The 40,619-nt window shown below is 72.2% G+C and carries 42 protein-coding genes (1 of these 42 running past the window's edge); 23 read left to right on the forward strand and 19 right to left on the reverse strand.

All coding sequences use genetic code 11. The features are described 5' to 3' along the window. From BMW78_RS18980 to BMW78_RS19015, 8 genes are all read left to right on the forward strand, one after another. Positions 1-224 carry the final stretch of a DUF3109 family protein gene (locus BMW78_RS18980; protein ID WP_245736000.1) on the forward strand. 622 nt of this gene lie to the left of the window's left edge, so 224 of the gene's 846 nt are visible here — the last part of the coding sequence; the start codon falls outside the window, past its left edge; the stop codon is at positions 222-224. After that, positions 224-970, forward strand: a complete 747-nt coding sequence (locus BMW78_RS18985; RefSeq protein ID WP_091762921.1) for a class I SAM-dependent methyltransferase — start codon at positions 224-226, stop codon at positions 968-970. Before BMW78_RS18980 ends, BMW78_RS18985 begins: the two co-directional genes overlap by 1 nt. A gap of 69 nt (positions 971-1,039) precedes the next feature. Continuing rightward, entirely contained in the window at positions 1,040-1,468 is a 429-nt protein-coding gene (locus BMW78_RS18990; protein ID WP_091762922.1) for an SRPBCC domain-containing protein, read from the forward strand. 81 nt (positions 1,469-1,549) lie between these two features. Beyond that, positions 1,550-2,017 carry a GyrI-like domain-containing protein gene (locus BMW78_RS18995; protein WP_177180477.1) on the forward strand — a complete coding sequence of 156 codons (468 nt, stop codon included), beginning with the start codon at positions 1,550-1,552 and terminating at the stop codon, positions 2,015-2,017. Positions 2,018-2,191: 174 nt separating this feature from the next. After that, on the forward strand, positions 2,192-3,577 hold the full coding sequence (radA, locus tag BMW78_RS19000; RefSeq protein ID WP_091762925.1) for a DNA repair protein RadA: 1,386 nt from the start codon (positions 2,192-2,194) through the stop codon (positions 3,575-3,577). A 56-nt stretch (positions 3,578-3,633) separates the two neighbouring features. After that, on the forward strand, positions 3,634-4,710 hold the full coding sequence (disA, locus tag BMW78_RS19005) for a DNA integrity scanning diadenylate cyclase DisA (protein WP_091762926.1): 1,077 nt from the start codon (positions 3,634-3,636) through the stop codon (positions 4,708-4,710). Continuing rightward, entirely contained in the window at positions 4,707-5,672 is a 966-nt protein-coding gene (locus BMW78_RS19010; protein WP_091762928.1) for an HhH-GPD family protein, read from the forward strand. The genes disA and BMW78_RS19010 overlap by 4 nt, the downstream gene beginning before the upstream one ends. Next, positions 5,662-7,074: an MFS transporter gene (locus tag BMW78_RS19015; protein WP_091762929.1), complete on the forward strand. Its 1,413-nt coding sequence runs from the start codon at positions 5,662-5,664 to the stop codon at positions 7,072-7,074. The genes BMW78_RS19010 and BMW78_RS19015 overlap by 11 nt, the downstream gene beginning before the upstream one ends. A 7-nt stretch (positions 7,075-7,081) precedes the next feature. Here the strand turns inward: BMW78_RS19015 and BMW78_RS19020 are convergent, their stop codons facing one another. The 3 genes from BMW78_RS19020 to BMW78_RS19030 all read right to left on the reverse strand — a co-directional run bounded on the left by BMW78_RS19020 (position 7,082) and on the right by BMW78_RS19030 (position 10,265). Next, positions 7,082-7,573 carry an amino-acid N-acetyltransferase gene (locus BMW78_RS19020; protein WP_091762930.1) on the reverse strand — a complete coding sequence of 164 codons (492 nt, stop codon included), beginning with the start codon at positions 7,571-7,573 and terminating at the stop codon, positions 7,082-7,084. A gap of 61 nt (positions 7,574-7,634) precedes the next feature. After that, positions 7,635-8,816: an LCP family protein gene (locus tag BMW78_RS19025; protein ID WP_143056345.1), complete on the reverse strand. Its 1,182-nt coding sequence runs from the start codon at positions 8,814-8,816 to the stop codon at positions 7,635-7,637. An 81-nt stretch (positions 8,817-8,897) separates the two neighbouring features. After that, positions 8,898-10,265 (reverse strand): LVIVD repeat-containing protein, encoded by a 1,368-nt coding sequence (locus BMW78_RS19030; RefSeq protein ID WP_091762933.1) that lies wholly within the window; start codon positions 10,263-10,265, stop codon positions 8,898-8,900. Positions 10,266-10,378: 113 nt separating this feature from the next. Here BMW78_RS19030 and BMW78_RS19035 point away from each other — a divergent pair, with 113 nt between their 5' ends. Then, on the forward strand, positions 10,379-11,074 hold the full coding sequence (locus BMW78_RS19035) for a DUF305 domain-containing protein (RefSeq protein ID WP_143056346.1): 696 nt from the start codon (positions 10,379-10,381) through the stop codon (positions 11,072-11,074). A gap of 178 nt (positions 11,075-11,252) precedes the next feature. Here the strand turns inward: BMW78_RS19035 and BMW78_RS19040 are convergent, their stop codons facing one another. Next, positions 11,253-13,766, reverse strand: coding sequence for an ATP-dependent Clp protease ATP-binding subunit (locus BMW78_RS19040; RefSeq protein ID WP_091762936.1), 2,514 nt, complete (start codon positions 13,764-13,766; stop codon positions 11,253-11,255). A 200-nt stretch (positions 13,767-13,966) separates the two neighbouring features. Beyond that, positions 13,967-14,482: a hypothetical protein gene (locus tag BMW78_RS19045; RefSeq protein WP_091762937.1), complete on the reverse strand. Its 516-nt coding sequence runs from the start codon at positions 14,480-14,482 to the stop codon at positions 13,967-13,969. Between the two features lie 247 nt (positions 14,483-14,729). On the opposite strand from BMW78_RS19045, the gene BMW78_RS19050 reads away from it, so the two are divergent. Continuing rightward, a complete protein-coding gene (locus BMW78_RS19050; RefSeq protein ID WP_091762939.1) occupies positions 14,730-15,563 on the forward strand; it encodes a DUF4397 domain-containing protein in 834 nt (277 codons plus the stop codon). A 43-nt stretch (positions 15,564-15,606) separates the two neighbouring features. After that, positions 15,607-16,329 carry a class F sortase gene (locus BMW78_RS19055; protein ID WP_143056347.1) on the forward strand — a complete coding sequence of 241 codons (723 nt, stop codon included), beginning with the start codon at positions 15,607-15,609 and terminating at the stop codon, positions 16,327-16,329. Positions 16,330-16,359: 30 nt separating this feature from the next. Here the strand turns inward: BMW78_RS19055 and paaK are convergent, their stop codons facing one another. Next, complete coding sequence (paaK, locus tag BMW78_RS19060; RefSeq protein WP_091762942.1) at positions 16,360-17,709, reverse strand: phenylacetate--CoA ligase PaaK; 1,350 nt, start codon at positions 17,707-17,709, stop codon at positions 16,360-16,362. Positions 17,710-17,795: 86 nt separating this feature from the next. Here paaK and BMW78_RS19065 point away from each other — a divergent pair, with 86 nt between their 5' ends. From BMW78_RS19065 to BMW78_RS19085, 5 genes are read left to right on the forward strand one after another with little or no spacing between them, the layout of a single operon-like run. Then, entirely contained in the window at positions 17,796-18,698 is a 903-nt protein-coding gene (locus tag BMW78_RS19065) for a S1C family serine protease (RefSeq protein ID WP_218144431.1), read from the forward strand. A gap of 23 nt (positions 18,699-18,721) precedes the next feature. After that, positions 18,722-19,753, forward strand: coding sequence for an AAA family ATPase (locus BMW78_RS19070; RefSeq protein WP_091762943.1), 1,032 nt, complete (start codon positions 18,722-18,724; stop codon positions 19,751-19,753). Next, complete coding sequence (locus BMW78_RS19075) at positions 19,720-20,625, forward strand: DUF58 domain-containing protein (protein ID WP_091762944.1); 906 nt, start codon at positions 19,720-19,722, stop codon at positions 20,623-20,625. The genes BMW78_RS19070 and BMW78_RS19075 overlap by 34 nt, the downstream gene beginning before the upstream one ends. Continuing rightward, positions 20,622-21,629, forward strand: a complete 1,008-nt coding sequence (locus tag BMW78_RS19080) for a vWA domain-containing protein (RefSeq protein ID WP_091762945.1) — start codon at positions 20,622-20,624, stop codon at positions 21,627-21,629. Before BMW78_RS19075 ends, BMW78_RS19080 begins: the two co-directional genes overlap by 4 nt. Before the next feature lie 2 nt (positions 21,630-21,631). Then, positions 21,632-22,780, forward strand: a complete 1,149-nt coding sequence (locus tag BMW78_RS19085; protein ID WP_091762947.1) for a vWA domain-containing protein — start codon at positions 21,632-21,634, stop codon at positions 22,778-22,780. A gap of 32 nt (positions 22,781-22,812) precedes the next feature. Here BMW78_RS19085 and BMW78_RS19090 read toward each other — a convergent pair whose 3' ends face one another. Genes BMW78_RS19090 through ku form a run of 3 tightly spaced genes read right to left on the reverse strand, consistent with a single transcriptional unit; the run spans position 22,813 to position 25,027 of the window. After that, the gene (locus BMW78_RS19090; RefSeq protein WP_091763002.1) at positions 22,813-23,640 is read right to left on the reverse strand and encodes an Fpg/Nei family DNA glycosylase; all 828 of its coding nucleotides are present in this window, start codon (positions 23,638-23,640) and stop codon (positions 22,813-22,815) included. Beyond that, on the reverse strand, positions 23,633-24,070 hold the full coding sequence (locus BMW78_RS19095; protein ID WP_091762948.1) for a nuclear transport factor 2 family protein: 438 nt from the start codon (positions 24,068-24,070) through the stop codon (positions 23,633-23,635). Before BMW78_RS19095 ends, BMW78_RS19090 begins: the two co-directional genes overlap by 8 nt. Next, positions 24,071-25,027: a non-homologous end joining protein Ku gene (gene ku / locus BMW78_RS19100; RefSeq protein WP_091762949.1), complete on the reverse strand. Its 957-nt coding sequence runs from the start codon at positions 25,025-25,027 to the stop codon at positions 24,071-24,073. A gap of 137 nt (positions 25,028-25,164) precedes the next feature. Here ku and ligD (BMW78_RS19105) point away from each other — a divergent pair, with 137 nt between their 5' ends. Continuing rightward, positions 25,165-26,121, forward strand: a complete 957-nt coding sequence (gene ligD, locus BMW78_RS19105; protein WP_091762951.1) for a non-homologous end-joining DNA ligase — start codon at positions 25,165-25,167, stop codon at positions 26,119-26,121. Continuing rightward, positions 26,118-26,993 (forward strand): non-homologous end-joining DNA ligase, encoded by an 876-nt coding sequence (ligD, locus tag BMW78_RS19110; RefSeq protein ID WP_091762952.1) that lies wholly within the window; start codon positions 26,118-26,120, stop codon positions 26,991-26,993. The genes ligD (BMW78_RS19105) and ligD (BMW78_RS19110) overlap by 4 nt, the downstream gene beginning before the upstream one ends. Positions 26,994-27,006: 13 nt before the next feature. On the opposite strand, the gene BMW78_RS19115 is transcribed toward ligD (BMW78_RS19110), so the two are convergent. The 4 genes from BMW78_RS19115 to lysS form a co-directional block, all read right to left on the reverse strand. Further along, complete coding sequence (locus tag BMW78_RS19115) at positions 27,007-27,624, reverse strand: (2Fe-2S)-binding protein (protein ID WP_091762954.1); 618 nt, start codon at positions 27,622-27,624, stop codon at positions 27,007-27,009. 150 nt (positions 27,625-27,774) lie between these two features. Beyond that, a complete protein-coding gene (locus BMW78_RS19120; protein WP_091762956.1) occupies positions 27,775-28,110 on the reverse strand; it encodes a histone-like nucleoid-structuring protein Lsr2 in 336 nt (111 codons plus the stop codon). Positions 28,111-28,207: 97 nt separating this feature from the next. Beyond that, complete coding sequence (locus BMW78_RS19125; protein ID WP_091762958.1) at positions 28,208-28,426, reverse strand: hypothetical protein; 219 nt, start codon at positions 28,424-28,426, stop codon at positions 28,208-28,210. Further along, positions 28,423-29,883 (reverse strand): lysine--tRNA ligase, encoded by a 1,461-nt coding sequence (lysS, locus tag BMW78_RS19130; protein WP_091763004.1) that lies wholly within the window; start codon positions 29,881-29,883, stop codon positions 28,423-28,425. The genes BMW78_RS19125 and lysS overlap by 4 nt, the downstream gene beginning before the upstream one ends. An 83-nt stretch (positions 29,884-29,966) precedes the next feature. On the opposite strand from lysS, the gene BMW78_RS19135 reads away from it, so the two are divergent. Beyond that, positions 29,967-30,740, forward strand: a complete 774-nt coding sequence (locus BMW78_RS19135; RefSeq protein WP_091762960.1) for an AAA family ATPase — start codon at positions 29,967-29,969, stop codon at positions 30,738-30,740. Positions 30,741-30,844: 104 nt separating this feature from the next. On the opposite strand, the gene nadC is transcribed toward BMW78_RS19135, so the two are convergent. The 5 genes from nadC to BMW78_RS19160 form a co-directional block, all read right to left on the reverse strand. Next, positions 30,845-31,735 carry a carboxylating nicotinate-nucleotide diphosphorylase gene (gene nadC, locus BMW78_RS19140; protein WP_091762962.1) on the reverse strand — a complete coding sequence of 297 codons (891 nt, stop codon included), beginning with the start codon at positions 31,733-31,735 and terminating at the stop codon, positions 30,845-30,847. Continuing rightward, on the reverse strand, positions 31,732-33,438 hold the full coding sequence (locus BMW78_RS19145; protein WP_091763006.1) for an L-aspartate oxidase: 1,707 nt from the start codon (positions 33,436-33,438) through the stop codon (positions 31,732-31,734). The genes nadC and BMW78_RS19145 overlap by 4 nt, the downstream gene beginning before the upstream one ends. 67 nt (positions 33,439-33,505) lie before the next feature. Further along, positions 33,506-33,949, reverse strand: coding sequence for an aspartate 1-decarboxylase (panD, locus tag BMW78_RS19150; RefSeq protein ID WP_091762964.1), 444 nt, complete (start codon positions 33,947-33,949; stop codon positions 33,506-33,508). 7 nt (positions 33,950-33,956) lie between these two features. Further along, entirely contained in the window at positions 33,957-34,880 is a 924-nt protein-coding gene (gene panC, locus BMW78_RS19155) for a pantoate--beta-alanine ligase (protein WP_091762966.1), read from the reverse strand. Continuing rightward, positions 34,881-35,777, reverse strand: a complete 897-nt coding sequence (locus BMW78_RS19160) for a Rossmann-like and DUF2520 domain-containing protein (protein WP_091762968.1) — start codon at positions 35,775-35,777, stop codon at positions 34,881-34,883. 86 nt (positions 35,778-35,863) lie between these two features. On the opposite strand from BMW78_RS19160, the gene BMW78_RS19165 reads away from it, so the two are divergent. After that, positions 35,864-36,820 carry an SAM-dependent methyltransferase gene (locus BMW78_RS19165; protein ID WP_245736002.1) on the forward strand — a complete coding sequence of 319 codons (957 nt, stop codon included), beginning with the start codon at positions 35,864-35,866 and terminating at the stop codon, positions 36,818-36,820. On the opposite strand, the gene BMW78_RS19170 is transcribed toward BMW78_RS19165, so the two are convergent. Further along, on the reverse strand, positions 36,804-38,021 hold the full coding sequence (locus BMW78_RS19170; RefSeq protein ID WP_245736004.1) for a cytochrome P450: 1,218 nt from the start codon (positions 38,019-38,021) through the stop codon (positions 36,804-36,806). The two genes, BMW78_RS19165 and BMW78_RS19170, sit on opposite strands and share 17 nt — an antisense overlap. Before the next feature lie 163 nt (positions 38,022-38,184). On the opposite strand from BMW78_RS19170, the gene BMW78_RS19175 reads away from it, so the two are divergent. The 3 genes from BMW78_RS19175 to BMW78_RS19185 form a co-directional block, all read left to right on the forward strand. After that, positions 38,185-38,787, forward strand: coding sequence for a hypothetical protein (locus tag BMW78_RS19175; RefSeq protein ID WP_091762970.1), 603 nt, complete (start codon positions 38,185-38,187; stop codon positions 38,785-38,787). A 142-nt stretch (positions 38,788-38,929) separates the two neighbouring features. Beyond that, positions 38,930-40,102 (forward strand): NADH-quinone oxidoreductase subunit D, encoded by a 1,173-nt coding sequence (locus tag BMW78_RS19180; RefSeq protein WP_091762972.1) that lies wholly within the window; start codon positions 38,930-38,932, stop codon positions 40,100-40,102. Between the two features lie 238 nt (positions 40,103-40,340). Beyond that, on the forward strand, positions 40,341-40,619 hold a 279-nt coding region (locus tag BMW78_RS19185; protein WP_218144432.1), incomplete at its 3' end, for a hypothetical protein.

Below are 40,619 nucleotides of genomic sequence, written 5' to 3' on the forward strand. Positions count from 1 at the left end.
GCAACCGGGCCGAGCTGGTCGAGCTGATGGGAGAGGCGGCGTATGCCGAGCTGGAGCTCCGCTGCGAGGCGCACCTCGCGAGCGTGAAGGCAGTGCGCGCCAACGGCTCCCGCAAGCTGCTGCCCCTGATGGTGCACCCGGCCACGCTGGCCGCGCAGGACGCGTCGACCCCGGACGCCGCGCAGGTCGCGCAGACCCCGGACGCCGGGCGCAGGCGGGCCTGATGCCGCACCGGCACACCGGGCCGCACCAGCCTCTCGACCCGCCCCCGCACCTCGACCCGCCCCGCCCGACGCCGAGCCCCAACATCTGGGGCTCGCCCGACGTCTACGAGGTCGAGAACCTCGGCGTCGACCGCGCCGGGCGCATCGAGGCGGCCATGGACCGCATCCACCCCCTGGCCGGCGCCGACCTCGTCGACATCGGGTGCGGGAGCGGCTTCCACCTCCCCCGGCTCGCCGACCTCGGTGCCCGCACCGTGGTGGGCGTGGAGCCCTACCAGCCGCTCCTCGAGCTGGCCCGCGCCCGCGTGGCCGGCCTCGACGGCATACAGGTCCTCGACGGCACGGCGCAGGCGCTGCCGCTCGCCGACGGCTCGGTCGACGTCGCGCACGCACGGTGGGCGTACTTCTTCGGGGCCGGCTGCGAGCCGGGCCTGGCCGAGCTGGCGCGCGTGCTGCGGCCCGGGGGAACGGCGTTCGTCATCGACAACGACGCCACCCGGTCGACGTTCGGCACCTGGTTCCGGCGGGCGTACCCGACCTACGACGCGCTGGCCGTCGAGCGCTTCTGGGCCCGGCAGGGCTGGAGCCGCGAGCGCCTCGTCATCGAGTGGGAGTTCGACTCTCGCGCCGACTTCGAGTCGGTGGTGCGCATCGAGTTCCCCGAGACGGTGGCCGAGGGCATCCTCGCCGAGCACCAGGGCTCGGGCGTCGACTACGCCGTCAGCCTCTGGTGGCACCGCTTCTGACGCCGGTCCCTGGTGACACAAGGCCCATGCCGGCACGACGATGGGTTGATCGGACCGAGGAGGAGAGCCATGACCGGACTCCACGCCCAGGCAGCCGTCGACGTCGACGCTCCCCCGGAGCGGGTGTGGCAGGCCCTGACCGACCCCGCCGAGATCGCGCGCTACATGATGGGCAGCCGGGTCGAGACCACCTGGGAGCCGGGCAGCCCCATCACCTGGTCCGGCGAGTGGCAGGGGAAGCCCTACCAGGACCGCGGTGAGGTGCTCGAGGTCGAGGCACCACGGCGGCTGGCCGTCACCCACTGGAGCCCGCTGACCGGCGAGGACGACGCCCCGGAGAACTACCACACGGTGCGCTACGAGCTGTCCGGCGCGGACGGCGGCACGCGGGTCACCCTCGACCAGGACGGCTGCACCAGCGAGGAGCAGGCGGAGCAGTTCTCGCGGAACTGGCAGGGCATGCTCGAGGGCCTCAAGCAGGTCGCCGAGTCGCGCTGAGAAGGCCCCCGAGGGTCCATGGTCCCTGTCCTGCGGCGGCGCCGCACCCCTAGCGTGGACGCAGACCCGAGGAGGACGCCCATGTACGAGGTCACGTACGCCCACGAGACCGGTCGCCAGCTGGCGGTGGTCTCCTACGAGGCCCGGCCCGAGGACATCGGGCGCAAGGCGGGTGAGGCGTTCGGCACGGTGGCCGCCTACCTCGCCCGCATCGGGGTGGCCGTGACGGGTCCGGCCCTCTCCTGCTACACGATGGGTCCGGAGTTCTTCCAGGTCGCCTCCGGCTTCGTCGTGAGTGGCCCGTTCGAGCCCGGAGAGGGTGTCGAGCCCTACCGGCTGCCCGAGGGCGAGGTGGCGACCACGACCCACCTGGGGGCGTACGACCAGCTCGGCAAGGCCTACGACGCGCTGCGGGAGGGCGTCGCCGCGCAGGGTCGCCGGCTCGTCGAGAAGGGCCTGATGTGGGAGGAGTACTGGAGCGGACCCGAGGCTCCTCCGGAGGAGACCCGCACGGTCATCTTCTGGCCGGTGGAGCCGCAGGAGGGCTGACCTTGCCCGACCGGCTGGGCGGCTGACCGGGCTGAGCGGCTGGGCGACGGACCGGTATGCCGCCGGGGGCCCCGCTCCTCAACGCGGCGCGCCGCTCACGGCTGCCCACCGCGGCGCGCCGCGCACCCCTCCCCTGCCGGTGCCTGTCGGTGCCGCCACGTAGGTTCCCCGTCCATGGCGTCCAAGACATCGACGAGGCAGAACGGCTTCCGCTGCTCCGAGTGCGGCTGGTCCACGGTGAAGTGGGTCGGCCGCTGCGGCGAGTGCCAGTCGTGGGGCAGCGTCAGCGAGGTCGGCGCCGTCACCGTGCGCACGACTGCGGCCACCCGGGTCGACCGGCCGGCCGTGCCCATCGGCGAGGTCGACGCCCGCCGCGCCGAGGCGCGGACCACCGGCGTCGGCGAGTTCGACCGCGTGCTGGGCGGTGGGCTGGTGCCCGGCGCCGTCGTGCTCGTCGCCGGCGAGCCGGGCATCGGCAAGTCGACCCTGCTGCTCGACGTCGCCGCGCGGGCCGCCCGGTCGGGCGAAGGGCGCACCGTGCTCTACGTCAGTGGTGAGGAGTCCGCCGCCCAGGTGCGGCTGCGGGCCGAGCGCATCGAGGCGATGGCCAAGACGCTCTACCTCGCCTCCGAGACCGATCTCGCGACAGTGCTCGGCCAGGTCGAGGCCATCAACCCCGACCTGCTGGTGGTCGACTCGGTGCAGACCGTCTCCAGCGGCGAGGTCGACGGGTCCGCCGGCAACGTCTCGCAGGTGCGCGAGGTGACCGCGTCGCTGATCCAGGCGGCGAAGTCCCGAGGCATGGCCACCCTGCTCGTCGGGCACGTCACCAAGGACGGCTCGATCGCCGGCCCGCGGGTTCTCGAGCACCTCGTCGACGTCGTCGTCCAGTTCGAGGGCGACCGGCACTCGCGGCTGCGCCTCGTCCGCGCCGTGAAGAACCGCTACGGCCCCACCGACGAGGTCGGCTGCTTCGACCTCTCCGACGTCGGCGTCGTCGGGCTGCCCGACCCGAGCGGCCTGTTCCTCTCGCACGGCACCGCCACCGTGCCCGGCACCTGCGTCACCGCCACGCTCGAGGGCAAGCGGCCGATCATGACCGAGGTGCAGGCGCTGGTCGCCGAGAGCCAGATCCCGACCCCCCGACGCGCCACCAGCGGCCTCGACTCCTCACGCGTGGCGATGATCCTCGCCGTGCTCGACCGACGGGCCAAGGCGCCTCTGGGCAAGGCCGACGTCTACCTCTCGACCGTGGGCGGGGTGCGCCTCTCCGAACCGGCGTCCGACCTCGCGGTCGCGCTGGCCGTCGCGAGCGCCATCCGCGACGAGCCGCTCGCGCCGGGCAGCATCGCCTTCGGCGAGCTCGGGCTCGCCGGGGAGCTGCGTCCGGTGACCGGCATACCCCGCCGGCTGGCCGAGGCCGCGCGCCTGGGGTTCCGCCGCGCGTTCGTCCCGGCGGGCGTGCTCGGCACCGGTCCCACGCCGGAGGGAATACAGGTCGTGGAGTGCACCGACATCAGCCGAGCCGTGGTGGCAGCGTTGTCGCCGGCGCGCGGATAGACTTCCGCCAGACCAGCCGGCAGTGGCCGGGAGGCGTGAACACAGGGGTCCAGCGAGTGGAACAACGCGATGACGAGCTGCTGCTCGCCACCCTCGCCGCCGTCGCCCCCGGGACCGAGCTGCGCGACGGCCTCGAGCGGATCCTCCGCGGCCGCACCGGCGCCCTGATCGTCCTGGGGCACGACAAGCTCGTCGAGCAGATCTCCACGGGTGGCTTCCCGCTCGACGTCGAGTTCTCGGCCACCCGCCTGCGCGAGCTCGCGAAGATGGACGGCGCGATCGTCGTCGACCGCGAGGTCTCCCGCATCCTGCGTGCCGCCACCCAGCTGCTGCCCGACTCCTCGATCGAGACCAGCGAGTCCGGCACCCGGCACCGCACCGCCGAGCGGGTGGCCAAGCAGACCGGCTATCCCGTCGTCTCGGTGAGCCAGTCGATGCGCATCGTCGCCCTCTACGTCGCCGGCCGGCGCCACGTACTCGAGGACTCCAGCGCCATCCTGTCGCGCGCCAACCAGGCGCTGCAGACGCTCGAGCGCTACAAGTCCCGCCTTGACGAGGTCACCGGCACGCTGTCGGCCCTCGAGATCGAGGACCTCGTCACCGTGCGCGACGTCGCCAGCGTGCTGCAGCGCCTCGAGATGGTCCGCCGGATCAGCGAGGAGATCGCCGGCTACGTCGTCGAGCTCGGTGTCGACGGTCGCCTGCTCACCCTCCAGCTCGAGGAGCTCACCGGTGGGCTCGGCAACGACCGCGAGCTCGTCATCCGCGACTACCTGCCCGAGGCGCGCGGCGGCCTGACCGTCGAGGAGGCCCTCGCCGCGCTGGAGGAGCTGACCTCCACCGAGCTGCTCGATCTCTCCGCCGGCGCGAAGGCGCTGGGGTTCACCATCGTCGGCGACGCGCTCGACTCGGCCGTCAGCCCGTGCGGCTACCGCCTGCTCAGCAAGGTGCCGCGGCTCCCGGGGGCCATCGTCGACCGGCTCGTCGAGCACTTCGGCAGCCTCCAGAAGCTGCTGGCCGCCAACCTCGAGGAGCTCATGGACGTCGAGGGCGTCGGCGAGGGCCGGGCCCGCGCCGTCCGCGAGGGCCTGTCCCGCCTCGCCGAGTCGAGCATCCTCGAACGCTACGTGTGAGCACCCCTCACGAGGCGGCGCAGCTGCACAGCCGCCTGCTGGGCTGGTTCGCCGAGGCGGCGCGCGAGCTGCCGTGGCGCGGAGGTGCCACGCCGTGGGGGGTCTTCGTCTCCGAGGTCATGCTCCAGCAGACGCCCGTGGTGCGGGTCGAGCCGGTCTGGCACGAGTGGATGCGCCGCTGGCCGACGCCCACCGCCCTCGCAGCGGAGGCACCGGGTGAGGCGGTCCGCGCCTGGGGCCGGCTGGGCTACCCCCGCCGCGCGCTGCGCCTGCACGCCGCCGCCACCGCGATGCGGGACGAGCACGGCGGCGAGGTGCCCCCGACCGAGGCGGAGCTGCTGACGCTGCCCGGCGTGGGCGTCTACACCGCGGCGGCCGTGGCGGCCTTCGCCTTCGGCGAGCGCACCACCGTGGTCGACACCAACATCCGCCGCGTCCTCGCGCGAGCCCGCAGCGCCCAGCAGTACCCCGCGCCGGCCCTCACCCGGGCCGAGCTGGCACTGGCCGCCTCGCTGGTGCCCGAGGACCGTGAGGAGGCCGCCACCTGGAACGTCGCGGTCATGGAGCTCGGCGCGCTCGTCTGCACGGCCCGCTCGCCGCAGTGTGACGCCTGCCCGATCGCCGACCTCTGCGCCTGGAGGCTCGCCGGCAGCCCCGCCCACGACGGTCCTCCGCGCCGCGGCCAGGCGTGGCACGGCACCGACCGCCAGGCGCGTGGTGCGCTCCTTGCGGTGCTCCGCGAGAGCGACGGACCGGTCACCCGGGCGGCCCTGGCCGCCGCGGTGCCCGACGAGGTGCGCCGTGAGCGGTGCCTCGACGGCCTCGTCTCCGACGGCCTCGTCGAGCCGCTGGCGCGCGGGCGCTTCCAGCTCCCGGGCGCCTCCCAGGCCGGTCCAGCGCCTGAGCGGGCCGTGGAGGCCCCGGCGGTGCCCGAGCCGGCCGAGGCGCGGTATGCCGGGTGAGCCGGACCGTGGCCGGCCCGCCTCCGCGAGCGGCCGAGGTGGCCGCGGCGCCCAAGGCGCCCAGGCCCTGAGGCACGGCGCCTCGCGCGTCAGTCGGGCGGCCGGTCGGGCGGGCCGGGCGGGTGCCCGCCGGGCCCGGGCCTGGACCACCTGGGGCGGCGCAGGGGAAACCGGTCTCGCCAAGGCCATCGAGCTGCACTTCGTCAACCTCGCCGGTGACGCCGCGGTCACCGTCGCCCTCGCCGGCACGGTCTTCGCGATGCCGACCGACGAGGCCCGCGGCGAGGTGGCCCGGTTCCTGCTGCTGACCATGGCGCCTTTCGTGCTGCTCGCGCCCTTCGTCGGGCCGCTGCTCGACCGGTTCCGTCACGGCCGACGCTGGGCGATCGGCACCACGCTGGCGGTACGCGCCTTCCTCTGCTGGGTGCTGGCCGACGCCCTCGCCTCCGACTCGGCGTGGCTCTTCCCCGCCGCCCTCGGCTGCCTCGTGGCGTCCAAGGCCTACAGCATCACCCGCTCGTCGGCCGTCCCGCGCCTGCTGCCGCCGCACTACACGCTGGTGCAGGCCAACTCGCGCAACGCGTTCGCAGGCGTCGTGGGCATGGCGGTTGGCGGTGGGTTGGCAGGCGCGGTCGCAAAGGTGGGTCCGGAGTGGTCGCTGCGGCTGGCCTTCGTCATCTTCGTCGTCGCTACGGTGCTGGCGATCCGGCTGCCGGCATGGGTGGACTCCTCGGTCGGCGAGCGTGACCTCGACGACACGCTGCCCCTGCCACTGGGGGTCCCTGCTACGGGGCGCCGCACCCTGCGGCAGCGCGTGCGCGGCCAGGTCGGTGCGCTTCCGGCGGGGCTGCGGGCGGCGCTGGTCGCCTCGGTGGGCACCCGGATGCTCGTCGGCTTCCTCACCCTGTTCCTGACGTTCCTCATGCGACGCCACCCGCTGCCCGACCTGTCGCCGACGCTGGTGCTCGCGCTGGCTCTGGGTGCCGCCGGGCTGGGCAACGCGGCCGCCACGCTGTTCGGTCGCTCCCTCGGCACCCGGCGACCCGAGGCCATCGTCGCCGCCGCGCTCGTCGCCGACCTGGTGGCGGCCCTGCTGACGGCGGTCTTCTACTCGCTGTGGACCCTCATCCTTCTCGGGCTGGTCACCGGGCTCGGCGTGCAGCTGTCACGGGTCGGCACCGACGCCCTCGTGCAGCGCGACGTGCCCGACGCGATGCGCACCCGCGTCTTCGCCTGGTGCGAGACGGTGCTCCAGATGGCCTGGGTCCTCGGCGGGGCGGTCGGCATCGCCCTGCCGCTGGTGCCCGAGCTCGGGTTCGGGGTCGCCACGGCGCTGCTGGCGGTCTGCCTGGCCCTCTCGGTGCGGATCCGGGTGGTCGCCCGCCGCCCGGCCCAGGCCTGACGACGGCTCAGAACTGGCGGAGCATGCGGGTGTTGCCCAAGGTGTTGGGCTTGACCCGCTCGAGGTCGAGGAACTCGGCCACGCCCTCGTCGTAGGAGCGCAGCAGCTCGGCGTAGACGGCCGGCTCGACGGCCTGGCCCTCGATCGGCTCGAAGCCGTGCCGACGGAAGAAGTCGACCTCGAAGGTGAGGCAGAACAGCCGCTGCACGCCCAGCTCGCGGGCGTCGTCCACCAGCGCCTCGAGCAGCCGGGAGCCCACTCCGGCGCCCTTGGTCTCGGGGAGCACGGCCAGCGTGCGGATCTCGGCGAGGTCCTCCCACATCACGTGCAGGGCACCGCAACCGACGACGCGGCCGTCGATCTCGGCGACCCGGAACTGCTGCACCGACTCGTAGTAGGTGACCGCCTCCTTGGCGATCAGCACCCGCGACTCCGCCATGGGCGCGACGATGGCGCGGATCGCCCTGATGTCGGCGGTGCGGGCGGCGCGGACCACCACGCGGGCCGACGCAGGGCCAGCAGACGAAGGGCCAGCAGACGAAGAGCCAGCAGGCGAGGGGTCAGCCGCCAAGCCGACCGTCCTTGATGTCGTTGAACAGCGCCTGCGCGCCACCGCCGAGGAGCACCACCGACTGGCCGCTGCGCATGCCCACCCCGCCCGGGGTGACCTTGTTGGGCACCTTGGAGGAGTCGGTGAAGAGGGCGGCCGCGGAGAGGTTGAGCACCTGCGCCGCCGTGAGGTCGGTCTCGACGTGCGGCCACATGGCGCTCAGGTACTTCGGCAGCTTGGCGGCACCGCCGGCATGCGCCATGCCCATGCCGGCCAGGATCAGGCGACCCTGGTTGGCCGAGCGGCCGAAGTCGCCGTTGGCAAGCGTGTGGCGCTCACGGGCGACGTTCAGGGCCGGCTCACCGCGCAGCAGGTTGACACCCTTCTTGAGCAGCGTGGGCCCGTGGCTGCTCTTGAGGACCTCGGAGGCGACGAACCGGATGCCACCCATGGTGTTGACCATGCCCCGGAAGCCCTTGAAGCCGGTCAGCAGGTAGCCGTCGATCGGCACGCCGCTGTTGTTCTGGACCGTGCGCGTGACACCCGTGGGGCCACCGAAGGCGAGGGAGGCGTTGATCTTGTTGGTGCCACCGCTCGCGAGCGGCACCCATGAGTCGCGCGGGATGCCCACGATCCCGCCGACGCCCTTGGCGTCGACGCCGATGATGTGCAGGGAGTCGGCCCGCGTGCTCGACACCTTCTCGTTCGGGCGTGCGTCGGAGCCGATCGCCAGGACCCGCATGGTCTTGGTGGGCACCCGCTGCTGGAGCCCGAGCGAGGGCCACCATCCTCCGACGACGGTCCAGGTCTTCTTGTCCTTGACGAGCAGGGTGACGTCCTTGCCGTACCCGACGGCGGCGATCCGGGTGTTCTTCCAGCGGCCGGTGGAGCCGGTGAGCGCCACGCTCTTCTTCAGCGGCTTGCGCTTGGCGACGTAGCCGGCGACGTCGCCGGTGGTCGGCACCTTCCCGCCGAGGTAGACGACCTTCATGGTCGCGAGGAGGTCGTTCGGCAGCCCCTTGGCGGTCACGCGCAGCGGTGGCGGCGTGGGGGTGGACGGCGTAGCGGTCGTCGACGTGGGACTCGGCGCCGCCTTGTCCTTGGAGTCGCCCGAGCAGCCGGAGGCCAGGAGCGCGAGGGTGACGACGCCTGCGGTCACGGCGTGTCGGGGCATACGAGACAGATCAGCCACGCGCCCCAGAGTACGGGGGCGCGTGGCCGGATCCGGTAAACGCGCTGGTCAGCGCGTCGTCTCAGCGTGTCTCACGCCGTCTCAGCCCAGGTCGTAGACCGGCTGGGACTGCACGTTGAGCTCGTCCATCGGGACCTGGTCGGCCTTCTTCAGGCTCGGGTCCGTGATGTCCAGGACGTCGAAGCCCTGGCCGAGGTCGGACGAGTACACGTTGCCGCGGTAGAAGTACGACGACCAGGTGCCGCCGCCACCACCGTTCGGCATGGGCCCACGCTCGAAGTAGCCGATCTCACGCGGGTTGTCCGAGTCGGTGAAGTCCCAGAAGCTCGTGCCGCCCATGTACCAGGACTGCACCATGACGTCGCGGCCCTTGACCGGGATGAGCGAGCCGTTGTGGGCGACGCAGTTCTCGCTGTCGAACTGGTGCCGCGGGATCTTGTAGTACGACCGGAAGGTCAGCTTGTTGTCCTTGCTGAGGTCGTAGATGCCGTTGGCGCCGCGGGTCGGGCCGATCTTGGCGTTGCAGGTGGCCGCACCGCCGCCCCCGAGCTCGTCGGTGAAGACGACCTTGGTGCCCTTGGTGTTGAACGTCGCCGAGTGCCAGAACGCGAAGTTCTCGGTGTCGGTGACCCGGTCGATCACCTTGGGGGCCACCGGGTTCGAGATGTCCATGATGATGCCGTCACCCATGCACGCGCCGGCCGCGATCTTCTTGGCCGGGAAGGCCGTGATGTCGTGGCAGCCGGTGGTGTTGGTGTAGCCACCGTCAGGGAACAGGTTCGGGGTGGCCACGACCTTGGCCGTCGTGGGCGCCGCGATCGGCACGTCGACGATCGAGATCGAGTCGTGCGGCGGCTGGCAGTCCGGGAACTCGGCACGCGGCGAGTAGCTCGAGACGTACAGGTAGACGCTCTTCCCGCCCGGCACGACGGTGTGGGTGTGCGAGCCGCAGTCCGTCTCGACGGACTTGATGTACTTCGGGTTCGCCACGTCGGAGATGTCGAAGATCTTGATGCCCTCCCACGACTCCTTGACCGCCGCCGACTGGGCCGTGGAGGAGCAGGAGTCGTCGCTGCGCGAGGAGTCGGTGGAGAGGAACAGCAGCGTGCCGTAGACGCTGATGTCGTTCTGCGAGCCGGGGCAGTTGACCTGCGCCACCATGGTCGGCTCGGCCGGGTTGCTGACGTCGTAGACGACGAACCCGTTGTAGTTGCCGACGAAGGCCTTGCCGTCCTGGAAGGCGATGTCGGTACCGGTGCCGCCGGTCAGCGGGCCGGACTGCTGGATGTTCTTCAGGTGCTGCACGTTGGCGCTGCGGCCGATCTCGTAGGGCCCGAGCTGGGTTCCTGACTTCCCGACTCCATCCCCTGCACTGGCGCTGGCGGCGCTGACTCCGCCCACCGCCACGGCCGCCGCGAACACGCTGGCGACCAGTCGACGAACTCTCATCGGTGTCTCTCCTCGATCTGTCGAAGGTCCGATCACCCTCTCGGCGCAGGCTTTACGCAAACAAGACCGAATCCCTCTGGATTGGGTAAAAAGTCCCACCTAGCCTCGTCTGCGTGAGAGTTACCCCCCACGCCGTCGTGGCCGCCGCCGGCCTCGCGCTGCTGACCGCCGTGCCGCTATCGGGCTGCACCAGCGGCAGCGAGGCCGCGAGCGCCGCCCCGGTGGTGACGTCGCCGACCGCTCCTGTCCTACAACCCGGCAAGCCGGGCCAGCCGAACGCCTCCCTCACCGGCACCGCCGCCGCGCCCACCCCGACGTCGGCACCCGACCCCGACGACGTGCGGTTCCTCCAGGACATGGTGGTCCACCACGCGCAGGCCATCGTCATGGTCGACCTCGCACGCGGCCAGCTCACCGACCCCCAGGTCAAGGCCCTCGCCAGCAGGATCGCCGACGAGCAGGAGCCCGAGATCGCCTACATGGCCAAGCTGCTGCGCGAGCGCGGACAGCGCGTGCCGCCGCAGGCCGAGAACCCCCGTTTCGGGGTGCGCGACCACAGCGCCCACGGCTCGATGCCCGGCATGGCGACCCCGCAGCAGCTCGACCAGCTGGCCGCCGCGCGAGGGGTGCAGGCCAACCGGATGTGGCTGACCCTCATGACCGCCCACCACCGTGGCGCCCTCGCCATGGTGCTCGACCAGCAACGCAACGGCCGTGACGACCTCGTCACCCAGCTCGGCGACGAGGTGCACGTGACCCAGCTGGCGCAGATCAACCACATGAAGCAGATGCTCGACCGGCTCGCCTGACGGCGGGGCGGTTCGTCGAGCGGCAGGACTCGCGGCGGGAAGGGACTCAGCGCGCGGAGGAAGACTCGCCTGGCGGGGAAACGGAGAGGCCCGGGACCAGATGGTCCCGGGCCTCTTCGCGTGGTGCTGAGGGTGGAGGCGAGGTATGCCGGGTGGCGGCCACCCGGCATACCTGCGGTCAGTCGCTGGTGTCGCCCACCGTCTCCACGACCGGGAGGTCGAGGGCGCTGGGGTGCGGGTTCCCGACGAAGGTGAAGGTCTCGGCCTTGCCCTCGCCGGTGGTGCCGACCGCGACGATCTCGCCGGCCTTGAGCTCGCCGTAGAGGATCTTCTCGGACAGGACGTCCTCGATCTCGCGCTGGATCGTCCGACGCAGCGGACGGGCGCCGAGCACGGGGTCGTAGCCCTTCTTCGCCAAGAGGTTCTTGGCGTCGGGGGTGAGCTCGAGGCCCATGTCCTTGTCCTTGAGCCGCTTGTCGAGCTTGGCGATCTCGAGGTCGACGATGGCGACGATCTCGGCCTGCGTGAGCTGCGGGAAGACGATCGTGTCGTCGACCCGGTTGAGGAACTCGGGCCGGAAGTGCTGCTTGAGCTCGTCCGTCACCTTGTTCTTCATGCGCTCGTAGTCGCTGCGGGTGTCGGGACCGGCGGTGAAGCCGAGCGAGCCCTTGGAGATGTCCCGCGTGCCGAGGTTGGTCGTCATGATGATGACGGTGTTCTTGAAGTCGACCATCCGGCCCTGGGAGTCGGTGAGGCGGCCGTCCTCGAGCACCTGCAGCAGCGTGTTGAAGATGTCCGGGTGGGCCTTCTCGACCTCGTCGAACAGCACGACCGAGAACGGCTTGCGGCGCACCTTCTCGGTGAGCTGGCCGCCCTCCTCGTAGCCGACGTAGCCGGGAGGCGAGCCGAACAGCCGCGACACGGTGTGCTTCTCGGAGTACTCCGACATGTCGAGCTGGATGAGGCTGTCCTCGTCACCGAAGAGGAACTCGGCCAGCGTCTTGGCGAGCTCGGTCTTACCGACGCCGGTCGGACCGGCGAAGATGAACGAGCCACCGGGACGACGCGGGTCCTTCAGGCCGGCGCGGGTGCGGCGGATCGCCTGGGACAGCGCCTTGATGGCGTCGTCCATGCCGACGATGCGCTTGTGCAGCTCGTCCTCCATGTGGAGCAGTCGCGAGGACTCCTCCTCGGTGAGCTTGAACACCGGGATGCCGGTCGAGGCGGCCAGCACCTCGGCGATGAGCTCCTCGTCGACCTCGGCCACGACGTCCATGTCGCCGGACTTCCACTGCGACTCGCGCTCGGCCTTCTGGGCCAGCAGCTTCTTCTCGTCGTCGCGGAGGCGGGCGGCCTTCTCGAAGTCCTGGCCGTCGATGGCCGACTCCTTCTCGAGCCGCACCGAGGCGATCTTCTCGTCGAACTCACGCAGGTCCGGCGGAGCGGTCATCCGGCGGATGCGCAGTCGCGCGCCCGCCTCGTCGATGAGGTCGATCGCCTTGTCCGGGAGGAACCGGTCGTTGATGTACCGGTCGGCCAGGTTGGCCGCCGAGACCAGCGCGGCGTCCGTGATGGACACGCGGTGGTGGGCCTCGTAGCGGTCGCGCAGGCCCTTGAGGATCTCGATCGCGTGCGACAGCGTCGGCTCGGCGACCTGGATCGGCTGGAACCGGCGCTCGAGGGCCGAGTCCTTCTCGATGTGCTTGCGGTACTCGTCGAGGGTGGTCGCCCCGATGGTCTGCAGCTCGCCGCGGGCCAGCATCGGCTTGAGGATGCTCGCCGCGTCGATGGCGCCCTCGGCGGCACCCGCACCGACGAGGGTGTGGATCTCGTCGATGAACAGGATGATGTCGCCGCGGGTGCGGATCTCCTTGAGCACCTTCTTCAGCCGCTCCTCGAAGTCACCGCGGTAGCGGCTGCCGGCGACCAGCGCGCCGAGGTCGAGGGTGTAGAGCTGCTTGTCCTTGAGGGTCTCCGGGACCTCGCCCTTGACGATGTCCTGGGCCAGGCCCTCGACGACGGCGGTCTTGCCGACGCCGGGCTCGCCGATGAGGACCGGGTTGTTCTTGGTGCGGCGGGACAGCACCTGCATGACCCGCTCGATCTCCTTCTCGCGCCCGATGACCGGGTCGAGCTTGCCCTCGCGCGCCGCCTGGGTCAGGTTGCGGCCGAACTGGTCGAGCACGAGGGAGCCCGCGGGGGTGCCCTCCTGCTGCGCACCGGGGCCCACGCCTGCCGCGGCACCCTCCTTGCCCTGGTAGCCGGAGATCAGCTGGATCACCTGCTGGCGGACCCGGTTGAGGTCGGCCCCGAGCTTCACGAGGACCTGGGCGGCGACGCCCTCGCCCTCACGGATCAGGCCGAGCAGGATGTGCTCGGTGCCGATGTAGTTGTGGCCGAGCTGCAGCGCCTCGCGGAGGCTCAGCTCGAGGACCTTCTTCGCCCGCGGCGTGAAGGGGATGTGGCCGGAGGGGGCCTGCTGGCCCTGGCCGATGATCTCCTGAACCTGCTCGCGGACCGACTCCAGCGAGATGCCGAGGCTCTCCAGAGCCTTGGAGGCGACGCCTTCACCCTCGTGGATGAGGCCGAGCAGGATGTGCTCCGTGCCGATGTAGTTGTGGTTGAGCATGCGCGCCTCTTCCTGCGCGAGCACGACCACCCGACGGGCACGGTCCGTGAACCGTTCAAACATCTCTCTGCTCCTGCCTAATCGAGATCACCTCGATGCTATCCGTGTGGGCCGACCCCGGGTAACGGGTCGAGCGGACCGATGCGGGATCGGAACCGTCTGGCGTCGAGCCACCGGGCTTCATACATGGGGGCAAACGCGGCGTCCCATCGGGGTGTTCCCCCTGCGGCCCGTGTCACGCACGTGTTCGCCGTGGGCGGACATCAGCTGTCGGGCCCCTTCCGGCGGACCTCCTCGACCTGCTGCACGGCGGTCCGCAGCTCGCCGAGCCAGGTCTCGGACCGCTCGCCGACGAGCCGCACGCACCAGGCGAGCGCCTCGGCCCGCGACCGGGCCACCCCGGCGTCGACGAGGGTGTCGAGCACCTTGCGCTCGGGTTGGCGCAGCCGCGTCATGACCGGTGCCGCGAGGTGCGTGAACAGCGCCTCGCGGTCGCCGACCCTGACGCCCCAGGACACCTTCTTGCCGCTGAGGTGCTCGAGCTCACGGGCGATCTCCATGCGCCGCTCGCGGGTCTCCTCGCGGAAGGACTTGATGCGGGCGCGGGCGGCGACCTCGTGGTCCGCCTCGTCCGCGTCCTCGGGCAGCTGCGGCTCGCGCAGGGTTCCGATGACGACGATCTCGTCGCGGTCGCGGCGCACCTCGACCGGGCCGGTGAACCACTCCTCGGGAAGGCGGCCGGCCAGCCAAGCCTCTGCGGTTGTTGTGTGTGTAGTCATGTAATCAAGATTACAACGCTGCACTCAGGAGGCAATCCGCTGTGGGCGAACGCTCGCCCACCTGCCGGCCTGCCCGCCCGCCGGCCTGCCCACCTGCCGGCCCGCCCACCTACCACGACAGACGCACTGCCGAACTTGTTCAAAGTTTTGAAGAAATGAAGCGGTTCGGCCATCCGGCGTCTGCCCTGGACCGAACTGGAGGTGTCAGGCACCCGCCGGGGGATGCCACGACCGAAGGGAACACCTCATGAAGGCTTCACGGAACCCAGCAGTCCGCGCCGTGCTCGCAGCGGCCGGCGTCCTCGCCGCCACCGGTGCGGCCACGCTGCCCGCGCAGGCGGCGTCGACCGCGACGGTGACCGTCGTGCACGGCATACCGAACACGCCGGTCGACGTCTACGTCGACGGCAAGCGGGCGATCTCGGACTTCACCTTCAAGACGGTGACCGACCCGATCAGCCTGCCCGCCGGGTCCCACGACATCCAGGTCCGCCCTGCCGGTGCCGCCAGCGGCTCCAAGCCGATCCTCGAGCTCTCGCCGGACCTGCCCGCCGGGGCCAACGCCACGGTCGTGGCCTACCTGAACGCGTCCGGCAAGCCGGCGCTCAAGCCGTTCGTCAACCCCACGACCGCCGTCCCGGGCGGGATGGGCCGCCTGGTCGTCCGCCACACGGCAGCCGCACCGGCCGTCGACGTCCTCGCCGGCGGCAAGCCGGTCATCACCAAGCTGACCAACCCCAACGAGAAGATGCTCATGGTGCCTGCGGGCACCGTCTCCGCCTCGGTCGCAGCCACCGGCACGACCAAGCCGGTCATCGGCCCGGTGGACCTGCCCATCGAGTCGGGCCGGACCCTGGTGGTCTACGCCATCGGCAGCCTCGAGGGCGGCAGCCTTACGGCGGTGACGCAGAGCTACGCCAGTGGCGGTGGCGCTGCGCCGAGCTCGGTCAACGCCGGCACCGGCGGCCAGGCGGCCGACGGAGGGCCCGGCGCGGCACTCCTCGTGCTGGCCGGTGTGGCCGGGGCGGCCCTGGTCGTCGGCGGGTCGCGTCGCCTGGCGACCGCCCCCGCCAAGCGCTGACCGTCATCACCGACCACCCACGAGGCTGACGCGGAGGCGGGTCGTGCGACCCAGCAGGCACCGGCGACCGGGACTGGCTCCCGTGGTCGCCGGTGCCCTGCTGCTCGCTGCCACCGGCGTGGGTGCCGCGGTGCGGGCGGCCGACCGACCGGCACCGGACGCAGGCGTCGTGCCCACCGGCTCGGCCAGGGCCGGCGCCCCGTCCGGGACCGCGCCCAGTGCCGGCGCGCCATCCGGGACCGCACCCGCTCCCAGCGCCACCTCACGCACGGCAGCCAAAGCCGCCGGAGCCGCGACCCTGACGCCAGCGCCGGACCGTTCCTTCCTGCCCTCGAACCTGCGCGTCGCCGCCATCGGGGCGGTCGCACCCGTGGTGCCGACCACCGTCGACGACAAGGGTGGTCTGGGCATCCCCGACAACCCGCGCCAGGTGGGCTGGTGGTCCGGGGGCGCGGCGCCCGGCTCCCCCTACGGCACCGTCCTCCTGGCCGGCCACGTCGACTCGGCGGAGGAGGGGCTCGGCAGCCTGGTCGACCTCAGCCGCACACCGATCGGCGCCACCGTGCGGGTGTCAGGACCAGCCGGCGTCTCGCAGGCCTACCTGGTGGTGGCCCGACGGTCCTACCCCAAGGCGACGCTGCCCTGGCGCGAGCTGTTCCGTCAGGACGTCCCGGCCCGCCTGCTGCTCGTCACCTGCGGCGGCGAGTTCGACCGCAGCACCGGGCACTACGAGCGCAACGTCGTCGTCTTCGCCGTGCCGGCCTAGCGGCCCTCCCGGTACCGACCCCGCCGTCCCTCAGCGCAGGTGGCGCTGGTCGTCGATCCGCTTGGCCTTGCCCAGGGAGCGCTCGAGGGCGTGCGGCTCGACGACGTCGACCCGGATGGTCACGCCGACGCGGTGCTTGACCCGCGACTGCAGCTCGCGGCCGAGCTGGACGCGCCGCGCCTCGTCGACCCGCTCCTGCGCGGTCTCGACCCGCACGGTCAGCTCGTCCATGCGCCCCGGCCGGGTCAGCACGCAGACGTAGTGCGGCGCCAGCCCCTCGATGGCGAGGATGTGCTCCTCGATCTGCGAGGGGAAGACGTTGACCCCCCGCACGATCATCATGTCGTCGCTGCGTCCGGTGATCTTCGCCATCCGGCGGAACTGCGGGTATGCCGTGCCGGGCAGCAGCGTGGTCAGGTCACGGGTGCGGTAGCGCACCACCGGCATGGCCTGCTTGGTGAGGGAGGTGAAGACGAGCTCGCCCTCCTCGCCGTCGGGCAGCACCTCGCCGGTGATCGGGTCGACCACCTCGGGGAAGAAGTGGTCCTCCCAGATGTGCAGCCCGTCCTGGGTCTCCCCCGACTCCTGGCTCACGCCCGGGCCCATGACCTCCGAGAGGCCGTAGATGTCGACGGCCTTGAGGTGCGTGCGCCGCTGGACCTCCTCGCGCATCTGCTCGGTCCACGGCTCGGCGCCGAAGATGCCGATCTCGAGCGAGCAGTCCTTGGGGTCCATCCCCTGCACCTCCATCTCGTCGAGGATGGCGAGGAAGTACGACGGGGTGACCATGATGATGCGCGGCTCGAAGTCGCGGATGAGCTGCACCTGGCGCTCGGTCATGCCGCCCGAGACGGGCACCACCGTGCAGCCGAGCCGCTCCGCGCCGTAGTGGGCGCCGATGCCGCCGGTGAACAGGCCGTAGCCGTAGGCGACGTGCACCATGTCGCCGGGTCGGCCGCCGGCGGCCTCGATCGAGCGAGCCATGACCTCGGCCCAGGTGTCGATGTCCTCCCTCGTGTACCCGACCACCGTGGGGCGGCCGGTGGTGCCGCTCGAGGCGTGGATGCGCGAGACCTGCTGCCGCGGCACCGCGAACATCCCGAACGGGTAGTTGTCGCGCAGGTCGGCCTTGGCCGTGAACGGGAAGCGGCCCAGGTCGGCGAGCTCGCGCACGTCGTCCGGGTGGACTCCCGCGTCGTCGAAGGCCTTCCGGTAGTGCGGCACGTTCTCGTACGCGTGGCGCAGGCTCCACCGCAGCCTCTCGAGCTGCAGCTCGCGCAGCGCGGTCAGGTCCGCGGGCACCGCGGGCGGCCGCAGGAGGGAGGCCGACCCGGGGCCGGACGGAGGGGTGTCGACGCCGTTGTCCATGGAGCTCTCCATGAGGCCGAACCTAACCCACGAGGACTGCGTCATATGGGCCCTCCCGGAGCGGAGGTGCCTGCGTCATCTGCCCGTGGGCGGGACGGGTGACCGCACGTACCGTCGAGAAGGTGGCCGGGATGCTGCCGTCGACGGCCGCCGAGCCCCCCACGGTGGTGCCCCCGGCGGAGTCCGAGCGCGCGGAGGGGGGCCGGGCAGCCCGGCTGCTCCGCGGCATACGGGCACGTCGGTGGCGGCGACTGGCAGCGGTGGCCGTCGTGCTCGCGCTCGCGGCCACGCTGGGCGCCCTCGTCCTGCGGCCCGACACCCCCGCACTGACTCGCCGCGACGTCGAGCGGGCGGTGGACCAACGTGTCGGCAGCGCCCTGGAGCAGCAGCAGGAGAAGCCGCCACCGGCGTCCGTCGTCTACCAGGCGGTGCTGCCCTCGCTCGTGCAGGTGGTGACCCGCTCGGGTGACGGCTCGGTGGGCACCGGGGCAGGGGTCGTCGTCAACGCGGCGGGCGCGGTGCTCACCGCCCTCCACGTCGTCGACGGGGCCACCTTTTTGCAGGTGCGGTTCGCCGACGGCACGCGGGCCCGGGCCACCGTGGCCACGCGCCGCGACGCCGACGACATCGCGGTGCTCACCGTCGACCGCCTGCCCGACGTCGTGGTGCCCGCCGTGCTCGGGGGCTCCGCGCAGGTGGGGCAGCCGGTCGTGGCGGTGGGCCACCCGTTCGGCCTCACCCGCACCGTGACGTCCGGCGTGGTGTCGGGCCTCGACCGCACCGTGCGGCTCGACGACGGCGGCACCCTCGACGGGCTCATCCAGTTCGACGCGGCGGTGAACCCCGGGAACTCCGGCGGCCCCCTGCTCGACGAGGCGGGCCGCGTCATCGGCATCGTCACCGGGCTCGCCAACCCGGCCGACCAGGCCTTCTTCGTCGGGGTCGGCTTCGCCGTGCCCATCGAGAACGCCGCGGCCGCCGCCCACGCCCCACCCGTCTAGCCGAACCCGTGCGCAGGAGAGCCATGGACCCGCACCGACCCCACAGCCCGGACGGACAGCACCCGCTCGAGGAGCTGCTCTACGAGGTCAAGAAGACGATCGTCGGCCAGGACCAGCTGCTCGAGCGGATGCTGGTGGCGCTGCTGGCCCGCGGCCACCTGCTCGTCGAGGGGGTGCCGGGGCTCGCCAAGACGATGGCGGTCAAGACGCTCGCCCAGGCGATGGGCGGGCAGTTCCAGCGCATCTCGTTCACCCCCGACCTCGTGCCGGCCGACGTCGTGGGCACCCGCATCTGGAACCAGCAGGAGGGCGAGTTCCAGGTCTCGCTCGGTCCGGTCTTCGCCAACCTGCTGCTCGCCGACGAGGTCAACCGGGCTCCGGCCAAGGTGCAGAGCGCCCTGCTCGAGGTCATGCAGGAGCGGCAGGTCACCATCGGGCGGCAGACCTACCCGGCGCCGGACCCGTTCCTCGTCATGGCGACCCAGAACCCCATCGAGTCCGAGGGCACCTACGAGCTCCCCGAGGCGCAGGTCGACCGGTTCATGCTCAAGGTGCTCGTCGGCTACCCCAGCCCGGCGGAGGAGTTCGTCGTCGTCGAGCGCATGACCGGGCGCCTCGACCCGCCCCAGCAGGTGCTCACCACCGACGACCTGCTGGCGTTCCAGCGGCGCACCGACGCCGTCTACGTCGACCCGGCGGTGACCGAGTATGCCGTCCGGCTGGCCGGCGCGACCCGCGCACCGGCCGTGGTCGGGCTGCCCGACCTCGCGCGCTACCTGTCGTTCGGCGCCAGTCCCCGGGCGTCGATCAACCTGGTGAGGGCCGCCAAGGCGCTGGCCCTGCTGCGCGGTCGCGACTACGCGCTGCCGTTCGACGCCCGCGAGCTGGCGCTCGACGTGCTGCGCCACCGCGTCGTGCTGTCCTACGAGGCGCTCGCCGACGGCCTCGGGCCCGACGAGCTGCTCCGCCCGGTGGTCGACGCCGTGCCCGTTCCCGAGGTCCCGCTGCGCGAGGAGCGGACATGGACCACCCTGCCGACCACGCACCCCCGCTGACCGCCGAAGGCGTGCTGCGGCGCCTCGAGTGGCGGGTCGTCCGCCGGCTCGACGGCCGGCTGCAGGGCGACTACCGGACCCTGTTCCGGGGCGAGGGCGTCGACTTCCACGACCTGCGCGAGTACGAGCCGGGTGACGACCTGCGCCACGTCGACTGGAACGTCACCGCACGGATGGACACGCCCTACGTGCGGCAGTACACCGAGGACCGCGAAGCGACCGCGTGGCTGCTGCTCGACCGCTCCGCCTCGATGGCCTTCGGTCCGGTGGACCGCCAGAAGGACCGCGTGCTCGTCGAGCTCGCGCTCACCCTCGCCCAGGTGCTGGTGCGGGGCGGGAACCGGGTGGGTGCGGTGCTGTTCGACAACGCGGTGGAACGGGTCGTCCCCCCGGGGCAGGGCCGGCGCCAGGTGCTGCGGGTCGCCCACCACCTGCTGCAGCCGCCGCGCTCCCCCACCGGCGCGACCGACCTCGCCGTGCTGTTCCGCGCCGCCTGCGGGGTGGCCCGGCGGCGCTCGCTGGTCGTGGTGCTCTCCGACTTCGTCAGCGTCCCGGGGTGGGGCCCGTCGCTGGGCCTGCTGGCCCGCCGGCACGACGTCGTCGCGGTGCAGGTGCTCGACCCGCGCGAGTCACGGCTGCCGTCGGTGGGGATGGTCTACGTCGAGGACGCCGAGACCGGGGAGCAGATCTTCGTCGACACCGACGACCCGGGCTTCCAGCGCCGGCTGCGCGAGGCCGCCCGGCAGCGGCAGGAGGAGCTGGCCGCGCAGGTGCGCTCGGCAGGCACCGAGCTGCACACCGTCAGCACCGACCAGGACCTGGTGCGGGCCCTCGCCCGGATCTCCGAGCTGCGCCGCAGGATCCGTCGATGACCTTCGCCTGGCCCTGGATGCTGCTGCCGGCCCTGGCCGGCACGGTGCTCCTCGTCCTCGGGTACCGGCGGCTGTCGGCGCGGCAGGAGCGACGCCGACAGGAGCTGGCCGCCCTCGGGCTGGTGGGTCCCGCCCCGGCCCGGTCCGCGCACGGGTGGTCGAGGCGGCTCGCGCCGACCATCCTGCTGGCCGCGCTGGCACTGCTGCTGTTCTCGCTGGCCCGGCCCCAGGCCACCATCGCCGAGCCGCGGCGCGAGGGCACGGTCGTGCTGGCCTTCGACGTGTCGACGAGCATGACGGCCACCGACCTACGGCCCTCCCGCATCGAGGCGGCCAAGGCGGCGGCCCGCCGGTTCGTGCAGCAGCAGCCGTCGACGATCCGCATCGGCGTCGTGGCCTTCGGTGACAGCGCCGTCGTGACCCAGCGGCCGACGACCAGCCGCGGACTGGTCCTCGCCGCGGTCGACCGGCTCACTCCCCAGGGCGGCACGGCGGTCGGCCGCGCCATCCTCACCTCCCTCTCGGCCATCACCGGACGGCCCGTGCTCGCAAGCCAGGACCCCAACCAGGACCCCAGCCTCGGCACCCTCGACAGTGCCGACGTCGGCTACCACGGCTCGGCAGCGGTCGTGCTGCTCACCGACGGCGAGGACACCTCGGGCAGCGACCCGCTCCCGGCGGCCGAGCTGGCGTCCGTGGCCGGGGTCCGCGTGCACACGGTCGGCATCGGAAGCCCCGCGGGCACGGTGCTCCAGGTCGACGGGTTCCAGGTCGCGACGTCGCTGGACGAGGCACTGCTGAAGGCCGTCGCCGCCACGACCGACGGCACCTACTTCCCGGCCCGCGACGAGCAGGCGCTGCGCAAGGTCTACTCCTCGATCCACCCGGGCTGGACCGTCCAGCGCGCGCACGTGGAGGTCACCGCGGCCTTCGCCGCCACCGCCGCGGTGCTGCTCCTCGTCGCGGCGCTGCTGTCCGTCGCCCGCACCGGCCGGGTGGTGTAGCGATGACCTTCCTGTGGCCGTGGGCGCTGCCGCTCCTCCTCGCCGCGCCGGCCCTCGCCGCGGCATACCTGTGGCAGCTGCGCCGGCGCCGCCGTAAGGCGGTGCGCCACCCGGACGTCTCACTGGTGCGGGCCGCCGCGCCGCCGTCCAGGCGCTGGCGCAGGCACGCGCCGGTCGCCCTCGTGCTGCTCGCGCTCGCGCTGCTCGGCCTGGCCGGCGCACGCCCCCAGGTCGAGGCCGCGGTGCCGATGCGCGAGCGGGCCGTCATCATGGCCGTCGACGTGTCCGCGTCGATGTGCGCCACCGACGTGGACCCCAACCGGCTCACCGCGGCCCAGCAGGCGGTGCGGCGCTTCGTGTCGCGCCAGGACCAGGAGACCCGCATCGGCCTCGTGGTGTTCTCGGGCTTCGCGCAGCTCGCGGTGGCGCCCACCACCGACCGGCAGCCCCTCCTCGAGGCCATCGACTCCCTGACGACCGGCCGCGGGACGGTCATCGGTGCGGCGATCCTGAAGTCCGTCGACGCCATCGCGGAGATCAACCCCGACGTCGCACCCGCCTCCGTCGACGACCCTGCCGGGCTGATGCCCGGCGGGCCGGTCACGAGCGGTGTGTCGCCGACCCCCAGCGCCCCTGGTGGGCCGGGCGGTGCCGGCTCGCCCGGCTCCCCCGGCGGCCAGGCTCGCGCGGGCGGCACCGTCCCGGAGATCGTCGTCCTGCTGACCGACGGCGCCAACACCCGCGGGGTGAGCCCGCAGGCTGCGGCGAAGGTCGCGGCGGCTCGAGGGGTGCGCGTCTACCCGATCGGGTACGGCACGACGCGCCCGGTCAGCCTGGTGTGCACGCGGCAGCAGCTCGGCGGCATCGAGCACAGCCTCCCCCGATGGGGTGGACCTGGGACCCGCGGGAGCGACGGCCGCAGCTTCCTCGTCATCGACGAACCAGCGCTGAAGGAGGTCGCCAACACCACCGGCGGGCAGTACTTCCGCGCCAGCAGCGCCGACCAGCTCCAGGGGGTGCTCGACGACCTGCCGGCGAAGGTGGAGGGCGAACGGCGGCAGGTGGAGGTCAGCCCGGCACTGGCCGGACTCGGGCTGCTCGCCGTGCTGGGCGCGGTCGGCCTCTCGGTCCGCTGGCGCGTCTTCCCCTGACCGACGACCGCGTCAGTGAGACGCCGGTCCGGTCAGCGGCGGCGCTGGCAGCGCCCGCACCAGAACAGGTTCCGCCCGGCGACGACCTTGGTGCGCACCGTGGAGCCGCACACCCGGCACGGCTCCTGCGCCCGTCGGTAGACGAGGTAGCGACGCTCCCCGGGGACGACCGGGTCGCCCGCCGCGAGCGCCTCCCTGGCCTCCTCGACCTGGTCGGGCATGGTCAGGATCTGGCCGGCCGCGAGACCGAGCGGCATGAGGTCGCAGATGTCGCGCCACATCGCGTCCCACGTCGCCCGGCGGATCTCACGGCCCGGGCGGAAGGGGTCGACCCGGTGCCGGTACAGCAGCTCGCACCGGTAGACGTTGCCGATGCCGGCGACGACCGACTGGTCCATCAGCAGCTCGGCGATCGAGCGGTTGCTGCGGCTGACCCGCTTCCACGCCGTCTCGGAGTCGGGGTCGGGCCGCAACGGGTCGGGCCCGAGCCTCGCGGTGACGCCCTCGACGTGCTCCGGCGTCACGACGGCGCACAGGTTCGGCCCGCGCAGGTCGGCGACGTGGTCGTCGGTCAGCAGCCGCAGGCGCACCTGGCCCTGCACGGGTGGCACGGCCTCTCCAGCGCGCAGCAGGATCGAGAAATTGCCGATCAGCCCGAGGTGCACGTGCAGCCAGGCGTCGGCCTCGAACTCGACGAACAGGTGCTTGCCCCACGCCGAGGCCTCGAGCACCTTGCGGCCGTCGAGCAGGGCCGCCCCCTCCGCGAACTTGCCCTGCGGGCTGGTGACCTCGGGGGTGGTGCCGGCGAACGCGGCATTCAGGTCGCGGGCCAGCCCGTGCAGGGTGTGGCCCTCAGGCACCGGCACTCCCGGCGTCGTCGGTCGTGCTGGCTGCGTCGTCGGCCGTGCCGGCGTCGCCGTCGGCCGGCACGCGGGTGCCCTGGTGGTGCCGCAGCTGCCACCGGCCGCTCTCCCGCAGCCAGACCGACGACCGGCGCGCGTGTCCGGCACCGCTGCGGGTCTCGTAGGTCACGAGCACGACGTCGGGGGCCAGGCCGACGGCCGCCATATCGCTGGCCTCGATGCGCACCGGCGCCGCCGCGGCGTCCTCCTCCATCATGGTGAGGATGTGCTCGCGGTCCCAGATGCGGCCGGAGGCGCCCACCTCACGGAAGTCCTCGTGGATGAGCAGCCCGGCACTCATGCGGTCGCCGCGCACGGCACCGGTGAGCAGGGCGCGTTCGCAGTCCTGGACGACGTCGAGCTCGTCGTCGGTCGGTAGGTGCACCACTCAGCTGGCCTTCTTCGCGGTCTTCTTGGCGGCGGTCTTCTTCGCCGGCGCCTTCTTCGCCGGCGCCTTCTTGGCCGCAGCCTTCGAGGCGGTCTTCTTCGCCGCGCCCCTCGAGGTGGCCTTCTTCGCGGCGGTCGCCTTCTTCGCCGGCCCCTCGCTCTCGGTCGACGGCGCCTCGCCCCGCGCGGCCTTGGCCTTCTCGACGCTCTTGGCCAGCGCGGCGAGCAGGTCGACGACCTCGCCGGTCTCCTCCTTGCGCTCGGGCGCCTGGCGGACCTCGCCGCCCTCGAGCTTGGCCTTGACGAGCGCCTCGAGCGCGATGGCGTAGTCGTCCTCGTACTCGTCGGGGTCGTAGTCGCCGGCGAGCGACTCGACCAGCATGTTGGCCATCTCCAGCTCCTTGGCCGTCGCGTGCGCGTCCTCGTCGAGGGTGGCGAAGTCGGCGGCGCGGATCTCGTCGGGCCACAGCATCGTCTGCATGACGATGACGCCGTCCTTCACCCGCAGCACCGCCATGGTCATGCGGGTGCGGATCGAGACCGTCACGACGGCCATCCGGTCGGCGTGCTCGAGCGCGTCGCGCAGCAGGATGTAGGGCTTCGTCGCCGACTTGTCGGGCTCGAGGTAGTAGGAGCGGTCGAGGAGCATGGGGTCGATCTGGTCGGCCGGCACGAACTTCTGGACGGCGATCTCCTTCGAGCTGGCCGCCGGCAGGTCCTTGAAGTCCTCGTCCGTGAGAACGACCATGTCGCCGTCCTCGGTCTCGTAGCCCTTGGCGATGTCGTCGTAGGAAACCGGCTCGTTGTCGATGCTGCAGACCCGCTGGTAGCGGATCCGGCCGCCGTCCTCGCGGTGCACCTGCCGGAACGACACGTCGTGGTTCTCGGTGGCGGAGTAGAGCCGCACCGGCACGTTGACGAGTCCGAAGGAGACCGCGCCCTTCCAGATCGCACGCATGACCTGTCCTCCCAATGCCGTCTCGTGTCGCCGTGTCCTCGGGTATGCCGTGAGCTGGCCAAGAGCCTACGGTCGCCGCCGCCCGCCGACCACAGATATAGAGCGCAGCCGGCAGCGCGACGCGACAGGATGGGCGCATGCGCCCGATGCTGGCCTCGCCCGCCACCGCCGTGCCCACGGGCACGCAGTGGCTGCACGAGGTCAAGTGGGACGGCATGCGGGTGCTGGCCGACGTCCACGACGGCAGGCTCACGCTGACCTCCCGCAACGGCAACGACGCGACGGCCGCCTTCCCCGAGCTCGACGGCCTCAAGGACACCTACGACGACCTGCTGCTAGACGGCGAGGTCGTCGCCTTCGACGCGGGCCGGCCGTCGTTCGCGATGCTCGCCGAGCGCATGCACGTGCAGGAGCGGCGCAGGGCGGAGCGCCTCGCCGCGGCGAACCCGGTGACGTACCTGGTCTTCGACCTGCTCCGGCTCTTCGGCCAGGACCTCACCACCCAGCCGCTCTCGGCGCGCCGCGAGCTGCTCGAGCGCCTCGGCCTGTCCGGACCGCACTGGCAGGTGCCGCCCGTCTACGACGACGGCCAGGAGCTGTTCGCGGCGACCCTCGACCAGGGCCTCGAGGGCGTCATGAGCAAGCGACGCTTGTCGCCGTACCTGCCGGGCCGCCGCTCGGCCGACTGGGTCAAGGTGCCGCACCACCGGAACGTGTCGGCGGTCATCGGCGGGTGGCGGCCCGAGAAGACCAACGACGCGGGCCGGCTCGGTGCCGTGCTGCTGGGTGTGCCGAGCCCGGACGGGTGGAGGTATGCCGGGAAGATGGGCAGCGGCATCGCCGGCGCCGCGCAGCGACGCCTCACCGACCTCCTCGCCCCGCTCACCACCGACACCTCGCCGTTCTGCGACGAGGTGCCGGCCCTCGACGCGAAGGACGCGACGTGGGTGCGCCCGGAGGTCGTCGTGGAGGCGCGCGCGCTGGGAGTGACGCGGGAAGGGCGGCTGAGGCAGCCGGCATACCTCGGGGTGCGCACGGACGTGACGCCCGACGACCTCATGGCGGATGCGACCGGAGCAGGAGGCGACCTGTGACGGAGGCGACCGCGGTGCAGGTGGCGGGTCGGAAGCTGAAGCTGACCAGCCTCGACAAGCTGCTCTACCCCTCCACCGAGACCACCAAGGGCGAGGTGCTCAGCTACTACGCCCAGGTGGCCGACGTGATGCTGCCGCACCTGGCCCACCGGCCGGTGACGCGCGTGCGGTGGCCACACGGCGTCGGCGACCAGAGCTTCTTCGAGAAAAACCTGCCGAGCGGCGCCCCGTCATGGCTGGCGCGGGTGCCGGTCGACGACGTGACCTACCCGCTCGTCGACGACCTGGCCGCGCTGACCTACCTGGTCAACCTCAACTCCATCGAGTTCCACGTGCCGCAGTGGACGGTCGACGACGAGGGCGTGGCCCAGAACCCCAACCGGCTGGTCATCGACCTCGACCCCGGCACCGGCGCCGGGCTGCACGAGTGCGCGGTGGTGGCGCTCATCGTGCGCGAGAGGCTCGAGGCCCTCGGCCTCGACCTCTTCCCGGTGACGAGTGGCAGCAAGGGGATGCAGCTGTATGCCGCGCTCGGCGGCGACCTGACCTCCGACCAGGTGCGCGACCTCGCGCAGCAGCTCGCGCAGGAGCTCACCAAGAAGCACCCCGACCTCATCCTGTGGAAGATGACCAAGTCGCTGCGACCCGGCAAGGTGTTCCTCGACTGGAGCCAGAACGTCGCCGCCAAGACGACGGTCTGCCCCTACTCGATGCGCGGCCGGGAGACGCCCACATGCGCCGCCCCGCGCACCTGGGACGAGGTCGAGGCGGGTGCCGACGACCGGGAGGCCCTGCAGCACCTCATGTTCGACGAGGTGCTCGAGCGCATCGACGCGCACGGCGACCTGCTCGAGGGCCTGTTCGACGCCTGAGGTGGCAGAGGCGTCAGCGACGCCGCAGGCGGGGGCAGCCGGCACACTCGTGGGTGCCCGGCAGGGCGTAGATGAAGCAGCAGGAGTCTCGCTGCGGCGGCGGTGCGGGACGCTCGGCGACCGCTTGGTGGGCGCGTTGAAGGGCCATGGCCCAGACGTCGTCGACCATCGCCAGCCGCTGGTGGGGGCCGAGCCGGACCCCCGGCTCGTAGGTGGCCGCGAACGGACGGGCCAGCGCCTCGTAGGCCGCCCGCGCGGCGGCCCGTCTCGCCTCACCTGTGGCGGTGGCGGGTCGGGCGGCGCGGAGCCGTAGGTGGCCGGGGAACAGCTGCGGCGTGAGGTCGAAGCTGAGCGACGCCGCCGAGAGGTCGGGGTCCCACGGGCCCAGCACGACGGCATACGCGGCCACGGTTGCGGGCACCTCGAGCGCCCACTGGAGCACGAACGCGGCCGGCACCGCGGGAGGGGCCGGGCGGCCGTACTGGCGCGCAGTGGAGGCGGCCAGCGCCTCACGCCAGGGTGCGGTCGGGTCCTCGCCCGACGCCTGCGCCGCGAGGAGGTCGTCCCAGCGCCAGGCCAGTCGCGTCGCGTTCGCGACGGTGCCGCTTTCCGAACTGGCCGAGACACGCACCCACGGCAGGTGCGTGTCGATCAGAGCGGCGAGCGCGACGGCGTCACCGAATGGCCCGAATGCACCCTCAGGAAAAACCGAGGAGGACGCATTTCCGGCCGGGTTCTGCGAAATGCCGGAAATGCGTCCTCCTGAGGTGGTCTGCTCGGGTCAGTTCGCCTTGTCGTAGGCGGCCTGGATCTCTGCCGAGATACGACCGCGGTCGCTGACCTCGTAACCATTCTTGCGGGCCCAGTCACGAACGGCCGCGAGGTCGGTGCGCTTGGCGGCCGACGACGAGGACCCGCGGCCGGAACCAGAGGTCTTGCGACCACCGGAGCGACGCGCGTGCCCCACCCACGGGGCCAGCTCGTCACGCAGCTTCGCGGCATTGTCCGTGCTGAGGTCGATCTCGTAGGTGACACCGTCGAGGCCGAAGGTCACGGTCTCGTCGGCGGGGCTCCCGTCGAGGTCGTCCTCGAGAATGATCTTCACGCGCTGCGCCATGGAGTTTTCCCTTTCAGCTGAATGGACGCGCACAAAGTACTACCCATTCCACTGCCGGAGAAAGTCGCTCTCAGGAATCGTTCGGGAAAAGTCACCCTCAGGAATCGGTGTCCTGCTTTTTCGGCGCCTCTGACTCGCTTTTCTCTGCGACTCGCCTTTTCTGTTCAACCAGCGCTGCCTGCTCGGCCTCCCACTGGGAGTGCGCGAGCCTTTCCTTCCGGTCGCCCTCGATCATGTTCTTGATGACGATCCAGAAAAGGATTCCGACACCGATGGAGGGGACCAACGCGATGACGTAGGGCATCACGTCGTTCATGAGTGCGCCTCGGGCTTCAGGTGCGGGAACAGGATCGTCTCGCGGATGTTCGCGTTCGTGAACAGCATGATGAGGCGGTCGATGCCGAGCCCGAGGCCACCCATCGGCGGGGCGCCGTACTCGAGCGCGCGCAGGAAGTCCTCGTCGAGCTGCATGGCCTCCGGGTCGCCGCCGGCCGCCTTGAGCGACTGCTGCTCGAGGATGCGGCGCTGGATCACCGGGTCGACGAGCTCGGAGAAGGCGGTGCCGCGCTCGACGCCGGCGATGATGAGGTCCCACGCCTCGATGAGGTTGTCGGGGTCGTCGCGGTGCGGTCGGGCCAGCGGCTGGGCGTGCGGCGGGTAGTCGCACAGGAAGGTCGGCTGGAGCAGGTTCGGCTCGACCAGCTCGCCGAGCAGCTCGGTGACGATCTTGGACGCCTCCCACGCCGGGTCCACCTCGACGTCGTGGCGCTTGGCGACCGCGCGCAGCGTCTCGACGTCGGTCTCCGGGGTGATCGTCTCGCCGACGGCCTCGCTGACGCCCCGGTAGACGGGCAGCCAGCGCCACTCGCCGTCGAGGTCGACGACGCCCTTGGGGGTCTCGATCTGCCGGGTGCCGACGGCGTCGGCAGCCGCGAGGAACATGTCGCGCATCAGCTCGGCCATGGTGTGCTGGTCACCGTAGGCCTCGTAGGCCTCGAGCATCGTGAACTCGGGGCTGTGCGTGGAGTCGACGCCCTCGTTGCGGAAGATGCGGCCGATCTCGAAGACCTTGTCGACGCCGCCGACGACGGCCTTCTTGAGGTTGAGCTCGAGCGCGATGCGCAGCGTCATCGCCTGGTCGAAGGCGTTGATGTGGGTGTGGAACGGCCGAGCCGTCGCGCCGCCGTGGATCAGCTGCAGCACGGGGGTCTCGATCTCGAGGAAGCCGCGCTCCTCCAGCGTCGTGCGGATGGCCTTCACGATGGCGGCGCGGGTGCGCACCATGTCGCGGGCCTCCTGGCGCACGATGAGGTCGGCGTAGCGCTGGCGCACCCGCGACTCCTCGGAGAGCTCCTTGTGCAGCACCGGCAGCGGACGCAGCGCCTTCGACGCCATCTGCCACTCGCTGGCCATCACCGACAGCTCGCCCCGCTTGGAGGAGATGACGCGGCCGCGCACGAAGACGTGGTCGCCGAGGTCGACGTGCGCCTTCCAGTCGGCGAGCGCCTCCTCGCCCACCTCGGCCAGGCTGAGCATGACCTGCAGGCGCGTGCCGATGCCCTCCTGGAGGGTGGCGAAGCAGAGCTTGCCGGTGTTGCGGATGAAGATCACCCGACCCGCGACGCCGACGACGTCCTGGGTCTCCTCACCGGTCTCGAGGTGGGCCCACTGCTCGCGCACCTGCTCGAGGGTGTGCGTGCGCTCGACCGCGACCGGGTAGGCCTGCTTGCCCGCCTCGAGCAGCTTCTCGCGCTTCTCGTGGCGCACGCGCATCTGCTCGGGGAGGTCGCTGTCGGGGTGCTGGGTGGGGGTCTCACTCACCCCCAAAGGGTACCCACCGGCATACAGTGCCCCTCATGGCGGACTGGACGGTGCCGCTGCCCGTGCGCAGGGTGGAAGCGAGCCCGTATGCCGCCCTGCCGGAGGACCGCTGGCCGCTCACCGTGCCCGCGGTCGCCCAGTTCATGCGCGACGGTCTCGACCTCGAGCCGGCCACGATCCTCGTAGGCGAGAACGGATCCGGGAAGTCGACGATCGTCGAGGCGGTCGCCATGGCGTACGGCCTCTCGGGAGAGGGCGGCTCGGTCAACGCCCGTCACTCGACCCGCGCGACCGAGTCGCCGCTGCACGAGGCGCTGCGGCTGGTCCGCGGCGCGGGTGCGTCGAGGTGGGGCTACTTCCTGCGTGCCGAGACCATGCACGGCCACTTCACCTACCTCGAGGACGTGGGAGTGGACGGAGACGAGCTGCGCCCCGACCGTCCCCGTCGGGATCCGGCGTTCCACGAGCTCAGCCACGGGGAGTCGTTCCTCGAGATGCTGCGGACCCGGCGGTTCGAGGGCGAGGGGTTCTTCGTCATGGACGAGCCCGAGGCAGGGCTGTCGTTCTCGGCGCAGCTCGCGCTCGTCGGCACGCTCGCCCAGCTGTCCGGCCAGCGGGGCACGCAGGTGCTGGTGGCGACGCACTCACCGATCCTGACCAGCCTGCCCGGCGCACGGATCCTCGAGCTCGACGAGACCGGTATGCACGAACGGGCTTGGGAGGACCTCGACGTGGTGGACCACTACCGCCGGTTCCTCGAGGGGCCGGCCCGGTACCTGCGCCACCTGCTGCCGGCCGACGACGCCTGACCTCACAGCAACGATCGGCACCAGGGCGACCGTTGCTGCTCTTCTGCCGCGATCGGCGCAACGAGTGGCGCGCTGCCGGTCGCTGCGGTCACCGCTGGAACACGTCAGGCGTCGACGAAGTCGAGGGCGATGTCGAGGATCGGCGAGGAGTGGGTCAGCCCGCCCACCGAGAGGTAGTCGATGCCCGTGGCGGCGTAGTCGTGCGCGACGTCGAGGGTGAGGCCGCCCGTGGCCTCGATCTCCACCTGCTCACCCGTGGCGCGCACCGCCTCGACCGTCTCGCGGAGCAGCTCGACGGGCATGTTGTCGCACATCACGAACCGCGCGCCCATCCGCACCGCCTCGAGCGCCTCGTCGACCGTGGTCACCTCGACCTGCACGGGCACGTCGGGGAACCGCTCGCGGATGGCCCGGTATGCCGCGGTGAGGCTCCCAGCCGCCAGCTTGTGGTTGTCCTTGATCATCGCCGTGTCGTAGAGGCCCATGCGCTTGTTGGTGCCGCCACCGGCGCGCACGGCGTACTTCTGCAGCGACCGCATGCCCGGCGTGGTCTTGCGGGTGTCGAGCACGGTGCAGCGGGTGCCCTCGAGCGCGTCGGCCCAGCGCCGGGTGTGGGTGGCCACCCCGGAGAGGCGGGACAGGATGTTGAGCATCGTCCGCTCGCCGATGAGCAGCACCTGGGTGCGCCCCTCCACGGTGGCCAGCACCTCACCCCGGGTGACCCTGTCGCCGTCGGAGGCGGAGACGGTGACCACGGGCTCGGGCAGGCCGAGACGGGCTGCCACCTCGCGGAACACGAGGGGAACCACGGGCAGCCCGGCGACGACCCCGTCGGCGCGGGCGACGACCTCGGCGCGGCAGGTGGCCTCGGCGTCGAAGGTGGCCAGGGTGGTGACGTCGAGGTCGTCCGGCCCGAGGTCCTCGTCGAGCGCGGTGCGCACCAGGGCCTCGGCGTCGGGAGCCGGGAATCCGAGATCGGCGGGGGTGTCGCTCATGTGAGGTCCTGGGGTGGCACGGGCTGGAAGGACGTGGTGACCGAGCCGTCGGGGCGGCGCTCGGCGCAGCTGTGGCCGCGCCAGTGCTCGCCGTCGCGCTCGGGGAAGTCGGAGCGGACGTGCCCGCCTCGGGTCTCCTCGCGCAGGGCGGCCGTCAGGGTGAGCAGCTGGCCGACGTGCAGCAGGTTGGTCGTCTCCCAGGCACCGGGCCCGGGCACGGTCGCCGTCGTCGAGAGGGCCAGCTCGGCGAGGCGGCGGGCGGTCGACGCAAGCGAAGCTGCCGAGCGCACTGCTCCGGCACCGACGGTCATGGCGTGCTGCACGGCAACGCGCTGCGACGGGTCGAGCAGCGCCGCGGGGCCGGACGGCTCGACGGGCGTGGTCTGCGGGAGCTCACCGGAGGCGAGCCGGGCGGTGATGTCGTCGGCGATCCGGTTGGCGAAGACCAGACCCTCGAGCAGGGAGTTGGAGGCCAGCCGATTCGCGCCGTGCACGCCGCTGCAGGCGACCTCTCCGCAGGCGTAGAGGCCCGGTAGGGAGGCCCGCCCGTCGAGGTCGGTGCGCACACCACCGGAGGCGTAGTGCTGCGCCGGCGCGACGGGCAGCAGGTCGGTGGCCGGGTCGAAGCCGAGCTCACGACACCGCGCGACGATCGAGGGGAAGCGCTGCTCGAGGAACTCGCGGCCGAGGTGCCGGGCGTCGAGGTAGACGTGGTCCTCCCCCGTGTCGCGCATGCGGTCGACGATGGCGCGCGCCACCACGTCGCGCGGTGCGAGGTCGGCCATGGGGTGACGGCCCTCCATGAACCGCACCCCGTCGCGGTCGACGAGGAACGCGCCCTCGCCGCGCACCGCTTCAGAGATGAGCGGCTGCTGGCCCGTGCTGCCCTCGCCCAGCCACAGCACGGTCGGGTGGAACTGCACGAACTCGAGGTCGGCCATGAGCGCACCCGCGCGCAGCGCGGCCGCCATGCCGTCACCCGTCGCGACCGAGGGGTTGGTCGTCGACGAGTAGACCTGGCCCAGGCCACCAGTCGCCAACACCACGGCTCGGGCGTGTGCAGCGCCGACGCCGTCGATCTGCCCCTCGCCGATCACGTGCAGGGTCACGCCGCAGACCCGCTGGTCGGCGTCCTGGAGGAGGTCGACGACGAGGGCGTGCTCGATCACCTCGATGCCCGGGTCCTCCCTGACGGCCTCGAGCGCGGCGATGAGGGCGCGGGAGATCTCCCGACCCGTGGCGTCGCCCCCGGCGTGCGCGATGCGGTCGCGGCCGTGGCCGCCTTCCCTCGTCAGCTTCAGCGCACCCTCGGCGTCGAGGTCGAACTCGGCACCGAGACCCACCAGCTCGCGCACCCGCCGGGGTCCCTCGTTCACGAGCGCGGTGACCGCGTCGACGTCGCAGATGCCGACGCCGGCCACGAGCGTGTCCTGCAGGTGCTCCTCCGGGGTGTCCTCCGGCGCGAGCGCGGCTGCGATGCCGCCCTGGGCCCACAGAGTCGAGCCGGCGCTGAGCACCGTCTTGGTGACGAGCAGCACCCGGTCGACCCGCTGGCGCAGGCGCAGCGCGGCAGTCAGCCCGGCGATGCCCGAGCCGACGACGATGACGTCGGCGGCGACCGTCCAGCCCGGGGCCGGCGCGACCAGCCTGGCCGGCAGGCGCAGGTCGTGGCGCTGGGGCCGCTCCCGCGAGGCGTCGCTCATGTCGGCCTCGTCGGCCTCGTCGGCCTCGTCGGCCACGGCCGCCACGTCGACGACCTCACCCGGGCCGTCAGCCACCGAGGACCCCGACGGTGTCGCTGCTGCGCGGGACGGCCGAGGTCAGCAGGCCGTAGCCGTCGGGCACCTGGCCGGCGTCGTGGCCGACCTCGACCACCCGGTTGTGCTCGTCGACGAAGACGACGTGCGGCTCGAAGGTGCGGGCCTCGGCGTCGTCCATCGCGGCATACGCGATCACGATCACCTTGTCGCCCGGGGCGATCAGGCGGGCGGCCGCCCCGTTGACGCAGAGAGTGCCCGAGCCGCGCTCCCCCTCGATGACGTAGGTCGTCAGCCGGTTGCCGTTGTCGATGTCGACGACGTCGACGCGCTCTCCCGGCAGCAGCCCCGCGGCGTCGAGGAGGTCGCGGTCGACGGTCAGCGACCCCACGTAGTGCAGGTCGGCCTGGGTGACCGTGGCCCGGTGGATCTTGGCGTAGAGCATGAAGCGCTGCACGAGGGCCTCAGTCCTGTGCCGGCGGCTCGGCGTGCACGTCCGAGAAGACCTCGAGAGCGCCACCACCGGGGCCGACCTTGATGGGCAGGTTGTCGATGAGCCGGGTGGTCCCGACCCGGCCGGCCACAGCGAGCAGGGCCTCGCCGCGGTACCACTCGGGGACGTCCTCGAGCGTCGTCGGGTGCACCAGAACGAGGTAGTCGATGAGCGCCAGCGGCTCGGCCACCAGCACCGCCCGCGCGGCACGCCGGATCGCGGAGGGTCCCTCGGCCGCAGCATCGGCGCCCGCCCTCAGCGCCTGCGACAGGCACAGGGCGACCTCGCGGTCCGACGGTGTGAGGTAGGTGTTGCGCGAGCTCATGGCGAGGCCGTCGGGCTCGCGCACCGTCGGCACCGAGACCACGTCGACCGGGAAGTCGAGGTCGCGCACCATGCGGCGGATCAGCAGCAGCTGCTGGGCGTCCTTCTGCCCGAAGTAGGCGCTGTCGGCCCGGGTCAGGTGCAGCAGCTTCGCCACCACGGTGAGCATGCCGTCGAAGTGACCGGGCCGGGCCTGGCCCTCGAGCACGGCACCGAGCGGGCCGGCCGAGATGCGCACGCCGGGGTCACCGTCCTGGTAGATGACGTCAGGCGTCGGGGCGAAGACGAGGTCGACGCCGGCCTTGCGGCAGATCTCCATGTCGGCGTCGAAGGTGCGCGGGTACCGCGACAGGTCCTCGTGGGGTCCGAACTGCAGCGGGTTGAGGAAGATCGTGACGACGACGTGCCGAGCGCGCCTGCGAGCCGTGCGGATCAGGGTCGCGTGCCCCTCGTGCAGCGCCCCCATCGTCATGACGACGGCGACGTCCCCGTCGCCGAGCTCGGCACGCGCCGCGCGCAGCTCGTCGCGCGTGCGCGCCACCACGATGGCGCTCGTGCTCAGGTCACTCACCTATCGCTCCTGATCGCTCGCAAGGATGTCCAGCAGGGGTTCGGCCGCCGTCGGCCGCAGCCGCCCGCTCGCCAGCGCCCGCTCCGCCGTCGCCCGGGCGAGGGCCACGTAGGTGGCCCGGATGTCCGGGGAGAGCGGCTCGAGCTGGCGCAGGTGCTCGGCAACCGTACCGACATCGCCCCGTGCGACCGGACCGGTGAGAGCGGCGTCACCCGCGCGCAGGCTGTTGTCCAGGGCCGCGGAGGCCAGCGGCTCCAGCATCCGGTGCGGGTCGGTGACCCCGGCGGCTGCCAGCGCCTCCATCGACTGGGCGATCAGGGTGACGAGGTGGTTGGCGCCGTGGGCCAGGGCTGCGTGGTAGAGCGCCCGGTGCCGCTCCTCGATCCAGACCGGCTCCCCGCCGACCTCGAGCACCAGCGCCTCGGCCACCGGCCGCAGCGGCTCGGGGGCGGTCACACCGAAACAACAGTCCGCGAGCCGGTCGATGTCCATGGCGGTGCCCGTGAAGGTCATCGCCGGGTGCACCGCCAGACCCAACACGTGGAACGGCAGCGCCGGCTCGAAGACGTCGAGGCCGTGCCGGCCCGACGTGTGCACCACCAGCTGCCCCGCCTGCCAGGCGCGGGTCGCGCTCAGCCCGGCGACGAGGTCGGTCAGGGCGTCGTCGGGCACGGCCAGCAGCACCAGCTCGGCCTGCGCCACCACCTCCTCGACGGGCACCACCGGTATGCCGGGCAGCAGCTCCGCGGCCCGGCGCCGCGAGGCCTTGCTGACGCCGGACACGGCCACGACCTGGTGGCCGGCGCTGCGCAGGGCGGCGCCGAGGACGGCGCCGACCCTCCCTGCACCGACCACGCCGACCTTCAGGCGCGCGGGGCGCTCCTCGGCGGAAGTCACGGCGGCACGCTACCGCGCGGACGTGCGACCGGATCTACGCCGCCCGACGGAAGGCGTGGACGACGCTCGCCGACTACGGTGGCGCCGTGGGTGGGTTGGCGGCAGGGGTGCCGTGGCGCGAGGCGTGGTACGACGCGCTCTACGGCCGCGCGGGCTTCTACCGCTCGACGTCCGGACCGGCCGGTCACTTCACCACCGCGACGCACGGACCGCTCGGGCCGGTGCTCGCCGGCGCGCTGCTGCAGCTCGCCGCCGACGAGGGCTGTGGCCGCATCGTCGACGTCGGCTGCGGGCGGGGGGAGCTGCTGACCCAGCTGCGCACCCTCGACCGCGACATCGCGCTCACCGGTGTCGACGTGGTGGAACGCCCCACCGTCCTGTCCTCCGACGTCGACTGGCTGGTGTCGCCCGGGGGCGAGGCGCTCCCCGACGCCTTCGCCGGGTTCGACGCCACCCTGGTCGTCGCCCACGAGTGGCTCGACGTCGTGCCGTGCACGATCGCCGAGGCCGACGACACCGGGCGGCTGCGCGAGGTGCTCGTCGACCCCGCCACGGGTGGGGAGTCGCTCGGCGACGAGGTGACCGACGACGAGATGCGGTGGGTGCGCAGCCACTGGGACACGGTCGCTCCCGGTGACCGGGTGGAGGTCGGCACCAGCCGCGACTCGGCCTGGTCGGACCTCCTCGGGCGGGTGCGCAGCGGCGTGGCGGTCGCGGTCGACTACGGCCACCGCGGGGGCGAGCGTCCTGCGGGAGGCACGCTCACGGCATACCGGGAGGGCACCGTCGTCGACCCCGTGCCGGACGGGAGCTGTGACCTCACCGCCCACGTGGCGATGGACAGCCTCGACCACGACGAGCTGGTCGACCAGCGCACCGCGCTGCGCGGACTCGGCGTGCAGGGCGCACCCCCGCCGCGGCAGCTGGCCGCCGACGACCCGGCTGCCTACCTGCGGGCGCTGTCGCACGCCTCGGCGGCCGCGTCGCTGACCGCGCGGGGCGGGTTCGGCGACTTCTGGTGGGCGCTCAAGCGCGTGGGCTGACGACCAGCCGCTCGAACCCGCGCAGGACGAACGTCGGCCGCCGCTCCGCCGCGACGACGTCGAGGTGGGGGAACCGGCGCAGCAGCGTGCGCAACGAGATCTGCAGCTCGAGCCGGGCCAGGGGCGCACCGATGCAGAAGTGGATCCCCGCGCCGAAGGCCAGGTGCGGGTTGGGGTCGCGGCCCGGGTCGAAGCGGTCGGGGTCGGCGAAGACCGCGGGGTCACGGTTCGCCGCGCCGAGCAGGGCGGCGACCTTGTCGCCCGGCTCGAGGTGGATCCCCGCCACGTCGGCCGGCTCCTTGGCGGTGCGCTCGAACAGGTGCAGCGGCGAGTCGTGCCGGAGGAACTCCTCGGCCAGCCGCTCCACCGCTGCCGGGTCCTCGACGTCCACCTCCGGACGCGGGTCGGCGGTGAGGAAGGAGTGCAGCCCGTTGCCGAAACCGTTGACGCTGGCCTCGTGGCCGGCGTTGAGGAGCAGCACTCCCGTGGCGACGAGCTCGCGCGCGGACAGGCGGTCGCTGCCGTCGCGGGCCTGCACGAGGTCGGTGAGGAGGTCGTTGCCGGGGTGGCGGGCGCGGTGGGCGGCGAGCTCCTCGACGTAGGCGGAGAAGTCGGCGCTGGCCCGGCGCGCCTCGGCCTCGTGCTCCGGCGTGCGGTCGACCTCGTACATCTTCACGATGGCCTGCGACCAGGGCCGCAGCGGCTCGCGCTCGGACTCGGGCACCCCGAGCAGCTCGGCGATCACGAGGACGGGCAGCGGCTCGGCATACGACGCCAGGACGTCGAACGGCTCGGTGCTCCCGGCGGGGGCGGCCTCGTCGAGGAGCCGGCCGGCCAGCTCCTCGATGCGCGGGGCCAGCCGGGCGACGTGGCCGCGGCCGAACGCGCCGGACACGAGCCGGCGCAGGCGGGTGTGCTTCGGCGGCTCGCTGTCGAGGATCGAGTCGGCGTGCAGCCAGTTGAAGGTCTCCCAGTCGTCCTCCGGGGTACGGGGACCGAAGACGCGACCGAGCCGGCGGTCGCGGAGCACCGCGCCGCAGGCCTCGTGGCTGGTGGCGAGCCAGGTGCCGAGCCCGCTGTGCCAGGCCACCGGCGCGGTGTCGCGGAGCCGGGCCAGGTGCGGGTACGGGTCCGCGACGACGGCGGGGTCGGTCAGATCGAGCAGGTGGGCGGCATCGACATCGACGGGAGCAGGGGCCACGGGACAAGCCTGCACCACCGCCTTCGGCGTCATGACGCGTGTCCACCGCGAGGGTCGGCGGGTCACCGGGACGGTCGCCGGTTTTGTCGCAGGTGTCCGGTCCCGGCACACTGAAGGGCTGCTGGACCCCCGCCTGCACCCGACCGAAGGACCCCCGTCCCTCATGACCCGGCGAACGACCATGACCTCGCAGAAGAGCCCGCGCGTGACCGCGCACGTGCTGCTGGCCGCCGCCGCGGCTGCCTCCCTGGCGCTGACGGCCTGCGGTGGTGGCTCGGCCCAGAGCGGCTCCCCGGTGACCGTGACGGTCACGCCCACCGTGACCGCGTCGCCGAAGCAGTCGTCGGGGAAGGCGAAGACGTCGGAGCCGGCCAAGCCCACCAGCGACGTGGTGGGGCGCACCTACGACTTCGGCACCGTCACGGACCTCAAGGACGTCGGCGGCACCCCTGTGCTCGTGCTCGACCGGTGGACCTGGAAGGGCCTCGACGACGCCAAGCTCGCCCGCGACGGCGTGCCGCTGTCGCCGTTCAAGGGCAGGCCCTTCACCAACCAGAACGACAAGCTCGTCTACCGCATCCCGGTCACCGCCGATGCGCGGGTGCTCTACCACCACTGCGTCAAGGAGGGCGAGCCGCAGCAGACCCGCTCGGCCACGGTCAAGGAGATGGCCGCCCTCAGGAAGGGCGAGGACCTCGTGCTGGTGCGGCTCGACGACCAGGGCCGCGCGGTCGCCGTCGACAACCTGCCCGGCTGCCCGAGCTGAGCCTCCGGCTGCCCTGGCTCGGCTGCCCTGGCTCGGCAGCCCTGACTCGGCAGCCCTGACTCGGCGGCCGCTGAACGCGCCCGCGAAAGGTGCGCACGCGGCATACCGACGCGGTGTCACGGTGATGGGGCAGGATGGCGGCATGACCTCGTCGGCCGGGCAGCGGGAGCTCACTGTCGGCATGGGCGCGGGCGGGCTCGCGACCGCCGACATGGTGCTCAACATCGGCCCCCAGCACCCGGCGACCCACGGTGTCCTGCGCCTGCGCATCGTCGTCGACGGTGAGCGGATCGTCTCCGCGGAGCCGATCGTCGGATACATGCACCGCGGCGCCGAGAAGCTGTTCGAGGTGCGCGACTACCGCCAGATCGTGGTGCTGGCCAACCGGCACGACTGGCTCTCGGCGTTCTCGAACGAGCTCGGCGTCGTGCTCGGTGTCGAACGCATGCTCGGCATGGAGGTGCCGGAGCGCGCGGTCTGGGCGCGCACGCTGCTCGCCGAGCTGAACCGGGTGCTCAACCACCTGATGTTCCTCGGCTCCTACCCACTCGAGCTCGGCGCGATCACGCCGGTCTTCTACGCGTTCCGCGAGCGGGAGGAGCTGCAGGCCGTCATGGAGGAGGCCTCCGGCGGCCGGATGCACTACATGTTCAACCGCGTCGGCGGGCTCAAGGAGGACCTCCCGGCCGGCTGGCTGGAGCGGGTCAGGTATGCCGTGCGCGCGGTCCGCGGGCGGCTGCCGGAGCTCGAGTCGCTCATCGTGGGCAACGAGATCCTCGAGGCACGGACCCGCGGCGTGGGAGTCCTGACGGCGGAGCTCATTGGTGCGTATGGGGTCTCAGGCCCGATCGCCCGCGCTTCGGGGGTCGACCTCGACCTGAGGCGCGACGAGCCGTACCTCGCGTACGGCGAGCTGTTCGGGCCGAGTGGCCCCGGCCGCGTCGTCACGCGTACTGCGGGTGACTGCCTCTCGCGCCTCGAGGTGCTCCTCGAGCAGGTGCACGTCAGCCTCGACCTCGCCGACGCGTGCCTCGAACGGCTGCACTCGCTCCCCCAGGGTCCGGTGAACGTGCGGCTGCCGAAGGTGCTCAAGGTGCCCGAGGGTGACCTCTACACCGCGACCGAGAACCCGTTGGGGCTCAACGGTTACTACCTCGTCTCGCGCGGCGAGAAGACCCCGTGGCGACTGAAGCTGCGGTCGGCCTCGTTCAACAACGTCGCCGTGCTGGCCGAGGTGCTGCCGGGCAACCTCATCGCCGACATGGTGGCGATCCTGGGCTCGATGTTCTTCGTCGTCGGCGACATCGACAAGTAGGTCTGCCGCGCGCACGGGGCGGGTTGCAACGACTGCCCGGCCCGAAAGCCCTTGATTCCCAGTAAGATTCCCTCTCCCGAACCCTTCCACCCCGCACTGCCTTGCGCTACACTCGAACATACGTTCGAAGCGGGGGGGTCCGATGAGCGGCGCGAGGTCAGCCACGGAGGCAGGAGTGTTCAGCCCGGCTGCCGTGGAGTGCGCCGACCCGCGCGACCTGATGGCCACGCTTGCGGCGATGTCACAGCGTGAGGTCGCGGCGCTGCCGGCGGACCAGGCCGAGGGGTATGTGCTGGCCTGTGACCGGGTGGTCGCTGCGATCCGGGGTCGGCAGGCGGTGGCGATGGACACGCTGGCCGCCCAGGTGGATGAGGACCTGCAGCGACGAACCCAGGACCAGCGGCGCGGCGGAGTGCCGGTGCACCCGGGGCCTGAGCTGCACGGGTTCGTCGCCTCGATGCTCGCGCCGGGGCTGCACTGCTCGACGCGGACCGTGCAGCGGCGGCTGGAGGGGGAC

Origin of the sequence: Pedococcus cremeus, from assembly GCF_900111375.1 — a bacterium.
Lineage (GTDB): Bacteria > Actinomycetota > Actinomycetes > Actinomycetales > Dermatophilaceae > Pedococcus_A > Pedococcus_A cremeus.

What these genes read in the sequence shown, in the direction of transcription:
- BMW78_RS18985 (WP_091762921.1), top strand. Translation starts at nt 224, where the DNA reads ATGCCGCACCGGCACACCGGGCCGCACCAGCCTCTCGACCCGCCCCCG.
- BMW78_RS18990 (WP_091762922.1), top strand. Translation starts at nt 1,040, where the DNA reads ATGACCGGACTCCACGCCCAGGCAGCCGTCGACGTCGACGCTCCCCCG.
- BMW78_RS18995 (WP_177180477.1), top strand. Translation starts at nt 1,550, where the DNA reads ATGTACGAGGTCACGTACGCCCACGAGACCGGTCGCCAGCTGGCGGTG.
- radA (WP_091762925.1), top strand. Translation starts at nt 2,192, where the DNA reads ATGGCGTCCAAGACATCGACGAGGCAGAACGGCTTCCGCTGCTCCGAG.
- BMW78_RS19015 (WP_091762929.1), top strand. Translation starts at nt 5,662, where the DNA reads ATGCCGGGTGAGCCGGACCGTGGCCGGCCCGCCTCCGCGAGCGGCCGA.
- BMW78_RS19030 (WP_091762933.1), bottom strand. Translation starts at nt 10,265, where the DNA reads ATGAGAGTTCGTCGACTGGTCGCCAGCGTGTTCGCGGCGGCCGTGGCG.
- BMW78_RS19040 (WP_091762936.1), bottom strand. Translation starts at nt 13,766, where the DNA reads ATGTTTGAACGGTTCACGGACCGTGCCCGTCGGGTGGTCGTGCTCGCG.
- BMW78_RS19045 (WP_091762937.1), bottom strand. Translation starts at nt 14,482, where the DNA reads ATGACTACACACACAACAACCGCAGAGGCTTGGCTGGCCGGCCGCCTT.
- BMW78_RS19050 (WP_091762939.1), top strand. Translation starts at nt 14,730, where the DNA reads ATGAAGGCTTCACGGAACCCAGCAGTCCGCGCCGTGCTCGCAGCGGCC.
- paaK (WP_091762942.1), bottom strand. Translation starts at nt 17,709, where the DNA reads ATGGAGAGCTCCATGGACAACGGCGTCGACACCCCTCCGTCCGGCCCC.
- BMW78_RS19070 (WP_091762943.1), top strand. Translation starts at nt 18,722, where the DNA reads ATGGACCCGCACCGACCCCACAGCCCGGACGGACAGCACCCGCTCGAG.
- BMW78_RS19075 (WP_091762944.1), top strand. Translation starts at nt 19,720, where the DNA reads ATGGACCACCCTGCCGACCACGCACCCCCGCTGACCGCCGAAGGCGTG.
- BMW78_RS19080 (WP_091762945.1), top strand. Translation starts at nt 20,622, where the DNA reads ATGACCTTCGCCTGGCCCTGGATGCTGCTGCCGGCCCTGGCCGGCACG.
- BMW78_RS19085 (WP_091762947.1), top strand. Translation starts at nt 21,632, where the DNA reads ATGACCTTCCTGTGGCCGTGGGCGCTGCCGCTCCTCCTCGCCGCGCCG.
- ku (WP_091762949.1), bottom strand. Translation starts at nt 25,027, where the DNA reads ATGCGTGCGATCTGGAAGGGCGCGGTCTCCTTCGGACTCGTCAACGTG.
- ligD (WP_091762951.1), top strand. Translation starts at nt 25,165, where the DNA reads ATGCGCCCGATGCTGGCCTCGCCCGCCACCGCCGTGCCCACGGGCACG.
- BMW78_RS19120 (WP_091762956.1), bottom strand. Translation starts at nt 28,110, where the DNA reads ATGGCGCAGCGCGTGAAGATCATTCTCGAGGACGACCTCGACGGGAGC.
- BMW78_RS19125 (WP_091762958.1), bottom strand. Translation starts at nt 28,426, where the DNA reads ATGAACGACGTGATGCCCTACGTCATCGCGTTGGTCCCCTCCATCGGT.
- lysS (WP_091763004.1), bottom strand. Translation starts at nt 29,883, where the DNA reads ATGCGCGTGCGCCACGAGAAGCGCGAGAAGCTGCTCGAGGCGGGCAAG.
- BMW78_RS19135 (WP_091762960.1), top strand. Translation starts at nt 29,967, where the DNA reads ATGGCGGACTGGACGGTGCCGCTGCCCGTGCGCAGGGTGGAAGCGAGC.
- nadC (WP_091762962.1), bottom strand. Translation starts at nt 31,735, where the DNA reads ATGAGCGACACCCCCGCCGATCTCGGATTCCCGGCTCCCGACGCCGAG.
- BMW78_RS19145 (WP_091763006.1), bottom strand. Translation starts at nt 33,438, where the DNA reads ATGAGCGACGCCTCGCGGGAGCGGCCCCAGCGCCACGACCTGCGCCTG.
- BMW78_RS19175 (WP_091762970.1), top strand. Translation starts at nt 38,185, where the DNA reads ATGACCCGGCGAACGACCATGACCTCGCAGAAGAGCCCGCGCGTGACC.
- BMW78_RS19180 (WP_091762972.1), top strand. Translation starts at nt 38,930, where the DNA reads ATGACCTCGTCGGCCGGGCAGCGGGAGCTCACTGTCGGCATGGGCGCG.